The following is a 56,967-nucleotide window of genomic DNA, read 5'->3' as shown; positions in this document are numbered from 1 at the left end:
GAAACATTTAAAAAATAATATTAAAGATTACACAATACGTTCGCTTACAACAAAAGATTTAGATGCATATAATGCACTTTTAAGATATGCATTTCAGGTTACAGAACAGGAACTTACCGAAGTTGGCTGGGAAAATGACGAGATTAAGCAGTCAAAGTTTCCTGTTTTGCAGAGAGCTGATGTTGTGGGGTGTTTTGATAATGATTCGTTAATATCACAATTTGCTGTATATCCGCTTGATATGAATATTTATCATCAGTTATATCATGTCGGCTTTATAACGAGTGTATGTACATATCCAGAGTATTCAGGACAGGGTATTATGGCTACGCTTATGCACAAGAGCCTGAGCCATATGAGAAAAAGAGGTCAGTCAATGGCACTTTTATATCCTTATTCTATACCATTGTATCGTAAGTTTGGATGGGAGATTATTTCTAATAAGATTTCTTATATAATAAAGAATAATCAGATACCAAAGATTGATGATATTCCCGGATATGTACGTCGTGTCACATGGGAAAATACGGATTTTATTAATCTTCACCAGCAGTTTGCGGCAAAAACACACGGATGCCTTTACCGTAACAGCCTTGCATGGGAGGAATACTGGCGATGGGATGAGGATGATACAGTTGTAGCTGTTTATTATAATAGTCATAAAAAGCCACAGGGATATATGGTTTATCTTATAAAAGAAAATGTTATGTACATAAAAGAGATGATTTTCTTAAACAGGGAAGCACAGAATGGTCTCTGGCGTTTTATACGTGCACATCAGTCCATGATAAATGAAGTAAAAGGCAATACATATTATAATGAACCGATTGCTTTTGAGATGGCTGATGGCAATATTAAAGAATCAATACGTCCGTACATAATGGGAAGAATTATAGATATTGATAAGTTTCTTCTCCAGTACAGTTGTAAACCGTCGGAAAAAGATGTTTGCATAGAACTTGATATCCATGATGATTTTTTGTCATGGAATAATAAGAGTATTAATGTATTGTTTAGCAAAGGAAGATGTTTTATAACCGAGCAGAAAGCAGAATATCATATAAAACTTGACATTGCATCGCTTACAACACTTCTTATAGGATATAAATCCGCAATGCAGCTATGGAAACTTGAAAGGATAGATGCACCGAGGGCTGCTGTTGAGACACTCGATAATGTTTTAATGCATGAAATACCATATATTTCAGATTATATTTAAATTTTATGCTGTAAATTTTTTTAATTTTGTCAAGTAAAAATACTTGACACGCATGCCTGGTTATGATATTATTCTCAAGGTTTCAAATTTTATGAGAGTGGTGCTGCTATGGAAAAGTTTGTAGAACAGACGCTTTTATATGATTTTTATGGTGAGCTTCTTAATGAACACCAGAGAGGAATTTATCAGGATATTGTTTTTGATGATTTGTCATTAAGCGAGGTTGCTGATGAGTATGGTATCTCAAGGCAGGGAGTTCATGATTTAATCAAGCGTGTTAATAATACACTGAATGGTTATGAAGAAAAGCTGCATCTTGTATCTAAGTTTATAGAGACAAAAGAAAAGGTGCATGAGATTGAACAGTTATCAGATGAGTTTATTAAAAGTAATAATGGCAGTCTTGATAACATAAGGAGTATACAGCTTATCGCAAAAGATATACTCGATAATTTTTGATATTCGTTTAAGTCTTAATCAGACAGAAGTGAGGATTTATGGCATTTGACAGCTTATCAGATAAACTTCAGAATATATTTAAAAATCTTCGCGGTAAAGGCCGTCTGTCTGAAGCTGATGTAAAAGCAGCTCTGAAAGAAGTAAAGATGGCTTTGCTTGAAGCTGATGTAAACTTTAAAGTTGTAAAGCAGTTTGTCAAGTCGGTTGAAGAGCGTGCCATAGGTCAGGATGTTATGCAGAGTCTTACACCCGGACAGATGGTAATTAAGATTGTTAATGAAGAAATGGTTGCGCTCATGGGTTCCGAGACAACACAGATAGCGTTGAAACCGGGTAATGAGATAACTGTCATAATGATGGCGGGTCTTCAGGGTGCAGGTAAAACAACAACGACAGCCAAACTTGCAGGTAAGTTTAAAGCAAAAGGGAAAAAGCCTCTTCTTGCAGCCTGCGATGTTTACAGACCGGCTGCTGTTGAACAGTTAAAAATCAACGGAGAAAAGCAGGGCGTTGAAGTGTTTTCAATGGGAACAGGCAACAATCCGGTTGATATAGCCAAAGCGGCAGTTTCACATGCTAAGAATAACAATTTTAATATTGTTATTTTAGATACAGCTGGTCGTCTTCATATAGATGAGGATATGATGACTGAGCTTATAAAAATAAAAGAAGAAGTTAAAGTTGACCAGACAATACTTGTTGTAGATTCAATGACAGGTCAGGATGCGGTTAATGTTGCTTCTTCATTCAACGAAAAGGTTGGAATTGATGGCGTCATCCTCACAAAGCTTGATGGTGATACCAGAGGTGGTGCAGCACTTTCAATTAAGGCTGTCACAGGAAAGCCTATCCTTTATGTTGGTATGGGTGAAAAACTTTCAGATCTTGAACAGTTTTACCCGGACAGAATGGCATCAAGAATTCTTGGAATGGGTGATGTGCTTACGCTTATTGAAAAGGCTGAAGCCCAGATTGATGCTGACAAAGCTAAGGAAATGGAGCAGAAGTTCAAGAAAGCTGAATTTGATTTCAATGATTTCCTTGAATATATGGGACAGATTCGTAATATGGGCGGTATAGGTTCCATATTAAATATGTTGCCTGGCATGGGACTTGGCGGTAAAATGAAAGGGCTTGATGCAGGAGCAACGGAAGATGCGGAAGCTAATCTTAAACGTACAGAGTCGATTATTTACTCTATGACGGCAAAGGAAAGAAGCAATCCGGATATTCTTAATCCTTCAAGAAAGAATAGAATTGCTCGAGGTGCCGGTGTTGATATAAGCGAAGTCAACAAACTGGTTAAACAGTTTGACCAGATGAAAAAGATGATGAAGCAGATGCCGGGCATGATGAAAGGTGCTAAGAAGGGACGTTTTAAACTACCTTTTTAACATGACTGTTATACAGTCAATATAGATATGTGTTATTTACAGGACACGAAAAATTAAATTAGGAGGTGAAAGTTACATGGCAGTTAAGATTAGATTAAAGAGATTAGGTGAGAAGAAGTCTCCTTTCTATAGAATTATCGTTGCAGATTCAAGATCTCCAAGAAACGGTAGATTTATCGATCAGATCGGTACTTATGATCCTAACTATGATCCTTGCAAGCTCAGCATTGATGCTGAAGCCGCTAAGAAGTGGTTAGCAAACGGAGCTCAGCCTACAGAGGTTGTTGGTAAGCTTTTCAAGATGGCTGGTATTGAAAAATAAGACTAGTGGAGGTGTTTTTCTATGAAAGAATTAGTTGAAATTATTGCTAAGGCACTAGTTGACAATCCGGACGAAGTTGTTGTAACTGAGACAGAGAAAGACAAAGCCATAATTGTTGATTTAAAAGTAGCTTCTTCTGATATGGGGAAAGTTATTGGCAAATCAGGAAGAATTGCCAAGTCTATAAGAACAGTTGTTTCGGCAGCGGCAACAAAAACTGACAAAAAAGTTGTTGTTGAAATCGATAACTAAATTGAGCTTATTTATTTAATAGAGATGTCTTTGAACTTAAAAAACAGATAATCTGTTTATGAGTTTCAAAGGCATTTTTGCTATATAAAATTATCAAATTGATGCTGAAGCCGCTGTTAATACGGAATATCAGCCGGAATGGAGAATTATGGAAGATTTATTACGCGTCGGCGTTATTACTTCAACACATGGCATCAGGGGAGAGGTAAAAGTTTTCCCTACAACAGATGATCCAATGCGTTTTAAAAAATTGAAAAAAGCTGTGATATGTGGCAGACGTGAAAATGTGAATGTTGAAATTGCCTCAGTGAAGTTTTTTAAACAGTATGTAATACTCAAGTTTAAAGAGTTTGATAATATAAATGATATAGAGCAGTATGTAAAAAAAGATTTGTGTGTCACAAGGGAAAATGCTGTTAAATGTGAGCCGGGAGAATACTTTATATGTGACCTGATTGGGCTTGATGTGATAACTGATGAGGGAGAGCATATCGGCAAACTTACAGATGTCCTTGAAACGGGAGCAAATAATGTATATGAAGTTACTGCTGATAATGGTAAGACAATACTTATTCCGGTGATAGACCAGTGTATACTTGACCACAATCTTGAAGAGAAAACAGTTACAGTTCATATGCTTCCGGGACTTATGGATTTGAATTAAAAATATATGAAATTTATAAAAATTTATACTTTTTTTATATTTTGATTGACAAAAGGTTCTTTTCCATGTATTCTATAAAAGTAGAAGTCAGACATTTTGAGAAAAATGTCTGAAAAATATGGAAACAGGGAGGGTTTTAGAATGCCTATTAACAAAAGAAATCTTGCAGTAAGCATAATTCTTACAATTGTCACATGTGGTATCTATGGAATTTACTGGTTCATCGTTATGACAGATGATACTAAGAATGTTTCAGGTGACATTAATGGTGCAAGCGGCGGAGTAGCATTTCTGCTTACACTTGTAACATGTAACATTTATGGATATTATTGGGCTTACAAGCAGGGTGAGAGAATTGATAATGCAAAGAATGCAAGAGGAATTCCTTCAAGCAACAGCAATGTGTTATATCTCATTCTTGCTATTTTTGGTTTGTATATTGTTGTATACATACTCACTCAGGATTCGCTTAACAAGATTGCTGATTATGACATGAATATGAATGGCGGCGGTTTTGGCGGTTACAATGGTCCGATGAATGGTGGTTACAATGGTCCTACAAATAATGGCAATGGTCCAATGTAATTAAAAAATTTGTATAACTTACTTTTTGAAAATTATTTTTGTTTAAATTCTAAATTAAATGCAGGCATGGTTGAAGTTATTTTGATATTTAATTTCAATTTATGCTTGCATTTTGCTTAATGATATGCTAGACTGTTATGGTTGTGAGAAAAAGAGATGGTCCTCTGTTACATAGATTGTATTAAGAACATCCAAATTTAAGGAGGTCACACATGAATAATATTATTAAGAACATCGAAGATGCTCAGATGAAAGCTGAAGTACCTCAGTTTAACGTAGGTGATACAGTAAGAGTATCAGCTAAGATTAAAGAAGGTAACCGTGAAAGAACACAGGTATTTGAAGGTACAGTATTAAAGAAGCAGGGTACAGGCGTACGTGCTACATTTACTGTAAGAAAGATTTCTAACGGTGTTGGCGTTGAAAAGACATGGCCATTACATTCACCTATCGTAGAGAAGGTTGATGTTGTAAGACGTGGTAAAGTAAGACGTGCTAAACTTAACTACTTACGTGAGAGAACAGGTAAGTCTGCTAAGGTTAAAGAATTAGTTAGATAATTTGGAAAATCCGTGAAACGTGTTTTTCATAATCAATGACATTTAAGGGACTGTGGTTTTGACGAATAAAAATCGTTGGAACGCAGTCTCTTTTTCTTTTCATTTTTGATGATTTGTAGTAAAATATAATCTATATGAAATTACATGGGAAATTCGCATAGCGTGTTAATCATATTTTCAAAATTAAGTATACAAAAGATGTCGCAGACATCTGGAAAGCGGAGTTAGTTTTATGTCTACACTTTTTCAAAGAAGATATCAGGAAAATACAAGACTACAGTCTGTATGCAAGATGATTGTTAATATAATTATGGTTATTATGTCAGCTTATGTTATAGTCACATTTATGTGTGACAGAACAATTATTTCAGGCGGTTCCATGCAGCCTGTGATAGAAAATGAGGATACTGTGCTTATAAACAGGTTTGCATATTCATTTACAAAACCAAAAAGATACAGTGTAGCTGCATTCAAATTGCCGGGTTCAAATTCGAGTAAAGTTTATGTCAAACGTGTTATCGGTCTTCCGGGTGAGAAGATACAGATAAAAGATGGACATGTATATATAAATGGTGAACAGTTAAAAGATGATGTTTTTACAGATACAATACTTACAGCCGGACTTGCAGCCAATGAGATCACATTGGGAAAAGATGAGTATTTTCTGCTTGGAGATAACAGAAATAACAGTGAAGACAGCAGATTTGCGGGAGTCGGAATAGTAAAAGAAAAGAATATAACAGGTTCTGTGTGGGCAATTGTCGGCCCTGTTAAAAGACTTGGCTTTGTAAAATGATAGAATAGGAGAATAGAATTTATGAATTATCAATGGTATCCCGGTCACATGACAAAAGCAAGACGAATGATGGAGGAAAATATCAAGCTTATTGACCTTGTGATAGAGGTTGTTGATGCACGAATTCCTATGTCAAGCCGCAATCCGGATATAGATAATCTTGCAAAAAATAAGGCCAGGTTAATACTTCTTAATAAGTCAGATTTGTCTGATGAGAGGTTAAACCAGCAATGGATTGATTATTTTGCACAAAAAGGAGTTTTGTGTCTGAAACTTAATTCAAGGAGCGGAGCCGGAATTAAGCAGATGAATTCAGCAATCGAAAGAGCATGCCATGAAAAGATTGAGCGTGACAAAAAGAAAGGTATAATGAACCGTCCTGTAAGAGCTATGGTTGTTGGTATTCCGAATGTCGGGAAATCGACATTTATCAATGCATATGCAGGCAGGGCGTGTGCAAAGACGGGCAACAAACCGGGTGTGACAAAAGGAAAGCAATGGATAAAGTTAAGCAAAACAGTTGAACTTCTTGATACTCCGGGTATTTTATGGCCAAAGTTTGACAGTGAGCTTGTAGGAAGAAATCTAGCACTTATCGGCTCAATGAATGATGAGGTAATTAATATTGAAGACCTTGCGTTTGAGGCTGTGACATTTTTGAAAAATAATTACAGCGGTAATCTGTCAGAAAGATATGGTATTGATGAAGATGAGGAAACGCTTGAAATTATGGATGCAATAGCCGCTAAAAGGGGATGTCTTAAAAGAGGTGCCATGACTGATTATGAAAAGCTTGCCGGAATAATACTTGATGATTTCAGAAGCGGACGCATAGGCAGGATAACACTTGAAAAACCGGGAGAAGAGATATAATGACTAAAAAAGAAGAATCTGCCATGAAGCGTGCTTTGAAGCTTGAGGCTGAAAAGGCGAGGGTTGAGCAGATGTGCGAATATGAAAAAGAATATGGTGTGTATTCATATATATGCGGAATAGACGAAGCCGGAAGAGGTCCTCTTGCAGGTCCCGTTGTTGCCGGGGCTGTGATACTTCCAAAAGACTGCCGTATTTTATATATTAATGATTCAAAAAAACTCAGCGAAAAGAGAAGAAATGAATTATTTGATATAATAAAAGAAGAAGCCGTTACATATGGAATTGGAATAATAGACGCTGCAAGAATTGATGAGATTAATATTTTGCAGGCAACTTATGAAGCTATGAGGAGTGCCATTAATAATCTCAATCCGTCACCCGATATATTATTAAATGATGCTGTTACAATTCCAAAGGTTGATATTAAACAGGTTCCTATTATAAAAGGAGATGCGAAAAGTATCAGTATTGCTGCCGCAAGTGTGCTTGCAAAAGTCACAAGGGACAGAATTATGGAAGAATATGATAAGAAATATCCGGAATATGGATTTGCAAAACATAAGGGATATGGAACAAAACAGCATATACAGGCACTTGAACAGTTTGGTGCGTCACCTATTCACAGAAGGACATTTATCACAAAATTTGTCCCATAATAAAAATAGTCAGGAGCAGATATGCCAGTTAATCTTTCTTCATTGTTTTCTGCAGTAAATGAGGTTTCTCCGGTAAATAATAAAGAAGCCCAGTCAGCAGAAAATGCCGGCAATACGTCAGGAGCACAAAATATATCAGGAACTATACAAAAAACAGCTGATGAAGCAGGAATTGCCATGCTTAAAAATATGCTTAAAGGAGATACATTTTCCGGACAGATTGTTAATGTGTCAGATGGCAACGCATTATTGCAGCTTACAAACGGCAGCCTTATCAATGCAAAACTTGCTGAATCGGCGAAAGGACTTGCAAATGGTCAGATTCAGACATTTATAGTTGATGGACAAAGCTCTGATGGAATTACTGTAAAGCTGCTTGGAACGAAACAGCAGGAAAATGTAATTATATCAAAAGCACTTGAGGCGGCGGGCCTTGATAATAATGAAGAAAATGCAGGTCTTGTAAAGACGCTGCTCTCACTTAATATGCCAATTGATGCAAAGACGCTTGGTGAACTTGCAAAAACAGTTCTTGAATTTCCTGATACATCAGATGCCACTATTGCTAATCTTATGCGGCTTCAGATACCTGTTACACAGGAAAATATTACACAGTTTGAAGCATATAAAAGTTATGAACACAGTGTGCTGTCTGATATTAATACTATGGAAGATGGATTTTCACAGCTTTTCAATTCAATGATTTCAGATAGTGGTGATGCACAGTCAGCACAAAAGTCAGCTTCATTATTTGATAATCTGACAGAAATACTTTATGATGGAAATAAAACTGAAAGCACTAATATATCAGATGTGTTTGATAATGACACAATTAATAGACTTAAAGATATAATAAAAGAGGCAGCCGGAAGCCAGACTGACAGTTCATCTGTAAAACAGCTTCTGGATAAATTGAATAATAATCAGGCGTCAATACATGATGTTATATCAGGATTGGCAGATATAATAAAAAATGACAGAAGTGGACAGACACTGCTTAAAAATATTGGGAGTGATTTTTTGGGCAGGCTTATAAAAGAGATGACTAATGAGACACTCAAGCTTAATCCTTCTGATGTTGCTAATCCGGATGGAATTAAAAATTATTATAAACGTATAAAAAATGTTATGGAAAAAATGTCGGAAAATTCGGAACTATCCGATAAGGCAGGAAACATCTCAAAGAGCATGGAATCAATAAAAAGTAATATTGATTTTATGAATGACCTTAATAAAAATATGACATATTTCCAGATGCCGCTTCGTTTTTCCCAGAGCGATGCAAATGGTGAATTATATGTATTTACAAATAAAAAAGCACTTGCACAGGGAACAGACAATGTGAGTGCACTTCTTCATCTTGATATGGAAAATCTCGGACCTGTTGATGTATTTGTCCGACTTAACAAGAAAAATGTCTCGACAAATTTCTGCCTTGAGAGCGAAGAACTGCTTGATTTCGTATATTCTAATATAGATAAATTAAATGCGAGATTAAAAGCACTAGGGTATAATACAACATTTGAAATGAAGCTCAACAGCGAACAAAAAGATTTTGATTTTGTAAATGATTTTGTTGATAAAGATATACCGAAAAATAAGACATCGCAGTATGTTTTTGATGTAAAGGCATAATTCTTATAAAATATTTATAAATTGTTATACTTTATTTATTGATATGTTTTTAACATGGTATAAAATAGGAGATGTAAATTGAACGGACAAAATTTTTTTGAAAATAAAAAAGAAAAAGATGATAAACCTAAAATTTCAGTTGCCCTTCAATATAATCCTGATGAGGAAGCACCAAAGATTATTGCATCAGGAAGAGGAATTATTGCAGATAAGATTATTGACAAGGCTAAAGAGAATGATGTACCTGTTTATCAGGACAGCAAGCTTGCAAATACGCTTTCAAAGCTTGAAATCGGTGATATGATACCGCCGGAATTATATGGTGTTGTAGCAGAGATTCTTGTCTTTGTCGATGAATGCGACAGAATAAGGGGAAAAGTTAAACATTGAGTATAAATAATAGAAAACTGGGTTCAAAGTGGGAACATGCGGCTTCCGATTATCTTAAAAAATCAGGATATGAGATATTGGAGACTAATTTCAGATGCCGTATCGGTGAGATTGATATAATAGCAAAAGCGGAAGATACACTTTGTTTTATAGAAGTAAAGTATAGAAAAACAAGCAGATATGGCTTTGCGGCTTCGGCTGTAACACAGGCAAAGCAGCAGATTATAAGACGCGTTGCACAGTATTATCTGTATACACATAATATTGCAGATACTCAATGCAGATTTGATGTTGTGGCTTTTGATGCCGGAAATCCGCAGATTATAAAGAATGCATTTTAAAGCTGACAGGGCTGCCTGTGACACATTGGATGTGGGAAAAGATTATAATAAAAACAATACAGGGGTTATAATGAACAGTAATAATTTTGGGCGTATTGTAAGAAAAGATAATGAACGCCTTTTTTATAATATTTTTAAAACATATGGCATGGCAGATATTAAAGAGTCGAATTATATTGACACAATACATTTGTACAATGAACCTGTGCCTCATATTAAGTTTGCACCTTTTGAAAAGTCCTCATTTGTCAGCCAGTGTTTTTCAACGAGACTGGGAGGCGTAAGCAGTGGAATGTTTAAGAGCATGAATCTGACATTTAATAAAGTCGGAAGTTATGAAGCTGATTTGCGTGATAATGTTATGGAAAATTTCAGGCGTATGGGTAAAGTGATTAATACGCCTGTTGAAGATATGGTTTATTCAAAACAGACACATACCAATAATGTTTTGTATGTTGATGACAGTAATCGTGGAATGGGAATAGTGAAAGACAGGAATTATGATAATATAGACGGTCTTGTCACTGGTACGAAGGAACTTACGCTTGTGACATCGTTTGCGGATTGTATCCCTGTTGTCATGGCAGATGAAAAATCACGCTGCATAGCATCAGTTCATGCCGGATGGCGTGGAACAGTCAGCAATATTGTTAAGAATGCCATAAATATGATGACAGATAAGTTTGGAAGCAATCCGTGCGATATAATTGCATTTATCGGTCCGGGAATATGTGGTGACTGCTATGAAGTGTCACAGGATACAATAAATGAATTCAGAAAAAACTATAGCCAGAGCGAATGTGAACTTATAATTCAGCCGGAAAATAAACCTGGAAAATATCTTCTTAACTTGTCAGGGGCTGATTATATTAATCTGATTAACGCAGGTGTCAGACCGGAAAACATTTACCTGTCTGATGTATGCACAAGCGATAACAGCGATATTTTGTTTTCACATCGTGCAAGCAGCGGAAAACGAGGAATAATGTGTAATTTTATAAAAATAATTAACTAATATATTAATACCCGGAGGATAACCATGAATGAATTAGAACTTTTAAATGATACTGAGGAAATAATGCCTGAAAATATTATTACAAAGGAGCAGTTCGTCAAATTCGTTGAGAATAGTGTGAAATTTGAGGAGCTTATGATGATGTACAGATGTGCGATAAGGGAAGTGCAGACAAAGCTTGAAATATTAAATGATGAATTTAAGACAAAACGCCAGCGTAATCCGATTGACAGCATACGTTCAAGAATCAAATCGCCTTTGAGCATATATGAGAAACTTAAAAGAAGGAATCATCCTATTTCAATACAGTCGATAGCAGACAATCTTAATGATGTTGCGGGAATCCGTGTTGTTTGTCCGTTTATAAGTGATATTTATGATGTTGCACGCATGCTTATATCACAGGACGACGTGGAGGTTATGGAAGTAAAAGATTATATCAAAAATCCAAAGCCGAACGGTTACAGAAGTCTCCATTATGTAGTAATTATTCCTATTTTCTTATCGTCAGGAAAAGAATATATGAAAGTTGAAGTCCAGATAAGAACGATTGCCATGAACTTCTGGGCAAGTCTCGAACATCAGATGCATTATAAACAGTTTGATAATGATGATATGCCTGAAATAGTAAAACAGCTTACAGAATGTGCTGAAAATATTTATCATACAGATGTACGGATGCAGGAAATCAGGGAAGATATACATAAGTTTAATGAATAAACATTTATAAAAAACTTAAAAGCTGCCGCTTAACGATAGATTGTGTTAAGCAGCAGCTTTGTTTTATTTACGCGTGTAACGAGCCAAAGTCCGTGCTTGCACGAGACCTTGGCGACTGCCGCGATAACTTGAGAAACTCGCGGAGCGTGTTTCTCATAGTTATGTGAATAATGAATTTTAAAAATCAATGTTTTTTCTTTTTTCTTTTGGCACTATTAGTTATAAAAAATACTATAAGTGCAAGAATTGCGATAGGAAGAAGCAATGAAAGAACAGTTGTCATTATTTCTGAATAAATTGGATTGTCAAATATTGATTTTTTGATGTTTTTATATTCGGCTGTTTTTACTATATTTTCAAGTTCTGTTTTCATGTTGTCTGTAAGCACTGACTGGTTTGTCTGGAGCGAAAATGAAATTGCCTTGCCACGCATGATTGTATAATATTTTCTGAGATAAACAGTTACATCATTATTGGCAATTGAAGTTACATCTGTTACAAAGTATGTAACACCGTTGATTTTATCAATATATGAATTGGTAATGTTTTCCGTGACAATCTCATTTTTTGTGTTGTCTCTTGATTCGACATATGATTTGAAACTGCTTTGTAACTCATCATTGCTTAAATCGTTAAGTGATTCTACACCGGAAGGAGCGTCTTTTCCGCTTAAAAGTATTTCATATGTAACATTCTGCTTTGGTATGATTTCAAGATAAATATTATTAACTTTCATAAGTGCACGAAGCTGTTCTACGTCATCTGCACCGATAAGGTCAAGATAAGAATTGTTAGATGTAACATTCTGTGTGAAACAGACAAGGTCGTCCGAAACTGTTACAGCGACATCAAGGTCGGCAATTTTGTAAGTCGATGCTTTTGAAGTGTCGGAAAGAGAAATGTCTTCTGCCATTACAGGAACAAGTGATGTGATGGCAAGCTGCAGTCCGATTAAGACGGCTGCTGCCGATTTACACAATTTTTTGAATCGTGATGTATTTTTTAACATTAAAAATGTACCTCCAATAAATATTAACACGTCTATAACAATATCACATAACTTTACAAAATACAATTTAACTGCTATTATATATTAGATTATGTTTATTAATTTTTTGTAAATTTGTTAATGGAGGCTATAGATGAGCAAACCTATTGTAGCTGTTGTCGGCAGACCAAATGTTGGAAAATCAACATTATTTAATGACCTTGCGGGACAGCAGATTTCTATTGTAAAAGATACACCCGGTGTTACAAGGGACCGTATTTATGCAGATGTGACATGGCTTGACAGGTCGTTCACACTTATTGATACAGGCGGTATTGAACCTGAAACTAATGATATTATTCTTTCGCAGATGCGTGAGCAGGCTGAGATAGCTATTGAGACAGCTGATGTAATCATATTCCTTACTGATGTGCGTCAGGGGCTTGTTGATTCAGATGCCAAAGTTGCTGATATGCTCCGCCGTTCTCATAAGCCGGTAATACTTGTTGTAAATAAAGTTGATAATTTCGATAAGTTCATGCCGGATGTATATGAATTTTATAATCTTGGCATCGGCGACCCGATTCCGGTTTCTGCTGTTTCAAAGCTGGGAATTGGAGATATGCTTGATGAAGTAATTAAGCATTTTCCTGAAGATTCAGATGGCGATGAGGAAGATGACAGACCTAAGATTGCTATAGTAGGCAAACCTAACGTAGGTAAGTCATCAATTGTAAATAAACTTGTCGGTAAAAACAGGGTTATTGTTTCCGATATTGCCGGTACTACAAGAGATGCTATTGATACAACGATAAAGTATAATAACAAAGAGTATGTATTTATTGATACAGCGGGATTACGCCGTAAAAACAAGATAAAAGAAGAAATTGAAAGATACAGTATTATACGTACTGTAGCGGCTGTTGAGCGTGCTGACATTGTTATTATTGTAATTGATGCGATAGAAGGCGTTACAGAGCAGGATGCAAAGATTGCCGGTATTGCACATGAACGCGGCAAAGGTATAATTGTTGCCGTGAACAAATGGGATGCAATCGAAAAGAATGATAAGACGATATATGAATATACTAATAAAATAAAAGATACGCTTTCATTTATGCCTTATGCAGAGATTCTTTTTATTTCAGCACTCACAGGACAGCGTCTCAATAAGATTTATGAGCTTATTGATGAGATTATTGACAGCCAGAACATGCGTGTGCCTACAGGTGTGCTTAATGAAATACTTACAGAAGCAGTTGCTATGCAGCAGCCACCTTCAGATAAAGGAAAGCGTTTAAGAATTTATTATATTACACAGGTGTCTGTAAAACCGCCTACATTTGTAATGTTTGTAAATGATAAGCAGCTTACTCATTTTTCGTATACAAGATATATTGAAAATAAGATTCGTGAGGCATTTGGCTTCAGGGGAACTTCAATAAGATTTATTAACAGGGAACGCAAGGAGAAAGACTGATGTTAGAACGTGTGATTTGTCTTGTAACCGGCTATCTTTTAGGCTCAATAATCCAGGCCGGCTACTGGTATGGAAGATTTAAGCATATTGATATAAGAAAATATGGAAGCGGTAATGCCGGAACAACTAATGTTATGAGAACACTTGGCAAAAAAGCCGGTATGACAACATATCTTTTTGATGCATTAAAGCCAATTATGTGTATGGCTATAATTCATTTTGTATTTGGCAATAAGAATGGTAATGAGCTTCTTCTGATGATGTATGGCGGACTTGGCGTTGTGCTTGGACATAATTTCCCATTTTACCTTAATTTTAAGGGAGGAAAGGGAATTGCTGCGACATCGGGAATTGTACTCGGACTTTTATTTTATCCTACACACTGCTGGGCATTTGCTGTACTTGGAGCATTGACATTCGGTCTTGTTACGTATTTTTCAAAGTATGTATCACTCGGTTCACTTATGGGAATCGGCATGTGGTTTGTTGAATTCGTAATATGGGGCTGTGTCGGCTGGCTTCCACTTTCAGGAAGTGTACTGTATGAATGTTACGGAGTAGTATTTATAATTACACTTCTTGGATTTATACAGCATAGAGGCAATATTAAGCGTCTTATCAACGGAACCGAGCGTAAAGTCGGACAGAAGAGAACGGAGGAAGTAAAATAATGGCTGAAGTTACTATAATGGGTGCAGGAAGCTGGGGGCTTGCCCTTGCTATTCTGCTTAATAACAACGGACATCATGTAAATGTATGGTCAGTATTTCCTGATGAGGTAGAACTGCTTGCAAAAGAGCGTGAAAATAAAAAGTGTCTTCCGGGTGTCCATATTCCTGAAAATATTGAATTTTCTGCTGATACAGAATATGTTGTTGAAAAATCGGATGTTATCGTTCTTGCGGTTGCGTCTCCTTACACAAGGTCAACGGCAAAGCTTTTTGCACCTTATGTAAAAAAAGGACAGTATATTGTCAATGTAGGCAAAGGAATTGAAGAGGATACGCTGATGACGCTCTGTCAGGTTGTCGAGCAGGAAATACCGCAGTGTACGGCAGCGGTTCTTTCAGGACCGAGCCATGCTGAGGAAGTGGGTAGAATGATTCCTACAACATGTGTAATCGGCACGCATAAAAAAGAAGATGCTGAATATCTTCAGAATATATTTATGAATGATGTGTTCCGTGTATACACAAGTCCTGATATGCTTGGAATATGCATTGGTGGTGCATTAAAGAACGTTATAGCACTTGCTGCCGGTATTGCTGATGGCCTTGGCTATGGAGATAATACAAAAGCTGCACTTATAACGAGAGGAATAACAGAGATTGCAAGACTTGGAATTGCCATGGGTGCAGACCCGATGACATTTACAGGCCTTACTGGAATTGGCGACCTTATTGTAACATGTGCAAGTATGCACAGCCGTAACAGACGTGCCGGTATTCTTATCGGAAAAGGTTATACAAAAGATGAAGCAATGGCAGAAGTACAGATGGTTGTTGAGGGCGTTTATGCTGCGAAAGCGGCACATAAGCTTGCAGAAAAATATAATGTTGAGATGCCTATAGTTGAACAGGTCAATGCTGTTTTGTTTGATGATAAAAAGCCGTCAGAGGCTGTAAAAGAGCTTATGCTTCGTGATAAAAAGATTGAGCTGGCAGACAGCGATTGGAGGTAATATATTGAGAGTTATTGCAGGAACAGCAAGAAGTCTTCCTTTAAAGACTGTTGATGGAATGGATACAAGACCAACAACAGACAGAATAAAAGAGACACTTTTTAATATGCTTCAGACAGATGTATATGCATCAAGATTTCTTGATTTATTTGCAGGAAGCGGAGCTATAGGAATAGAAGCTTTGAGCCGTGGTGCCAAAGCTGCTGTATTTGTGGAACATTCAAAACAGTGTGTTGAATGTATAAAAGATAATCTCAAATTTACAAAGCTTTCCGATAAGGCTGTTGTAATGGAACAGGATGTGTTATCGGGAATAAGCAGACTTGCCGGGAAAGGTGTTTTTGATATAGTATTTATGGATGCACCTTATAAAACAGGACAGGAAAGAGATGTCCTTGTGGCATTAAAGAACGGCGATATTATTGATAAATACACAATAATCATAATTGAGGAGGCACTTGATACAGATTTATCATATGTATCTGAACTTGGTTATGAAATATACAAAGAAAAAAGATATAAAACAAACAAGCATGTTTTTTTAAGGATTGGAGAATAAAATGAAAACTGCTATTTATCCCGGAAGTTTTGACCCGGTGACATTTGGACATTTAGATATTATTAAGAGGTCAGCCTCACTTGCGGATCACCTTATAGTTGGTGTCCTTAATAATAGTTCAAAAACGCCATTGTTTTCCGTGGACGAACGTGTTAATATGATAAAAGAGGTCACGGCTGATATACCTAATGTTGAGGTCTTGAGTTTTTCCGGGCTTTTGGTTGATTTTGCAAGGAAGCATAATGTTCAGGTTATAATAAGGGGACTTCGTGCTGTTACAGATTTTGAATACGAGCTTGCAATGTCACAGACTAACAGAGTGGCTAATCCTGATGTTGACACAATCTTTTTAAATACAAGCCTCAAGTATGCTTATCTTAGTTCGAGCATTGTTAAAGAGATGGCACAATATGGTGGTGACATAAGTAAATTTGTGCCTGCACAGGTTGTAGATTTAGTATATGAAAAATACCATATAAAAAATAAATAAAGGGGATATACATGATGAGTAGAATAGAACAGGTAATAAGTGATATAGAGGCTTATCTTGATGACTGTAAATTTCAGCCATTTTCTAACACAAAAATAATAGTAGATAAAGACCAGTTAGAAGATATGCTTGCAGAGCTTCGTTTAAAAACACCGGAAGAAATTAAGAAATATCAGAAGATAATTAATAATAAAGAAGCAATTTTAAATGATGCAAAAGAGCAGGCAGATGCTATTCTTGATGCTGCCAAGGTTCAGACAGAAGAACTTATCAATGAGCATGAGATTATGCAAAGAGCGTATGCACAGGCAAACCAGCTTATTGAACAGGCTACTGCACAGGCCCAGTCTATTCTTGACAATGCGACAGAAGATGCTAACAGCATAAGAATGGGTGCGGTTGCATATACAGATGATATGCTTTCAAAGCTTCAGTACATAATTGAACATTCAATAAAAGATAATAAAGAAAAATATAATTCTTTAATATCGGACCTTGAGAATGTCCTCGCAGTTGTAAATAATAACCGTAATGAGCTTAATGCAAGTAATTCGGATGATGATGAGACAGACAGTGAACAAAAAGATTCCCAGCCGGCATTGGAGTCTGCTGGTGATAAAGCTGACAGATTTGATGTTGATGTTCCAATGTCAAATCAGTAATATTAAGATTATAAATTTAATTTATTTAATGTGATTGTATTTTCGGAGAATATGGGATGAATAGTCTTGTATTCTCCGAAATTGTTTATTATTTAAAGAATGACTATGCAAAAAACACCTGTTATGAATGTGCACAGTATTTTTCCGTAAATATATTTTCTGATTGATAATCCGCTTCCGTTAATCATACCCATAGTCTGCATGATTGTGGAGAACCCTCCGAAAGAATTAATTAAAATAATAAATGCAGTGATTAATTTTTTATCTGCATTGATTTTTCCTGCCATATATATTCCGTTGGTAATTTCGGTAATGCCGCAGATTACCGCAGGAACAATGTCGTTTTTAAACGGTATTACATTTATGTATGCTGATATACATGAAAATATTACGATATATCCGCCGAGTTTAATCATGTTTTTGGCGGTGTTAAGAATGGCATCATCAATGATGTCTGCCATGCTTAAACAGGATCGTGGATTTTTACGATTGTCAGGCATACCGGAAATATGCAAAGGTAAAGGGCTTTTGTCATGGATGCAAATATAATAAAAAGCAGTGCCCAGAATACATAAAAAAAGAGGAGCATAAATGCATATTAAAATTTTAAATTTGCCGGATGTCTGCGGAAGCTGCAAAAATATGTAATTAATTATAAATGACGGACTGGATACATTGCAGAATGGCATAAGCATTTCACATAGTGTATCTTTGTATTTATGATGTCTGCAATATTCAGAGGCAAGTATCGCACCGAGAGGATAACCGCAGACAAGTCCGGCGAGTGTGATATATATGTATATAATTCCTTTTTTTTCGCTGTATCTATGAGAAAATGCCATAATGCAGGATGAGACGGCTGCTGCCGGAAAAAGTCCTGGAAGAATAGTTAAAGCCCATAATTTAAGTCCTGTTAAAGCTCCGTTAAATGCAATTTTCGGAAATATGATAAATAAAAGAAAAACAGTTACTGTTAATAAGAAAAAATATATTTTTTTATTTTTTAAATTCATTTAATGTACATCTGCCGCATAAATAATTAATAAAAAATATGCGAAATAAAAATGAAACATGCCAAAAAGCTTATAATTTTAATTCTTGTAAGTTCAATAATCATTAATCTCGAGTTAAGATTTGTTACAGACAATAATTATGTTTTGTTAAATCTGAAGGTGGAGAATGAAGCGTTTACATCACTTCAGCTTGATATTACACCCGATAGTGCGGACAGGAATGCACAAAGGCTTGGAATGAGTAAAGGTGAGATTATTCTTATTGCACTTATGATGAATAACTATAGCGTTAATGATGATATTTTGGATAAGCTTGATAAGAGAGTGTGTGTGAGAAATAAAAACAGGCTGATGCATTTTAACGGAGAAGAATTTGAATTTTACACAAATGTAATTGACTCGCTGATTATTGATATGGAGTATTTTCCTGTAGCACGGTCAAAGACGAGAAAAACATGGGTGGAATACGAGGATTCATGGGGAAATGAGCGTACATACGGAGGGAAGCGGACACATGAGGGGTGTGATATAATGTCAGAAGAAAATAAACGCGGAGTGATGCCGGTTATCGCTGCAAGCGGCGGGACAGTGACAAACTTAGGCTGGCTTGAACTTGGCGGGTGGCGTATAGGAATTACATCAGATAACGGAATTTATTATTATTATGCACATCTTGATTCTTATGCAGATAATATGGCAGAGGGCACTAAGATACGAAAGGGTCAGCTTATCGGATATATGGGAGATTCGGGATACAGTAAAGTTGAGGGGACAGTCGGAAAATTTAATGTGCATCTTCATTTTGGGATATATATTTATGTAGATGGAAAAGAGACTGCATTAAATCCGTATTATCTTTTGAAGAACATAAGCAACAAAATACTGTATTATCAATATTAAATATGTTACAATAAAATATAAAAGAATTTTTAATAAGACAAAAATTTAATAATATAAAAACGGGAGAAATATATGAATTTACCTGAACAATATCTTGAAAATATGAAAGAACTTCTGGGCACGGATTTTGATGCATATATAGAAAGTTTCAATGACAGCCGTCTTTACGGATTGCGAGTAAATACAATGAAAATATCAGTCGAGGATTTTCTTAAAATAAGTCCGTTTAAACTTACTCCGATTCCATGGATTGAAAATGGATTTTATTACAGTGAGGATGATAAGCCTGCGAAACATCCGTATTATTTTGCAGGACTTTATTACATCCAGGAACCGAGTGCAATGACACCTGCCAATGTTCTCCCTGTCGAGGAGGGCGATATAGTATTTGACATGTGTGCGGCACCCGGCGGCAAGTCTACTGAGCTTGGAGCAAAGCTTAACGGAAGCGGACTCTTAGTGACTAATGATATAAGCAATTCAAGAGCAAAGGCACTTCTTAAAAATGTTGAGGTGTTTGGTATTCCTAACGTATATGTTGTAAGTGAAGACCCGAAAAATATACAGCCTGGGTTTAATGAATTTTTTGATAAAATTCTTATAGATGCACCATGTTCCGGTGAGGGAATGTTCAGAAAAGACAATAAGCTTATAAAGAGCTGGGAAAAAACTGGTCCGGAATTCTATGCAAAGATACAACGTGATATAATTCTTACAGGAGCAGATATGTTAAAGCCGGGTGGCAAGATGCTTTATTCAACATGTACATTTTCAAAACTTGAAGATGAAGAAACGGTTCGTCACCTTCTTATCAACAGACCTGATATGCACCTTATAGACATAAAGCATTATGATGGATTTTCAAGTGGCTTTACATATGATGACGAGCTTAAAAATATGCATCTTGAGAAAACTGTAAGGATTTTTCCGCATAAAATGGAGGGAGAAGGACATTTTGTTGCATTGTTTGAAAAGAAAAGTGACGGCGAAACTCCATTTAAGGGTCATGGCATAATACATAAGCAGAAAAATACGAAGTTAGCCACGGAACTTGAAGATTTTCTTGGAAAATTAAATAAAGACACTGTCAATTTTGATATAGAAAATGCAAAAGATAATATTATGATAAAGGATAATTATGTTTATCTTTGCTCTCCTTATATGCCTGGCCAGAAAGGCCTGAGAATTATGAGAACAGGGCTTTTGCTGGGAGAATTAAAAAAGAACCGCTTTGAGCCAAGCCAGGCACTTGCAATGGTTTTAAAAATGTCAGATTATCCTGATGTTATAAATCTTCCTGCATCAGATGAGCGTGTAATCAAATATTTAAAAGGTGAAACACTTGATCTGCCGGAATTTGACGGAAAAACAGGAGACGGATGGAATCTTTTCTGCGTTGACGGATATCCTCTCGGCTGGGGAAAGTTCAAAAATGGTTCATTAAAAAATAAATATCTTGCGGGATGGAGATGGCAATGAGTTTGATAAGGCTTGATAAATATCTTGCGGACATGAAAGCCGGAACAAGAAGTGAAGTCAAAGAATATATACGAAAAGGCCGTGTGCAGGTAGATGAAATAACTGTAAAAAAGCCTGAACAGAAAGTAGATATAATGACACAGAAAGTATTTCTGGATGGCAGAATGATAAGCTATGTAACAATGGAATATTATATGCTTAATAAGCCGTCTGGTGTGCTAACAGCTACAATGGACAAAAATGCAAAGACTGTGCTTGATCTGATGAATGTGAAAAGAAAAGATCTTTTTCCGGTCGGACGACTTGATAAAGATACAGAAGGTCTTTTGCTTATAACCAATGATGGAGAGCTTGCACATAATCTGCTTGCACCAAAAAAGCATGTTGATAAGACATATTATGCCAGGGCAGCAGGACGCATAAAGGAAGAGGCTATAAAGCTGTTTGCGGACGGACTGCATGTTGATGATGAATTTACGGCACTTCCGGCGAAACTTGAACTTAATGGATATAATGATAAAGATAATTACACAGATGTAATAATAACAATCCATGAAGGAAAGTTTCACCAGATAAAAAGAATGTTTGAAGCTGTAGGAAGTGAAGTTTTATATCTTAAAAGATTAAGAATGGGAAGCCTTGTGCTTGACGAAACGTTAAACCCGGGAGAATACAGAACTTTGACACAAAAAGAGATAGATGAATTATATAACTGTAACTGAAAAAACAGATGAATACATTCATTGGAAGTTACGGAATGGAGAATTAATATGATTAAGGATTTTCTGCCGGTAAGCCGGTCAGATGTGGAAAAAAGAGGCTGGGAACAGTGCGATTTTGTATATATAACAGGTGATGCATATGTGGACCACTCATCATTTGGACATGCAATAATAAGCAGGGTTTTAGAATCTTTTGGATACAAAGTTGGTATAATACCACAGCCGGACTGGAAAGATAAAGACAGCATAACATTGCTTGGGAAACCGCGTCTCGGATTTCTTGTCACAGCCGGAAATATGGATTCAATGGTAAACCACTATACTGTTAATAAAAAAAGACGCCACACGGATGCTTATTCACCGGGTGGCAAAATGGGAATGCGTCCTGATTATGCAACAATAGTTTACTGTAATCTCATAAAACAGACTTATAAAGATGTTCCGATTATAATAGGCGGAATAGAGAGTTCGCTCAGAAGACTTGCACATTATGATTACTGGTCAGATAAAGTAAAACATTCAATACTTATAGATTCCGGTGCGGATTTACTATTATATGGAATGGGCGAAAAATCTGTTGTTGAAGTGGCAGATGCACTTGACAGCGGCATGGACGTATCAGACATAACATATGTCAAAGGCACTGTATATAAAGCAAAAGATACTGACAGTCTGTATGATTATATTGAACTGCCGGATTATGATGAGGTTTCATCAGATAAGATTTCATATGCAAAAAGCTTTAAAATCCAGCATGAAAATACAGACGCATTTACAGCAAAAACACTTGTTGAGAAATACAAAAATAAATGCTTCGTAGTACAGAATCCACCGGCAGAACCGCTTACAACCATGGAGATGGATGATGTATATGCTCTTCCTTACATGCGTAATTATCATCCTATGTATGAAAAACAGGGCGGAATTCCGGCATTATCAGAAATAAAGTTCAGTATAACAAGCAACAGGGGATGTTTTGGCGGATGCTCATTTTGTGCATTGACATTTCATCAGGGACGAATCGTGCAGACAAGAAGCCACGAATCAATTATAAATGAGGCTGTGTGCATGACAAAGGATAAAGATTTTAAAGGATATATCCATGACGTCGGAGGACCGACTGCTAATTTCCGTCACCCTTCATGCCAGAAACAGCTGACAAAAGGTGTATGCACAAACAGGCAGTGTCTTTACCCGTCACCTTGTAAAAATCTTACGGTTGACCACAAGGATTACATAAGCCTGTTAAGAAAGCTAAGAGCTGTTCCTGGAGTAAAGAAAGTATTTATACGCTCGGGAATACGTTTTGATTACTGCATGGCAGATTCTGACGATACTTTTTTATCAGAACTCTGTAATTATCACATAAGCGGACAGCTGCGTGTGGCACCTGAACATATAAGCGAAAATGTATTAAAATATATGGGAAAACCGGCAAACACAGTTTATCAGGCATTTATAAAGCGTTATCAGAGAATTAATGCAAAGACAGGAAAAGAACAGTTTGTCGTTCCGTATCTTATGTCATCACATCCGGGTTCAACTATGAAAGAAGCTATTGAACTTGCTGAATACATAAGAGACTTAGGATACATGCCGCAGCAGGTACAGGATTTTTACCCCACACCATCGACATTGTCAACATGCATGTATTATACAGGTGTTGACCCAAGAACGATGGAGCCTGTATACACACCTGTGTCATATCACGAAAAAGCCATGCAGCGTGCGTTGATACAATATAAAAATCCTGAGAATTATGACCTTGTAAAAGAGGCTCTCATAAAAAATAACAGAACAGATTTAATTGGATTTGACAAAAATTGCCTTATTCCGCCAAGACTTCTTAAAAATGAAAAGCATGGCGAATCAAATAAAAGAAAGTCTGCTGATGTTAAAAATACAAGAAATATAAATAACGCAAAAAAGACGAAAAGTACAAAAAATGCTAAATTTGTAAAAGACGAAAAGAAGGAGAATGGATTACATGGCAGGAAAAGAAAAAGGTGAATTTGGTTATCTTAATTACCGAAAAAAATTAAATCTCATAAAAATGATAGTTTCATTTGCTGTTGTGGCAGCAGTTCTTATTATTGGTTTTATTGTATACAAAACAAGAGCAAATATATTTACAGTTGCAGCGATTGTGCTTGTTCTTCCGGCAGCAAAAATGGCAGTTGCATATTTTGTTGTTCTGCCTCACAAACCGGCTGATAATGAATTAAAAGAAAAAGTAGAATCAAAGTCTGGAAGTCTTGGCGTATATTACGATTTGATATTTTCAAACAGCAAAAAACCTATAGGAACTCAGGCAGTAGTAGTTTCTGATGCAGCTGTAATTGCACTTACAAATGAAAAAAATGCTGATAAAAAGCTTTTTGAGACAAGTCTTAAAGATTTTATGGCAAACGACTCAAGAAATGTCAATGTGACGCTTTATAATGACGAAAAATCATTTTTATCAAGGGTATCAACACTTGCATTATCAAAAGATGACAGTACACCAAATATGAATATAGAAAAGAATGCACATTCTTTGTTGTCAATGTGTATTTAGAATAAAACGGAGATTTTATGAAAGAATTTATTATTTCACATCAGGAGGAAGGACAGCGTTTTGACAAGTATCTGGTAAAATGCCTGCCTAAAGCACAGAAAAGTTTTCTGTACAAAATGTTAAGAAAAAAGAATATTGTACTTAATGGAAAAAAGGCTGATGGAAATGAAAAAATAAAAGCCGGTGACAGCGTAAAAATATTTTTTTCAGATGAGACATTTGAAAAATTTTCAGATGAAAAAACAAGCACTAAAATTGCAGCTGTGCCTGATAAAGTAAAACTTGATGTGCTTTATGAAGACGATAAATTTCTTATTGTAAATAAGCCATCGGGAATGTTATCACAAAAAGCAGAAAAAAATGATATTTCGCTTGTCGAATATGTCAATGATTACCTTGCTGCGAAAGAAGAACATAAAGAGAATACATTTAAGGCCGGTATATGCAACAGACTTGACAGAAATACAAGCGGAATAGTTGTTGCCGGAAAGTCTGTTGTGGGACTTCAGGAAATGTCAGCGGCATTTCACGATAGAACGATAAAAAAGTATTATATATGTATTGTAAAGGGCAGAGTATCAAAGAGAGTTCATATTAAAGGATGGCTTAGAAAAGATGCGGATGTCAATAAAGTCAATGTTGTAAAAAATATACCACATGGTGCGGGCATGGATGATTATACGGCGATTGAGACTGAATATTTTCCAGTGTGTATATCTGATGAATTGTCGCTTGTCAAAGTGCATCTTATAACGGGAAAGACGCATCAGATAAGGGCACATCTTGCATATGAAAAACATCCGCTTGCGGGGGATGCAAAGTATGGAGACAAAACTTTCAACAGATATTTTAAAGAAAAATATGGCATAAAAAACCAGATGCTGCATGCTTATGAGCTAGATATACCTAATGCCATAAGCGGCAATATGAATATTGATAATGCAGCTGATAAAGATAATACATACATCAATGATACAGGAGAGATGTGTATCCGTACAAATGTACCGGATGGGTTCATTAAAGTTTTAAAAGGAGAAAATCTATGGCAACATGGAACTCAAGAGGACTTAGAGGCTCTACATTAGAAGATTTTATCAATCTCGCAAATGAAAAATATCAGCAGAGCAATCTGGCACTGATACAGAAAATTCCTACACCTATAAAACCTATTAAAATAGACAAAGACACAAGACATATAACGCTTGCCTATTTTGATATGAAAAGTACGGTTGATTATATAGGTGTTGTTCAGGGAATACCGGTATGTTTTGATGCGAAAGAGACGGCAGTTGATATATTTCCTCTGCAGAATATACATGAACACCAGGTGAATTTTATGTCTGACTTTGAAAAACAGCAGGGTATTTCGTTTATAATTTTGTATTTTTCTTCCAGAGATGAGTTTTATTATGTACCTTTCTGTGATATAATTTACTTTTGGAACAGAGGCAAAAATGGCGGTAGAAAGAGCTTTACATATGATGAAATTGATAAGAGCTACCGCATACATGCATCGAAAGGCGTTCCGGTTCATTATCTTGATGCTTTGCAAAAAGATATTATGTCCAGAGACTGATTGATTTTATGAGGAGGTTTTATGGAAAAAAATATTATTGAAAAATATGAACTGATAGATGGTCATGCAATTATAGATATGAATTATAATATTATCACTGCAAATGAAGAAATGTACCGTTTTATCGGCATATCTACAATGACATCAATTCTAGAATCAATTCATCAGGTTGACCTTGATGATTTCATGGATGTTGCACATCATTTAAGACAGGATCAGGAAGCTGATATGGTTATCAGAATGAGACGTTCAGATAATTCATACCGCTGGATTCTTCTTCACATTGCACATTTTCAGTTTGTGTCAACGGACAATTCGTTTGAATATTTTGAATTGTCTGCATCGGATATACTTGCATTGAAAAAACAGAATGCAACACTTCAGAATAATATGCAGAGTTTCAGGCATCTTCTTGCAATGGAAAATGAACTGTTCTTTATTTATGATTATAAAACCCATAACTTTAAGATAAATAATTTCATTGACAATGAAATACATAACATAATTGATATGGATATGTCTGAACTTACATCAAAGATGGAAGATGAGCATCTTATTTCAGATGATACAATTGATGAGTATAATGCATTTGTTGCTGATATGAAAAAAGGCACGGTTTCATATACTCACAGATTTAAGACAAATATGCTTACAAAGAAAGCTGAGTATGACCTGATAGAATTAAAGGTCACAACTATTTACAGTGAAAATAAGCCGGCCAAAGCTGTTGCCAGTATACGCAATCTTACTAATTCACAGGGCTACCAGAGCGTTACAACTTACAATTTTGAAAAAGCAGGAAGTTATTTTACGTCGGCTGATATTGAGCAGTTCTGCGATAATAATATACAATATAATCCGGCATGTGAATTCTCGCTTATGCTTCTAGAGATAGATGACCTTGACGTAATGACGGCAGAGGCAGGAAAAGAATATGCGGATAGTATTCTTTATACAGCATTACAGACTGCAAAACAGATGATATCATACAGAGGAATAGTATGTGAGATTGAACATAATCTGATATGCATTGCAATTCGTGATATTAATTCAGAAGTAAACTTACGTTCATTTCTTGAGTCACTTAGAAACCAGATTGCATGGAATGTGCTTCTGATGAACGGAAAGAAAAATCTTACTTTTTCTATTGGAATTGCAAGATATCCGCAAAATGGCATAACGATGGAACTTGTAAAGAAAAAACTTTATCGAGCATTTGATATTGCACATGAGAGAGGACACAATCATTATATTATTTATCGTGAACATTTACACGGTGAAATAAGTTGACATTAAGATTATTATCCTGTATAATCTGAACAGTTTTACGAATTATCACGTTACCACGATAAAGTGGCAGACGCAGGAATGGAGATTTTATATGAAGAGAGATTTATTACATACACCTGAGGGCGTACGGGATATTTATAATGGTGAATGTGCCAGAAAGTCGGTGATTCAGGAAAGATTGCACGATGTCTGCCTTAAATATGGTTACAATGATATTCAGACACCAACAATAGAATTCTTTGATGTTTTTAGCAAAGAGCGAGGCAGTGTGCCATCTAATGAAATGTTCAAACTCTTTGACAGATATGGAAATACACTCGTTCTAAGACCTGATATGACACCTTCAATAGTAAGAACGGCAGCAAAGTATTATGCAGATAATCTTCTGCCGGTTAAATTGTGTTATGCAGGCAATACATTTATTAATGTGAGCAAGTATTATCAGGGTAAATTAAAGGAAAATACAATGGTAGGTGCAGAGCTTATCGGTGATTCTTCAATTGATGCTGATTTTGAGATAATTTCAATGGTTATAGACTGTATGAAAAATGCAGGTCTTACTGAATTCCAGGTTGAGATTGGTAATGTGTCATATTTTAAGGGCCTGCTAGATGAAGCGGGAATCGGCGGTGATGATGAGGAAAATCTTGTATCACTTATACAGGAAAAGAATTTTCTTGGTGTTGAAGAACTTCTTGAATCATTAAATATCGATAAACACATTGCTGATGTTTTACTTGCACTTCCACAGTTATTTGGTTCTGTTGAAGTCCTTGAGAAAGCAAAAGCACTCACTGATAATAAGGAGTGTCTCGCAGCAATTGACAGATTGTATGCATTATATAATCTTTGCCGGATTACAGGTGCGGATAAATATGTTTCGTTTGATCTTGGTGAACTTAGTAATCATGCATATTATACAGGAATTGTATTCCATGCATATACATTTGGGACAGGCGAGCCTGTAATCGGCGGCGGTCGTTATGATAAGCTTGTTGGCCAGTTCGGACGTGAAAAGGCAGCCATAGGTTTTTCTATAACACTCGACAGTCTCATGGCTGCAATAACAAGACAGAATATAGATATTCCTGTTGATATTGATGGAACACTTCTTGTATACAGTTCTCAAAATCTTTCACAGGCGGTATCGATGGCAGACTCATTAAGAAAGAAAGGTATACGTGTATGCATGACATCATGTAATTCTGAAAAGACTAAAGAGCAGTATGTTGAATATGCGGCTGACTCACAGCTTGCCAATGTAGTATTTCTTCCTGACTGCACAAATACAGATGTTTCATCTGCAGAATTTCTGGGACTTACAGTACAGACTGTTGATGTAAAAGATAACTGCACAAAAAATATAACTGTAGAACAGCTGCTTGGAGGTAAGTATTAATGAGATATATTACAATTGCACTTTCAAAGGGTCGTCTTGCTAAGAAAGCGTTAGAGATATTTGAACATATTGGCATTACATGTGATGAGATGAAAGACGAAAATACAAGGAAACTTATATTCACCAATGAAGAACTTGGATTAAAGTTTTTCCTTGCAAAACCGTCAGATGTACCTACATATGTTGAATATGGTGCGGCAGATATAGGAATTGTCGGAAAAGATACGCTTCTTGAAGAAGGCCGTACGCTTTATGAAGTATATGATTTAAAGGTGGGCAACTGTAAAATGTGTGTATGCGGTCCATCATCTGCGAAAGAAAAATTGCAGCACCATGAGCTTATACGTGTTGCTTCAAAATATCCTAACATTGCAAAAGACTATTTTTACAATAAAAAACATCAGACAGTTGAGATTATCAAGCTTAACGGCTCAGTAGAACTTGCACCTATTGTCGGTCTTGCAGAAGTTATCGTTGATATCGTTGAGACAGGTGCGACGCTTCGTGAAAACGGACTTGAGGTTCTTGAGGAAATATGTCCGCTCTCAGCAAGAGTTGTTGTTAATCAGGTAAGCATGAAAATGGAAAATGAAAGAATTAACAAGATTCTTTCAGATTTGCGTAAATATATGGAAAATTGTTAACGAGCAGACAACTGCGGAATGGAGAAAATGATATGAGAATTGTAAAACTGACTAAGGAAAGTAAATCAAACATACTTGAAAATCTTTTAAAGAGAAGTCCTAACAGCTATGGAAAGTTTGAAAGTGCCGTTGCGGATATACTTGCAAATGTAAAATCAAGAGGCGACGATGCTTTATTTGAATATACAAGAAATTTTGATAAGGCAGATATTAATCCTTCAAATATTGTTGTGACACAGGAAGAGATTGATGAGGCATATTCACTTGTAGATGACAAGCTTCTTGATGTTATAAGAAAAGCACTTGTAAATATCCGTGATTATCATGAAAAACAGAAACAGTACAGCTGGTTTGATTCTAAGCCGGATGGAACAATTCTCGGACAGAAAGTTACAGCATTATCAAGAGTAGGTGTATATGTGCCTGGCGGAAAGGCAGCATATCCTTCGTCAGTTCTTATGAATGTAATGCCGGCAAAGGTTGCAGGAGTTGAACAGATTGTTATGTGTACTCCTCCTGATAAAGAAGGCAAAGTATATCCGACAACACTTGTTGCTGCAAAAGAAGCCGGCGTCGATGTGATTTACAAAGTCGGTGGTGCACAGGCTATCGCAGCTATGGCATACGGTACAGCATCGGTTCCTAAGGTTGATAAGATTGTGGGACCTGGTAATATTTATGTTGCACTTGCAAAAAAGGCTGTATTTGGTTATGTAAGCATTGATTCTGTAGCAGGTCCTAGTGAAATTATGGTTATTGCTGATGAGACTGCAAATCCAAGATTTGTTGCAGCTGACCTTCTCTCACAGGCAGAGCATGATGAGATGGCATCTGCAATTCTTGTGACAACAAGTGAAGAACTTGCAAAGAAAGTGTCAGCTCAGATTGATGAATTCTTAAAAGAACTTTCAAGAAGTGAGATTATCAGCAAATCTCTTGAAAATTATGGCTACATTCTTGTTGCTGATTCTATTGATGAGGCAATTGAAGTTGCCAATGATATTGCATCAGAACATCTTGAAATTGTGACAAAAGACCCATTTAATGTTATGACAAAGATTAAAAATGCCGGTGCTATTTTCCTTGGTGAATACAGTTCAGAACCACTTGGTGATTATTTTGCAGGCCCTAACCATGTACTTCCAACTAATGGTACGGCAAAATTCTTCTCACCTTTAAGCGTTGACGATTTCATCAAGAAATCAAGTATCATTTCATACTCAAGAGAAGCACTTGAGCTTATACATAACGATATAGAAACATTTGCAAAGGCAGAGCACCTTACAGCACATGCGAACTCAATACATGTACGTTTTGAAGGAGATAAGTAAAATGGCTGAAAAAAATGTTCGTCAGGCTGAAATAAGCCGTAAGACAAATGAGACAGATATAAAGATGAAACTTGTTATTGATGGAACAGGTGAAGCAGATATTGATACAGGAATAGGCTTTTTTGACCATATGCTTAACAGTTTTGCCAGACATGGTCTTTTTGACCTTACGTTAAAAGTAAGGGGTGACCTTGTTGTTGACTGCCATCATACAATTGAGGATGTTGGAATAGTTCTTGGCGAGGCAATAAAAGAAGCTATAGGAGATAAAAAAGCCATAAGACGATATGGGGATATAACACTGCCTATGGACGAGGCACTTATACTTTGTGCAATTGATTTATCGGGCCGTCCTTACCTTGTATTTGACGGAAATTTCACATCTGACAGGGTGGGATATTTTGATACACAGATGGTTAAAGAATTTTTCTATGCTGTATCTTATGGTGCAGGAATGAACCTTCATATACGCCAGATAAGCGGGGAGAATGACCACCATATTATTGAGGGCATGTTTAAGGCGTTTGCAAAAGCCCTTGATGAAGCTACAATGAAAGATTCAAGAATTAAATCAGTGCTTTCCACAAAAGGTACACTTTAAAAAGATTGGAGATTAACATGCGACTTTATCCAGCTATAGATATAAAAGACGGAAAATGCGTCAGATTAAAAAAAGGACTTTTTAACGAAGTTACAGTATATTCTGATAAACCATATGAAATAGCCGAAAGTTTTGAGGCAGACGGTGCTAAATTTATACATACTGTTGACCTTGATGGCGCAAGAGGCGGCCACTCAGTAAATTCAGAGACAATAAAGAAGATTGTTGACAGTGTATCAGTTCCTGTCCAGCTTGGCGGCGGAATAAGAACACTTGAAGATATTGAGACAGTTCTTAATCTTGGTATATATCGTGCAATCATAGGCACAAAAGCCGTTGAGAATCCTGATTTTATCAGACAGGCTATTGAAAATTTCGGTGCAGAACATATTGTTGTCGGAATTGATGCAAAAAATGGAATGGTAGCCGTTGAAGGCTGGGAAAAAGTCAGTGATAAAACAGCTATTTCACTTGCACTTGCAATGAAAGATATAGGTGTGAAAACTATTGTATATACGGATATATCAAAAGATGGCATGTTATCAGGACCAAATATTGAACAGACAAAGCTTCTGTCTGATAAAACCGGTATAGATATTATTGCATCAGGCGGCATGTCATGTATGGATGATCTTCGCAATGTATACAAAGCCGGTATCCATGGTGCAATCATGGGTAAATCATTATATGAGAAAAAAATCATATTAAAAGATGCAGTAAAAGAATTTGAAAATTAAAGGAGACTTATAATTATGTCTTATAAAAAATTAGTTCCAATAATTTATTTAAAAGATACAAAAGCATATAGCGATGAAGCACTTACTAATCTTATAAGTGATGATGCAGTCAGCGTTGCGGACAGCTTCAGTGCAAACGGTGCAGATGAAATTATTATCATGGATTTATCATATGATGATGCATCACATGATGAAGCAATTGGCATTATCAGACAGATTACAAAGGCACTTGACACACCGGTTATTGCCGGCGGCAATGTAAAGAGGGTTGAAGATGTTAAGAAGTATCTTTATGCAGGAGCAAAGGCAGCTCTTCTCGACGAATCACGCGAGTCAAATATGATTATGATGAAAGAAGTCTGCGACCGTTTTGGCAAAGATAAGATTGCACTTATATACAGAGCATATGATAAAGATGTTATTCAGCTTGCAAAAGATAACGAGATAGCATTTGTTTTTGTAAAAGATGGTGTGTCTTATAAAGAAGCAGTTGCGGATTTTGATGGAATTCCGGCTATAGTTGAGACATCTGTATTGTTTGATGAAATAATTGCATTTGATTTAGTTGCAGGTATTTCTGGCAGTATTATAAGTACAACTGACTATGATTTTATGAAAAAGAAACATGAACTTACAAAAAATGGTATCGTTATGAATACATTTACAAGCTCAATTCCATTTTCAGATTTCAAATTAAATAAAGAGGGGCTTATTCCTGTTATTGTTCAGGATTACAAGACTGATGAAGTTCTTATGCTTGCATATATGAATGAAGAATCATTTAACCTTACAATCGAGACAGGAAGAATGACTTATTTTAGCAGAAGCAGAAATGAAATCTGGGTTAAAGGTCTTACATCAGGTCATTTCCAGTATGTCCGTTCTATTGAGATAGACTGTGATAATGATACGCTTCTTGCAAAAGTAAAGCAGATTGGTGCTGCATGCCATACAGGAAATAAGAGCTGTTTTTACCGTAATCTTGTTTCTACTGAATATGCACAGACAAATCCACTTAAAGTATTTAATAATGTAATGAGCATAATCGAGGACAGAAAACAACATCCAAAAGAAGGCTCATATACTAATTATTTATTCGATAAGGGAATTGATAAAATTCTTAAAAAATGTGGTGAAGAGGCAACAGAAGTTATTATTGCCGCCAAAAATCCTGACCCTGAGGAAATCAAATACGAAATTTCTGATTTCCTTTATCATGTGATGGTTCTTATGGTTTTAAAAGGTGTTACATGGGAAGATATAGTAAAGGAACTTGCTAACAGATAATGAGTGCAAAATATATTATTACACATATTGACGGCAGGCTTGTATCTGCTGAGTATGACAATAATATCTGTGTGGGGCTTGATATTTTAAGCCCCGCCGGTGTTATGGGAAATATATATGCAGGACGTGTAGAAAATGTCGTCAAAAATATTAATTGTGCTTTTGTTGAAATTGAAAAAGGAGTAAAATGTTATTTTCCTCTTGAAGCAGACAACAACAGGCACATTTTTTTTAACAATAAAAATAATGACAAATTAAATCAGGGCGATTCGGTGCTTGTCCAGGTAATTAAAGAGGCTGTAAAAACAAAACCTCCGACTGTGACAACAAAGGTTTCACTGACAGGAAAATATGTTGTATTATCATCCGATATAAGAGGAGTCAATATTTCATCAAAAACAAAAAAAGATGAGATGTGCAAAAAGGTGCAGTCACTTTTGCTGGAATCTTTAAATACTGAAAAATTCGGATTTATAGTTCGTACAAACTGCAAAGATGTAAATGAATCGGATTTTGAAGATATTTTAAAAGAAGCACATGATATGTCCAAAAAATTTGAAAATATTTTACAGAGGGCAACGTATGAAAAGGCACCTGTGTGTCTTTACAAAGAAAAACCTTTATATGTAAATCATATTCTTGGATTTCCGAATGATTATATTGATGAAATAATAACCGATGATGATAACATATATGATACTATATGTGCGTATCTTCCTGAAAATGAACGCATGAAGGTACGCCTGTATAAAGATGAGATGTTGGAGCTTTATAAGCTGTATGACATTAAAAAGCAGCTTGAACAGGCATCTGCACAAAAAGTATGGCTTAAATGCGGCGGATATATTATAATTGAACAGACCGAAGCACTTACAAGCATTGATGTCAATTCCGGAAAATGTATTTCAAAAAAGAGCGGCGAAGCTGCAAAAGAGGATACTGTATACAAAGTAAACAGTGAAGCTGCTGATGAAATTGCAAGACAGATAAAGTTAAGAAATCTGTCAGGAATAATCATAATTGATTTTATTAATATGAAAAGTGAAGATAATACGCAAAAGCTTATGTCCGGTCTCAGGCATTTATTTAAAAATGACAAAGTGACAACTACGCTTATTGATATTACAAAACTCGGTCTTGTGGAAGTGACGAGAAAAAGAGAGGGTGTAACACTTTTACAGGCATTGAAAGATACTTCATTTTAAAGGAGTTGATATAGTTGGATTGTTTATATGTCAGATTTTACAGAAAATGTGAAGCTTTTTTTAAAGAGAAACAAATACGATTTGATATATTAAAATTTCTATACAAGGTATTGCCGGTGCTTGAAGCAGCGGTTTACTGCGGACTGATTATTTACAGTTTTGTAAAAGAAGATTATCTGATGTTAACAAAATGTATAGTTGTTCCGGCAACAGCATTTGTAGTTGTGTCAATTTTCAGGAAATTAATTGATTCGCCAAGACCATACACAAAGTATGATATTACGCCGCTTATAAATAAGGATAAAATCGGAGAGTCATTTCCGAGCAGACATACATTATCTGCATTTCTTATAACAATGACGGGATTTTATGTATATTTTCCAGTTGGAATTGTACTTGCTGTTATGTCATTGATAATTGCAATAACAAGAGTTGTCTCGGGTGTGCATTTTACAAAAGATGTAATTGCCGGGGCTGTAATCGGAATACTTTCTGGAATAATATATTTTGTTTTTTAGGAGGGATTGAATTATGAAAAATATAAAAATAGCATACATCGGCGGCGGCTCAAAGCAGTGGGCGAGAGTTTTTATGAATGACCTTGCACTGTGCAGCGACCTGACAGGTGAAATCGGGCTTTTTGATATAGACAAAGAGGCGGCAGTCCGCAATCAGCAGATAGGTAACAATATTAATAAACAGCCTGAAACAGTGAGCAGATGGAATTATGTTGTATATGACAGTCTCAAGGAAATTTTATGTGGTGCGGATTTTGTTGTAATATCAATTCTTCCGGGAACTTTTGAAGATATGAGAGTGGATGTCCATTATCCTGAAAAATATAATATTTACCAGAGCGTCGGTGATACGGCAGGTCCGGGAGGTGTGTCAAGAGCACTCCGCACAGTTCCGTTTTATGAAGAGTTTGCGGCAGCAATAGAAAAATATTGTCCTGATGCATGGGTTATTAATTTTACAAATCCAATGAGCATATGCACAAAGACGTTGAATGATGTATTTCCGTCTGTTAAAGCGTTTGGCTGTTGTCATGAAGTGTTTCACACACAAGATTTTCTGTGCGATATTCTTGAAGAATTTACGGGCATTAAGGCAAAAAGAAAAGAGATATATACAGAAGTTGCGGGAATTAATCATTTTACATGGATTTCAAGTGCAAAATATAAAGATATTGAAATATTTGATTTCATGGATGATTATATTGCAAAGCATTTTGAGGAAGGCCATTACGAGCACGGTCCGGCTGATTCTTACAAGACAGACACATTCGCATATGCGAACCGTGTAAAAATGGATATGTATAAGCGTTACGGTGTGCTCGGTGCGGCGGGAGACAGACATCTTGCTGAATTTATGAATAATAAATGGTACCTTGCAAGTCCGTCACAGGTTGACTCGTGGAAATTTGCACTGACAACAGTTGATTTCAGAATTAAGCAGATGAATGAAAGAATTGAGGAGTCAAAAAAACTTGCATCAGGTGAAATAAGACCTGAAGTAAAGAAGTCTGATGAGGAAGCTGTTGAACTTATGCGTAGCGTGCTCGGACTTACAACTACGATAAGCAATGTAAATCTTCCAAACAGAGGACAGATTTCATGGCTGCCTGAGGGAAGCATTGTTGAGACAAATGCGGTATTTTCAAACGACAGAGTTGTTCCTGTCACAACAAAGCCCCTTCCTGTGGCTGTACAGTCGCTTGTAAGAAGGTGCAGCGATAATATAGATATTCTTTATGAAGGAATAAAAAAACGGGATAAGAAGATAATATTTGAGTCATTCGTAAACCAGCCTCTTTGCAGTTCTTTAACGCTTGATGAGGCCAGAAGTCTTTTTGATGAAATGTATGAAAAAAATTTGAGATTTTTTCAAAAAAATAATTGACAATATAAGACAAGTAATATATTATATTCTAGTGTGCCGCTCAGTTAGGATGCAAGCAGAATGTTTTTATGATATTCTCCCCAAAACTGGCGAGTATTTAATTTAGGAGGTGCCATATGTACGCAATTATAGCAACAGGTGGTAAACAGTACACAGTTTCTGAAGGCGACGTAATCAAGGTTGAAAAGCTTGGCGTGAACGCTGGTGACACTGTTACATTTGACCAGGTTCTTTTCGTAAATGACGGAGATGCTAAGGTTGGAAACCCTACAGTAGCAGGAGCTTCAGTTACAGCAAGCGTTATTGGAGAAGGAAAAGACAAAAAGGTTATCGTTTACAAGTACAAGAGAAAAACTGGCTACCATAAGAAAAATGGTCACAGACAGCTTTTCACTAAGGTTAAGATTGAAAAGATTAACGCTTAATTACTTGTTAAGTTAGAAAGGCATGGCTTATGACACATGCTGTTATTTACAAGTCCCACGTTAACGGTGAGGTGCTTGGATTTAAAACATACGGACATTCGGGCTATGCCGATGAAGGCAGCGATATTGTATGTTCGGCTATTTCATTGCTTGTGATTAATACGATTAATGCCATCGATACTTTTACCGATGCTAAGTATGAGACACAGGTAAACGAAGATGAAGCATTGATTTCTTTTATGCTCACATCTGAAATGACAGAGATTACAAGTGATATCAGAGTATTACTTAACGCACTTGAACTGGGATTATCCCAGGTGGCTGCCGGTAATCCTGATTACTTATCCATATCAATCGAGGAGGTGTAACTAATATGTTGAATTTGAACCTTCAGTTTTTCGCCCATAAAAAGGGTGTTGGTTCTACAAAGAATGGTAGAGATTCAGAGTCTAAGAGATTAGGCGCTAAAAGAGCTGACGGACAGTTCGTTCTTGCTGGTAATATTCTTTACAGACAGCGTGGAACAAAGATTCTTCCAGGTGTTAATGTAGGCCGCGGTGGCGATGATACATTATTCGCACTTGTTGATGGAACTGTTAAGTTCGAAAGAAAGGGCAGAGATAAAAAGCAGGTTTCTGTTTATCCTGTTACTTCTAACGAATAATTTTAGTTTATTTGAGCTCCAAGTCTTCGGATTTGGAGCTTTTTTACCTTATATAATCCGTGTGATAAAATAAATAACGGAATTTTTTATATAACAGAACAGGCAAAATAATTACAGAGGAGGTCATTTATGTTTGCAGACAGAGCAAGAATTTTTATAAAATCCGGCAAAGGCGGCGACGGACATGTAAGTTTCCGACGTGAACTGTATGTTCCTGATGGCGGCCCTGATGGTGGTAACGGCGGCAAAGGCGGCGATATTATATTTGAAGTTGACAAGGGACTTAACACTCTCGGAGACTTCAGACATAACAGCAAATATATTGCAAAAAGCGGTGAAGAGGGTGGAAAGAGACGCTGTACAGGCAGAGACGGTGAAGATCTGGTAATAAAAGTTCCGGAAGGAACTGTTATATATGACGATGAGAGTAGAAAAGTAATTGCCGATATGTCAAATGACAATCTGCGTGAGGTCATCTTAAAAGGCGGCCGTGGTGGCAAAGGAAATATGAATTATGCAACATCAACAATGCAGGCTCCACAGTATGCACAGCCTGGCCAGGATGCACAGGAACTATGGGTGCGTCTTGAATTAAAGGTTATTGCCGATGTTGGTCTTGTAGGTTTTCCTAACGTAGGTAAGTCAACACTTCTTTCAAGAGTAACTAATGCACGCCCTAAGATTGCAAATTATCATTTTACGACACTTAATCCTAATCTTGGTGTTGTTGACCTTGATGGTGGAAGAGGATTTGTAATTGCTGATATTCCGGGACTTATTGAGGGAGCATCTGAAGGTGTTGGTCTTGGACATGAGTTTTTACGCCACATAGAGAGAACTAAAGTTATAATTCACATGGTTGATGCAGCTTCAACAGAAGGAAGAGACCCTGTCGCTGACATCAAGGCAATTAATGAAGAGTTAAGGGCATATAATCCTGAACTCTTAAAACGTCCACAGGTTATTGCAGCAAATAAAATTGATGCAATATACACAGACGATGAAACAGAAAATCCAGTCGATGTAATCAAAAAAGCTTTTGAACCTGAAGGAATAAAAGTCTATCCAATTTCGGCAGTTACAGGTCAGGGACTTAAAGAACTTTTGTATTATGTACGTGAACTTCTTGATAGTATGACAGATGAACCTGTTATGTTTGAGAAGGAACTCGATACAGATACACTTTTTGATAATCCTAATGAAGCATTTTATGTTGAAAAAGATGATAAAGGCGTTTATGTTGTATCAGGCCCAAGAATCGACAGAATGCTTGGATATACTAATCTTGAATCTGAGAAAGGCTTTAATTTCTTCCAGAAGTTCCTTCGTCAGACAGGTGTTTTAAAGCAGCTTAAAGAACTTGGTGTCCAGGAGGGTGATACTGTAAGAGTTGGCGACTATCTTGAATTTGATTACTACGATTAATTATAGATTATGAATGAATTGTTATTTAAAGGAGATAAAATATGACAAGCAAACAGCGTTCTTATTTAAAGGGTCTTGCCATGACAATGGATCCGATTTTCCAGCTTGGAAAATCAAGCCTTACGCCTGAAAATACACAGGCTATTGCTGAAGCTCTTGAAGCAAGGGAACTTATAAAAATAAATGTATTGCAAAATTGTGCAGATGATCCGAACGAACTTGCACAGATTGTTGCAGAGCGTACACATTCACAGGTTGTTCAGGTGATTGGCAAAAAGATTGTTTTATATAAAGAATCAAAAAACAAGAAAAAAATCGAACTTCCACCTGCAAATAAAAAGAACTAATAATAGATTTAATAAAGGAATTGAATATGAATTCTGATATTATATGTGTATTTGGTGGGACATTTAACCCTGTCCATACAGGACATATCGAGATTGCCCGTCATGTCCACAGCCAGTTTAATCTTGACAAAATTCTTATAATGCCAAGTGGCAATCCGTCATCATATAAAGACACAAGTCTTATTGCGGATGCCAAAGACAGATGCAATATGATTTCACTTTCAATAAAAGATTATCCTTATATGGAACTTTCCGAGCTTGAAGTAAAACGTCCCGGAAGAACATATACGTGTGATACATTAAAAATACTGAAAGAGAAATATAATCTGATTTATTTTATTATAGGTGCGGATTCACTGTTTTCTATAGATAAATGGTATCACGCTGATTATGTAATGAAAAACTGTCATCTTCTTGCTGCAAACAGGGACAATCTGGATGATGAAATGATTAAACAGCGTATAGAATTTCTTAAAAATACGTATGGAGCTTTAATAGATATTATTGACACACCGGCCCTGCCATATAGTTCCACTGTTATACGTGAAAATTTAAAAAATGGCGTGTCTGTTGAGAAAATGATAAATCCAGCCGTTTATGATTATATAATGAAGCATGGTCTGTATGGTGTTAAAAGTTCCAAATTGGAGGAATAACTGTAATGGATAACGAATATATACAAGCACTCCGAAAAGAGGTAAAAAAGGAATTTACAGCGGATAAAGCACGTTACTGGCATACAATAGGTGTTGCAGAGACAAGTGCATGTCTTGCAATGCGTTATGGTGTCGATATGCAGAAAGCATTTACGGCAGGACTTCTTCATGATTGTGCCAAATGTTATTCGGATGAACAGCTGATTGAGATATGTGAGAGCAACAATATTGAAATCACGCAGGCAGAACGTCTGAGTCCATATCTTTTACATGCAAAAGCCGGGGCTTTTTTTGCCGGTACAAAATATGGCATTGATGATGAAGATATATGCAATGCAATCAGATATCACAGCACAGGTCATCCCGGCATGACACCACTTGAGGAGATTGTGTTTATTGCAGATTATATGGAACCTTTGCGAAATAAGGCAGACAATCTCGATGAAATACGGGCCCTTGTTTTTAAAGATATAAAAGAGGCAATATACCGTGTAACATTAAGCACAATTGAGTATTTAAAAAAACGGAATAAACCAATAGATCCACTCACACAGGAAACGTGTGACTATTATAAAAGTACAGGAGGTTTTTAAATGGCCGATTTAAAATCAAAAGAGATGGTAAAGGCAGCCATCGAGGCAATGAAAGACAAAAAAGCAGAGGATATCAGAGTTATAGATATCAGTAATGTATCAGTTATTGCGGATTATTTTATAATAGCAAATGGAAATAACCCTAATCAGGTTCAGGCTATTGTAGATAATGTTGAAGAACAGTTATATAAAGCAGGATTTGCAGATCCTAAAGTTGAGGGATATAACAGTGCAAGCTGGATTCTTCTTGATTATGAAGATGTAATTATACATGTATTTTCAAAGGAAGACAGACTTTTCTATAATCTAGAAAGAATATGGCGTGACGGAATTGAAGTCAATCCTGAAGAAATCTAGAAAAACTAATATAAACAAAAATATAATATAGATAAAAATCAGCCACCTGCAATTATAATGCTGCAGGTGGCTGATTTGTGTTTTATTATGGCGGATATAAAAATGTCTGTGCCTGTATTTATAATCCTGAATTGTCGATTCTTATTACGCCAATTACTTTTCCGATAATCTCACAGTTGTCTACAATAATAGGATCCATGTAATCATTTTCAGGCTGAAGACGTATGTGTCCTTCTTCTTTGTAAAAACGCTTAACTGTGGCAGAATCATCGACAAGTGCTACAACCATTTCTCCGTTATGTGCAGTGTTCTGTCTGCTTACAATAATATTATCTCCATCATAAATTCCGGCGTTAATCATACTTTCGCCTTTTACAGTAAGCATAAAAAGTTCTGTATTCGGCATAAATTCCGCAGGAATAGGAAAGTAGCTTAGTATATTCTCCACGGCAAGAATCGGCTCACCGGCAGCTACACGTCCTACAAGCGGAACATTAATAACTTCACGTCTTGTAAGATTAAAGTTATCATCAATAATCTCTATAGCTCTTGGCTTAGTAGGGTCTCTTCTTATATATCCATTTTTTTCAAGTGTTTCAAGATGTGCGTGAACAGATGAAGTTGACTTCAGATTGACAGCTTCACATATGTCACGTACTGATGGCGGATAACCTTTATTTAAAATCTGAGACTTGATATATTCAAGAATCTCAGTCTGCTTTTTTGTAATTCTTCCATATGCCATTAAACATACCTCCCAGTTAATTCGTTTATCCATAAAATATAATATTTTTGTTTATTATAACATTTAAAATGTAAAAAATCAAACAAATTTTCCGAAAAAATGTTCGATTTTTTACTTGAATCATATTGACAAACAAATGTTCTTATTCTATAATCCAAGCATAAACAGAACGTTTATTCGGAACAACTGTTCATAGATGCTTATTTATATAGTTATATTTATGGTTTTTACATTTTTATTTTTTGAGGAGGTTTTTATTATGATGAACAATAAGAGAAGACATTCACGCAGGAGATGGTTACATTTATCAGCAAAGAAGACTTTAATAACTATTGTGCTTGCTGTTATTATGGTGGCTGCTATAAGTATTTATGGAATAATAATTGTGAATGCATCTAATTCTAATCCGGAGAAATCACAGACACAGCGTTTCTATACGAGTATTACAGTGCAGCCTGATGATACACTTTGGAATATCGCAGATTCTTATGCTTCAGATGGTGAGAGCCATCAGCAGTATATCAATGCAGTAAAGTCACTTAATAATATGACAGATGATACTATTTATTCGGGACAGAATATAGTTATATATTATACAAAATGATACCCTGGCATGTAGTGTATGAATAGGATGGACACGAATGAAAGGCTATGATTGTATGGACTTTGGATATTTTATCTGATATAATTTATACATTAATATATTATATAATAATCGGAGTTTAATATGACATTTAAAGATTTATTAATAAAACCTGAATTAATTGACGCATTACAGGTTCAAAATATAACACAGCCTACACAGATACAGTGTAAAGTGGCAAAGCCGGTTTTTGATGGAAGAGATGTTATAGCATGTTCGAGCACCGGAAGCGGCAAGACACTTGCATATCTGCTTCCTGTTTTATCGTCAGTTGATTTGTCTGAGAATACACTTCAGGCACTTGTTTTAGTACCAACGCAGGAACTGGCATCACAGGTTAATAAGCAGATTCAGCTCTTGTTTGATAATATGCATTCAGATGCACATACACTTATGTTGATTGGTGACGGAAATATTACACGTCAGATTGAAAGTCTGAAGATTAAGCCTGTAATTGCTGTTGCAACACCATCCAGAGCTGCTCAGCTTATAAGAATGAAGAAGTTAAAAGTTCATAATGTAAAGACACTTATACTTGATGAAGCCGATAAGCTTATGGATAAAACATATCTTGAGAGCATTATTTTCATAAGAAAGTCTCTTATGAAAAGGACACAGGTTCTCTTATTTTCAGCAAGTATAAGTAACAAGACAATAAAGCAGGCTAATACAATAACTTATAATCCTGTTATATATGAATTGTCAAAGGAAAATAAAGAACTTATACCTAAAACAATAAAACATATATTTATAATATCAGACCGTCGTGAACGAATTGAGACACTTCGTAAGATTGCGAAAGCTGTTAATTCAGATAAAACAATGATATTTATTAATACAAAGTACGATCTTGAAGAATCATTACAGAAATTACAATATCATAATTACAATGTTGCGGCATTAGCAGGTAATATAGATAAACAGTCTAAGAAAAAAGCTGTTGAAGATTTTCAAAATGGCAGACTTCAATATCTATTGGCAACGGATGTTGCTGCAAGAGGATTACAGATTGATCATGTATCAACAGTTATTAATGTGAATCTTCCGGAAGAACCAACAGAATATCTTCACCGTGCCGGCAGATGCGGACGTAACAACGAACAGGGATTGTGTATATCAATCATAACCGAGAATGAATTAAATAAGATTAAAAAATATCAGAAAGCATTCAATATAAACATTGTCCAGAAACGTTTGTACAATGGAAAAATTGTTTCAAAATAATGTAATGTTATAAAAATACATATACCCATGCAGAACATGCACGGGTATATATTAATTCATTACTACAACTTCGTTAAACTGGAGTTTGGCGAAGTGATGTATGTGTGATTAAGGAGGCTATTATGGCAGCAAGTAAGACTTATGCTGAACAACAGAATATAAAATATGCCCAGAAGATAAATGAACTGCTTAAAATATTTCCGGAATTCTGTCGTGAGTATTTTAACAGTCTCGAGTATTCAAAACAGCCGCGTACACGTCTTGCATATGCAAGAGATCTGAAAACATTTTTTGAGTTTCTGATAGCAGAATTTCCACAGTACAGTAATTATCAGATAAGTGATTTTACTCTTCATGATATTGAAAGTGTAACTGGACAGGATATTTCTGATTATTTAAGATATATGAAGGTTTATGATAAGGATGGAACGACTGTCACTAATGATGAACGTGCTGCAAAGCGTAAATTATGCTCATTAAGACGTTTTTATGGTTACTACTACAGATATGAGCTGATATCAAATAATCCGTCCCTGAAGGTTGATATGCCTAAAATTCACGATAAAGCAATTACACGTCTTGATGTAAATGAGGTTGCTGAACTTCTTGATAATGTTGAAAATGGCAATAAGCTGACAACGGCACAGTTAAGGACACACGAAAAATTAAAATGCAGGGATTTAGCACTTCTTACTCTTCTACTTGGTACAGGTATCCGTGTATCAGAGTGTGTAGGACTTGATATTAATGATGTTGATTTTGATAATGACAGAATTAAAGTCGTAAGAAAAGGTGGTTCGGAAAGCTTTGTTTACTTTGGCGATGAAGTACGTGCGGCACTGCTTGATTATATGGAAGAACGCAAACAGATGAATCCTGATTCAGGACATGAAAATGCACTTTTTATTTCTTCAAAAAATAAAAGGCTTTGTGTACGTTCGGTTGAACTTCTTGTTAAAAAATATGCTTCTACCGTAACAACTGTCAAGCATATAACACCACATAAATTAAGAAGTACATATGGTACCAATCTTTATCAGGCAAGCAAGGACATTTACCTTGTTGCTGATGTTCTTGGTCATAAAGACGTCAATACTACAAGAAAGCATTATGCAGAGATTGTCGATGAAAATAAACGCAGTGCACGAAATATTGTACGTCTGCGTACAGAGGCTGATGATTAAAATGACTAATGATAAATAACAATAAAAATTCCTGTCTGATTTATTAAGTCGGACAGGAATTTTTGTATTTAAAATATATTATGCATTAATTTCAATTGCTCTTACTTCATCATATTTATCAAGAATTTCTTTTGAAGGGGCTTTTGTGAGAAGACTCACAACAACATTTACGATAATTGCAACGATAAATGCCGGTAATAATTCATATATTGCAAAGACACCGCCAAATCCTGATATTACATATTTCCAAAGGAATATCATAATACCGCCTGAAATCATACCTGATATTGCACCATATTTATTAGCTCTTCTCCAGAATAATGAAAGAAGGACTACAGGACCAAATGTTGCACCAAAACCAGCCCATGCAAATGATACGATTTCAAATACTGAACTGTCAGGGTTGCCGGCCATAAATACTGCTACAATTGAGATAATAACAACTGTAATTCTTGCAACAATTAAAGCTGCTTTTTCTGAAAGCTTAACACCCATACATTCTCTTACAAGATTCTGAGATATTCCGGAAGCTGCGGCAAGAAGCTGTGAATCTGCTGTTGACATTGTTGCGGCAAGAATACCGGCAAGAATAACACCGGCAGCTATGGCAGCGATTACACCATGAGTGCTTAACAGATGAGCAATTTTTACTATAATTGTCTCAGAGTTTGAACCTGTAAGAATATCAAGAGCACCTGCTTTTGACATGCCGTAACCTACAATACCGATAAATACTGCAACTGAAAGTGAAATTACAACCCAGATTGTAGCAACTCGTCTGGACAATTTTAACTTTTTCTCATCTTCTATTGCCATGAATCTTAAAAGAATATGTGGCATACCGAAATAACCAAGTCCCCATGCAAGTGTAGAACATATTTTTAAGAAACTGTAATTGGATGCCGTACCTGTCTCGGCTGAATATGTTTTAAATAATCCAAGATAGCCCGGAAGCTGCTTTGCATTATCAACAACAGCATCAAATCCTCCGGCAACATTTATACCGAAAACAACAACAACAATAAGTGCTACAGACATAACAATGCTCTGAATAAGGTCTGTTGTACTTGCAGCAAGGAAACCACCTAATGTACAGTAACATACGATTACAGCAGCACTTATAACCATTGCCGAAAGATAGCTGACACCAAAAAGGCTTGAAAATAATTTACCGCATGCTGCAAAACCTGATGCTGTATAAGGCACGAAAAATACAACAATCATTATAGCCGCAATGCATGATAAGGTTTTACATCCACCGAATCTTTTCGAAAAGAAATCAGGAACTGTGAATGCATCATATCCCTGTGAATACATACGTATTCTTTTTGCTACTATAAGCCAGTTTATGTAAGTTCCGATTGCAAGACCTATCGCTGTCCATGCTGCATCTGCTACACCTGTAAGGTAAGCAACGCCGGGAAGTCCCATTAAGAGCCAGCTGCTCATATCAGAAGCTTCGGCACTCATAGCAGTTACGAAAGGACCAAGCTTTCTTCCGCCAAGGTAAAAGTCATCTGAACTTTTGTTTTTCTTGGAATATTGTATACCGATAGCAACAACAACTAATAGATATACAACAATTGATACCATAATTATAATATCAGACATATTATTTCTCCATTCCTCAGTTTTTAGTTTAACTATTAGAGTATAACATAAAATTATAATAAAAGGAATAGATTTTGTTTAATAAATTTACTGCTGTTGATTGGAAGACTGTTGCTGTGATGCAGGTGTCTGCGGCTGTGAGGTCTGAGGCTGTGTTGCGGATGGCAAAGGAGCAGTTGTTGTCTGCTGTTTATTATTGTTATTGTCCGCAGCATTTGATGTCTCACCTTCACCGACAGTCACATATCTGTAGTATGCAAGGTCAGTTCCAAAATTATCAGATAAATAATAAATCAAAGTGTAAACTCCAGGTTTTGTAACGTCAACATTTCCAGAAATTGTTATTGATGAAGTTATATTATTGCCGTTTGTATCAACCGCATAGATACCCTCCCATTTGTCAAATGGCTGGTTGAGTGCTATCTGGCAGTTTTTCACACCTGACATATAATCTATTTTGCCATTTATATTAGCATTTAATGCTTCAGTGTCTGAAGGATCATAATTGGCACCGGCAGCAAGTTTATCCGGTATTTTATAATCAAGAAGAGCTTTTTCATTTGCGTCTTCATATATTTCAACGGGAATATTAACACCACAGTTTTCATATATCCATTTTGCGTCTTTTGCCTGAAGATATATAGAACCTGTATTTGCTGTGATTCCAAGTCTGTTATAGGCATCTACATTGAGCTGTTTTACATTTTGTGACCAATAAGGTACAGAATGTATATATGCACCATTACCAAGAATACATGTATAATGACCATATGTATTTGATGCAAGCATACTCCATGTCTGTTTGTTTGAAATTACAGTGTCACCTGTATTGACATTAGAATTTACAGAACATGCAAAAACAGATAATGGCTTAAACTCACCTGATGAGTCTTTTTTGTATACGGTAATAAAATTCTGTGATTTGTTCACACGCAATTTATAGCCGAGATTATTTTCAACAAAAGCCGAAGTCTCTTTATTATTATCTGATTCGTCAGATTGTGTGATATTATTGTCGGATTGTGAATTTTTGCTTAATTCTTTTATGCTGGTTAGTGCAAAAATTACGGCTGCAAGGAAAACAACCAATATAATTAAATATATCTTTGAGTTGCCGCCCTGCAGCCATTTTTTAATGTCCAGCTTTTTAATTTTCTGATATTTGAATTCCATAGAAAATATATCTGTCCTTAAATAAGCTAAATTATGGTGAAACTTGCGGCAACTGACATAGTTTTTTGAAATCATGGACACTGTCTGCCGCGTTAATTAATCTAAAATTTACTTTGCTAAGTTCTTTTCTTTTAATTCGATATACTTGAGGATGAGTTCAATAGAACCATCAATTCCAAGTTCACCGCTGTCAAGACACAGGTCATAGCTCTTTGCTTCGCCCCACTTCTTGCTTGAATAATAATTATAATAACTAGCTCTTCTCTTATCAGTTTTCTGGATTAAATCAGTAGCCTTAGATTCTGAGAGATCATACATTTTTTTGATTCTATCAACTCTCTTGTCAAGACTTGCTTTAATCCATACACTTACCGCAAATGGATCATCTTCAAGTGCATAATCGGCACAACGTCCAACGATGACACATGATTCTTTCTGTGCAAGTTTCTTGATTGCATCGAACTGAGCAAGGAAAACCTTGTGATTAATAGGCATATCAACATATGAATTAGAATAACCTAAAGAATATGTATCCATAACTAATGAATATAAAAAGCTGTTTGTTGGCTTTTCATCCTGTGATGCAAAAAGTTCCTGACAAAGACCACTTTCCTTTGCTGCAAGCTCAAGTAATTCTTTGTCATAACATTTGATACCAAGTCTTTCTGCGAGCTTCTGTCCAATCTCATGACCACCGCTTCCGAATTCTCTGCCGATTGTAATAACTGTTCTTTCATCCATAACAATTGTCCTCCTTAACTGCACGAATTTTTATGCTTACATTATATATTATTTTTTATAAAAAATCTACAAATTTATATAATTTTCACATATTTTCAATCTTTTCAATCTTCATAATGATCAATATGAAGCAGTATATCCATCAGGAAATCTTTTATATCTTTTGCATTTTCATTGGCAATTACACTGTATTCGCGTGGTGTTACGCATACCATTTTCAAATTGCAATATCCTTTGGCTGAAAACATATATGATTTATTCCATGTAATATTTTTTATTGCCTCCTCAACTTCATAAGATGGTTTATTGCGTGTAATTATGATAAACGAAATATGGGAATACAGATGATGCTTAACAGGATATTTTCCATCACCTCTGACGAAATGAGGCTCAATGCTGTTTATGGCAAAATCTTTTAAATTATTTAATGTGTGCATGTCAAGATTGTCACTGTTTATAAAAAACAGATGCTCAAAACAGCGGGTATCCCAAAGTTTTGATTCATCGCCTGATGTCTCAAAACGATTGTTGTGATTGTAGCAATATGCATAAATAACAAATTTTCTGCCATTAAAATAATAGTTATGATAAATATCAAATTTATCTGATATACTGTTTAAAATAATATCAATAAATTCTTTTCTTCTCATCTATATGCTCTCCTATTACTACCTGCCGTTGCTTTCAAGATCATTAAGAATCTTTTGAAAATAATCCGGTAAAGGTGCTTCAAATTCCATATATTTACCTGTTCTTGGATGAACAAATCCGAGGACTCTTGCATGTAATGCCTGCCCCGTAATATTATATGGCGATTTACCGCTTCCATATACATCATCTCCAAGAAGCGGATGTCCAATACTTGACATGTGTACACGTATCTGATGTGTGCGTCCTGTTTCAAGCTGGCATTCAACATGTGCAAACTGTTTGAAATTTTTAAGGACGCGGTAATGTGTGACTGCACGTCTGCCGCTCTGGTCAATTGCTACTTTCTTTCTATCTTTGCGGCTTCTTGCAAGCGGTGCATCAACTGTACCTGATTCCACAGAAAACGGATTCCATACAATTGCATTATACTTCCTTGTTATATCATGGACTGCAAGCTGTGCAGCTATGCGGCTGTGTGCAAAATCATTTTTACATGTAACAAGCACTCCTGTTGTATTCATATCAATTCTATGCACAATTCCTGGTCTTGATACACCATTTATTCCGGAAAGATTATCTTTGCAGTGATACATTAATGCATTTACCAGTGTTCCGCTGTAATGACCTGCTGCAGGGTGAACAACCATTCCCTTTGGTTTATTGACAACTATTATATCATCATCTTCATATATTATATCAAGAGGAATATTTTCCGGTTCAATCTCAGGTGTTTTACATTCAGGTACAGTGATATTTAAAACATCACCGGCTGCTACTTTATAATTACTTTTCACATGTTTGTCATTGGCAAGTACCAGCTCATCCTTTATTATTTTCTGTATAAATGAACGTGAATATTCTGTCAGTGTATCTGATAAAAACTTATCAATCCTTACTCCGTCTGCCGCTTCATCAACGTTTAATATTAATGTTTCAGGTGAATCACTCATTGCTGCCCTTTCTGTCAGGCTTTAAAAAATTAAAGTCCTCATCTTTGTATATAAATAATATCATAATTATAAATAATGCAAGTCCGATTGTAACATAGCAGTCAGCGACATTAAAGACAGGAAAATTGATAAGTCTGAAATATATAAAATCTCTTACATAACCAAGAAAAAGCCTGTCTATAAAATTGCCAACAGCACCGGAACCCAGAAGTATTATTGTAATACGCATTAACATATATTTTTTTGTTGTTGGCAGTTTATATGTGATATAAACCAAAACTGCCATAATGATAACAGTAAGCACAAGGAAAAATATTCTTCCACCGCCAAACATTCCCCAGGCTGTTCCTGTATTTTCGATATAATAAAATTCCAATACATTTTTGATTAGCGGTATTGTTTTTGTAGTCTTTAATGCATCAACCATTATTATCTTGCTAAGCTGGTCAAAAAATGTAAGGATTGCAACTGATATAACAAATATTAATATGGATTTTAAGCTGCTGTTTTTTTCTTTCATATAAAAATATCACCTCATTGATTATTCTATAACTACATTTTTCAAAGAACGACGCATAGTATCATCGTCAACAGTCATATCAATGTATGCTTCCCCGACTTTTTTTAAAAGAATGAATTTTACTTTGTTGCCATCCATTTTTTTATCATTTTTTGAAGCGGCAATTACCTCATCTATTGTAGTTTTATCAACTGTCATAGGAAAATTATATGCTTTGAAAGTATTATAAATATCATCATATTCTTCTTTTGTGATTGTGCCTCTTTCAACACATATATTAAGTGCTGCTATCATGCCAAGAACAACACATTCTCCGTGATAAAGTTCAAAGTTCATCTGTTTTTCAATGGCATGTCCAAGTGTATGTCCGAAATTAAGCTGTGCACGTTCACCTTTTTCAGTAGGGTCGTTTTCTACAACTTTACGCTTTATTTCACAGCTTCTGTAAATCATTTCTTCAAGATATCCACTGTCCAGAGCGGCAATTTTTTCAATATTATCTTTGAGCCACTGGAAATATGAAGCATCTTTTATAAGACCATGTTTTAATATTTCACCAAAACCGGAATTAAAAAGTCGTGTATTTAATGATGAAAGTGTGGATGTGTTCATATATACAAGGCGTGGCTGATGGAATGCACCTACCATGTTTTTGTATGCACGGAAATCTACACCTGTTTTTCCGCCAATGCTAGAATCTACCTGTGCAAGAAGTGATGTCGGAACCTGTATAAAATCAATGCCGCGAAGATATGTTGCAGCAGCAAATCCTGTAAGATCGCCGACAACACCGCCGCCGAGGGCTACAAGCATATCTTTTCTGTCAAATTTATTTTTTATGAGAAATTCATACACATCCTGGACTGTATTAAGATTTTTGTTCTTTTCTCCGGCTTCAAATGTATAGACAAATATGTTGTTGCCTGTTTCTTTAAGACATTGTGCAACTTTATCTGCATATAGCGGACCAACATTGCTGTCGGTTATAACTGCAAGTTTTCTTCCTGATATTTCAAGTTTTGTTACATTTTCGGCAAGTTTTGAAAAATCATTTTCAATAACAATGTTATAACAAGGTTTCTGATTGTAATTTACTGTAATTAATTTTGACATATAGCACTCCAATTTTTTATTGCATATGGTAAAATACCACCTGAAGCTGTAATTGCAACAGGTGGCAGTTTTTCTTAGTTTTTAAAAGATGATAAGTCTATTCCTCCTGCGACAAGTTCAGGTATGTCACCTGAAATATCAACATTAGGAGGTGTTACAAGGAATATGTAACTTGTTATTTTCTGAAGATTGCCCCTCATTGCATAACATGAACCAGCTGAGTAATCAATAACTCTTTGTGCAACCTCAACATGAATTCCTTCAAGATTAAGAACTACTGCCTTGCCACTTAAAAGAGTATCTGTTATATCACTTGCATCTTCCATTGATTCAGGTCTTATTACAACAACTTCAAGTCCTCTTGAACCTGCCGGTTTAATCGGAACGACTTTTTTGCCTCCGAACTTAGGCTTGTCAGTAGATTTTACTGATGTATCGTCATCATCTGCATCATCATCATACTTTTTGCTTCCACCAAAAAGTTTCTTTCTTGTCGAACCTTTGTCTTCCTCGTCTTCTTCATCGTATTCATCGTAATCATCATATTCGTCATCATAGTCATCATCACCATGAAGTTTGAATACGTTAATAACACCATCTAAAATTCCCATCACATCTATCTCCTGATTTATTTGTTATAATTACGAGCCCCAAATATCGCTGTACCTACTCTGACCATTGTAGCACCCTCCTCAACCGCTGTGATATAGTCATTAGTCATTCCCATCGAAAGGACATCCATATGAATATTATCAATGTTTTTGCTGTTTATGTCAACACATAATTGTTTCAAATCGCGAAAATATTTACGATTATCTTCAGGATTGGAAACATATGGAGCACTTGTCATAAGTCCTCGTATATTAAGTCCCGGAAGTTTTGCAATTTCTGTTACTGTTTCAATCCCGTTTTCAAGTGTAATTCCGAATTTGTTTTCCTCAAGTGCAACATTGACTTCAATAAGAATATCAGCTGTTACATTTCTTTTTACAGCTTCTTTGCTTATTTCACGGGCAAGTTTTACCGAGTCAACTGAATGAATCATAGCTACTTTTCCAACAATATATTTAACTTTGTTAGTCTGTAAATGACCTATCATATGCCATTCTATATCATCAGGGAGAGTATCAATCTTAGAGACAAGCTCCTGAACATAATTTTCTCCGAATGTACGCATACCTGCATTATAGGCATCCATAAGCATTTCATTTGGTTTCGTTTTGCTTACGGCAATCAAAGTTACATCTTTGGGATTGCGTCCCGAACGCAGACATGCCTGTTCAATATTTTGTTTAACATTTTCAATATTTAATGCAATATTAGTTTCCATGTCATACCTCTTTTATAAATATTTTTAATAAATAAGCTGATTAAGTGAGTATTTTTCTGCATCAAGCACTATTCTGTCATAGATTGACACTCCGTGCGAAATGCTTTTTTTTGAAATTACATACTCATTGTTTTCATCTATTATATCAACAAGTTTAAATGTTGTATAACCGGTATTAATGCAATATACGCCTTTAAGTTTTTCAACGGCACCGATAACATATCGTTCTGTTGAATCAGGCTTAACAATATTACTTCCGGCTGTAAAATCTTCTTTGCTGACATAGCATACATTATCATTTGATTTATAAATATCAGCGGTAACAAAACGTGTTGTTTTATCACCATTTGTTGAATATTCTTCATATATAAAACCATATGTATTACTGTTTCCACCGGTTGTAAGATAAGCTTTTGGAATTGTATAAAACTCTTCTTCAGTAATTGCTGAAACAGGTATTTTAAGGCCTGTGTTGCTTGTCGAAGTAAGCTCTATATCAAGAAAACGTTCATTGGCATATCGTATCATATATTTATTGAGACCAATTATTCCGTAATAATTGCCGTCCTTATTTGAAATCGTAAATGAACCTGATGTTATAATGTTATCTTTTTTTATCTTAATTGATACACTTGACTTTTTATCAAGTTCATATGCTGATATATCTTTTTGGTCAAGCATAATGCATATATACCAGTTTTCGTCAGTTACGAGTTTATATGCCGGGCTTCCGGCAACTACGATATCTTCTGATTTGAGATTTTCTTTTTTGTAATTATTTTTATTAAATAAATCAGCAGAAAGATTATCTGTTGTAACATTTTCGTATCCATCTGTATAGTATGCGACTACACCGGATTTTTCACTCTTTATTGTCTGGAAAAGATTCTGGCTTCCGGTACTTGAAATTATGCTGTCAAGATTAGCGATTATATTTTCATTCATTGCCTGAAGCACCGCGGAATTCAGGTCTGTTTTCAGGTTATATATATCATAAAAATTGCTTCCGTCATAGTTAGTGCGGAAGTTATTAAGCATTGATTTGATTGATGCCAGATTCTGTTTTGATAACGAATTTTCATCGCTTTTTGTATACTGTGAAAGAATCTGTGATACACGGCCTGTTTCATCTACAGTACATATTGTATCATCAACTTTAACACGGCTGCTTTCTTTTTTATAATAATTAATATCTCCTGAATATCCGGAATTAACAATTTCTTCTGTGCGAAGTGCGATTCCGGTAAATGTTGCATCAGATGTCAAAGCACCCATATCAACCTCATATGTTCTGACTTTTGATTTTGTAAGGTAAAGCGAAATAAAGCCTACAACATATATTAATATTATGGCAAATATAAATGCGGCTGCTTTCGGTCTTCTTTTATATTTTATGACTTTACGGCTGCTTTTTTTTCTATTATCTTTTTTACGATTGACTTTGGTGTGATTATTTCCCATAATAATCCTCATTTCTGATTAAAATTCCATTATTTTTCAAACATACTTATAATACTAAATGACATAATAATAAAAGCAGCTGATAAATCAAGGAGGTTGAATATGAATTCAAAATGTATTGATTATACTACTTTAACAATTATTATAATCGGAGCGATAAACTGGGGGCTTATCGGCTTTTTTAACTTTAATCTTGTCGCTTTTTTATTTGGACAGGCAACATGGATATCGCGTGTAATATATGCAATTGTTGGTCTGTGTGGACTGTACCAGATAAGTGTATACGGCAGAATCAGGGATTTAAGCGATTAAACTGTACTGCACAGGTAAATTATGCCGGCATCAGCTTAATTAAAGCTTAGCCGGCATATGCTTTCCTACTGATATATTTCTCTCCATTCCATATCACCACGTTCAAGTGACTTTATAAGAAGTTCTGCTGTTGCAAGATTAGTTGCAAGTGGAATATTATACATATCACATAAAATAGAAATTCTCTCTGAGTTTGGTTCATATGATTTTGGATTTACAGCATCCCGAAGAAAAACGACCAGATCCATCTGATTGCTCTCAATTAGTGAACATAACTGGACATCTCCCCCAAGTCTTCCGGCAAGAAATTTATGCACTGAAAGATTAGTAACCTCTTCAATAAGCTGTCCTGTTGTTCCTGTAGCGAAAAGCTGATTCTTATTTAAAATTCCTCTGTAAGCTATGCAGAAATTCTGCATTAACTTTTTCTTTGAATCGTGTGCAATCAAACCAATGTTCATATTACAATACCCTTTCTCATTTTATATTCTATCCTTTAAAATCATCCGCAAAAATATCATCATCTCTTTCAACTTTTCTTTGCAGACTTACATTAAGAACTACTCCCATTGATATAAACAATGAAAACAGTGATGTCAGTCCATAACTGAAAAATGGAAGCGGAAGACCTGTATTTGGCAGGAGTCTTGTTACAACACCTATATTAATGAATGTCTGGAAACCTATATATGCCGAGACACCACAGCATATCAGCCGCCCGGCAAAGTCTTTTGCCTTTACTGCTACAATTATACACTCTATAACAATCCATGACAATAGTAGAATCGTTATACATCCACCGACAAATCCTAATTCTTCACCAATTACAGCAAAAATAAAATCATTCTGGGCTTCTGCTATATAATGAGCATTTTTTAATGAGGAAGGATCATCATTATTAAGCCCTTTTCCACTTAACTGTCCTGAACCGATTGCACGTTCTGCATATTCCTGCTGATAATTGGAATCATCATATTCATTGGCATCTGAGTTAAGGAAGGCCATAATTCTTGTTCTTTGATAATCCTGTATAAAAAATACTTTGTTATCGGGATTGCTTATATAAATCATAAATCCGCTTACAACAGGCACAATTATGAGAAGTGCAATTCCGATTATTTTATAACTTAATCCTGCACAGAAAATTACTGTAAATAATATAAGAAATGTCAATAATGTTGTCGAAAGATTCGGTTGTTTCAAAATAAAAGCGAGCGGTATTGCAAGTAAAATTGCAAGTATTGTAAGAAATCTCCAATCGTTAATCTTATCTTTATACATGCATAAAAGCTTTACTGTAAAGAGAATTAGAAGCAGTTTTGTAAACTCTGACGGCTGGAACTGTCCGATAAGAGGAACTTTTATCCATCTTTTAGCACCATGGCTTTCATGACCAAACAGTTTAACAGCAAGCAATGCAGCAAGATTGACAATGTAAATAAGCCAATAATACTTTAAAATCCAGTTGTAATCTATAAAGGATACTGCAGCCATCAAAAAAAGTGATATTGCAAGACCTATGCACTGTCTTATCGTATATGCTGAATTGGCACTGTTGATAACAATTATACCAAATCCGGATGTAATAAGCAGTGCTATAACAAGTCTTATATTATATGAACGCAACTGATATTTTTTTAACATAAAAAATCCTCGTTAATCCTATTATTATTTATCGCTGTTACGCATATCTTTAATAGGAATATTTGCAAATAATGCAGGCACAGAGCCATTGTTTGTATCAGATTCTGTTGATGTAATCTGAATATCAAGTCCGTCTGCATCTATAACCATATATTTTGATATTACTTTTATAATATCATTTTTAATCATTTCCATGACTTCTGGCGAACAGTTCGCACGGTCCGAAACTAATAAAAGTTTAAGTCTGTCTTTTGCAACATCACCAGAGCCTTTTTTCTTAAATAAGTCTAATAAGCTCATACATATTCTCCAATCTTTGGCACACGTATAATGTGCATCTATAGCAGCAAAATTAAATATTATTTGCCGCCTTTAAATAAAGCTGAAAGTTTTTTAAAGAAACCACCCTTGCCATTAAGATCAAGGAAAGGTACTTCTTCTCCGATTATTCTATGGCAGATATTCATATATGCCTGTCCGGCAAGTGAATCATCACCAACAAGAGGCTGGCCCTTATTAGTAGCAACTACTATATTTTCGTCATCAGGAACTGCACCAATTACATTAAGCTGTAAAATATCATTAACATCTTCAATTGACATCATTTCGCCACGGTTGACCATGTCCATGCGGATTCTGTTGACAATTAAGTCTTCATGATCTTTAAGTCCGTGTGCATCGAGAAGTCCCACAATTCTGTCTGCATCCCTTATAGCTGAAACTTCAGGTGTTGTGATAACCAAAGCTCTGTCTGCACCTGCGATTGCATTCTGGAAGCCCTGTTCAATACCAGCTGGGCAGTCAAGAATTA

At 35.7% G+C, this 56,967-nt stretch carries 68 protein-coding genes (2 of these 68 running past the window's edge); 51 read left to right on the top strand and 17 right to left on the bottom strand.

The features are described 5' to 3' along the window. The 16 genes from WMO38_RS05605 to WMO38_RS05530 all read left to right on the top strand — a co-directional run. On the top strand, positions 1-1,219 hold the 3' portion of the coding sequence (locus WMO38_RS05605; protein WP_349161844.1) for a GNAT family N-acetyltransferase. It extends 2 nt beyond the left edge of the window; the window shows 1,219 of its 1,221 coding nt (coding positions 3-1,221); its start codon straddles the left edge of the window (only 1 of its three bases is visible, at position 1); its stop codon occupies positions 1,217-1,219. Between the two features lie 108 nt (positions 1,220-1,327). Then, on the top strand, positions 1,328-1,678 hold the full coding sequence (ylxM, locus tag WMO38_RS05600; protein ID WP_349161843.1) for a YlxM family DNA-binding protein: 351 nt from the start codon (positions 1,328-1,330) through the stop codon (positions 1,676-1,678). A 38-nt stretch (positions 1,679-1,716) separates the two neighbouring features. Continuing rightward, complete coding sequence (ffh, locus tag WMO38_RS05595) at positions 1,717-3,072, top strand: signal recognition particle protein (protein ID WP_021866751.1); 1,356 nt, start codon at positions 1,717-1,719, stop codon at positions 3,070-3,072. A gap of 76 nt (positions 3,073-3,148) precedes the next feature. Beyond that, on the top strand, positions 3,149-3,394 hold the full coding sequence (gene rpsP, locus WMO38_RS05590; RefSeq protein ID WP_021866750.1) for a 30S ribosomal protein S16: 246 nt from the start codon (positions 3,149-3,151) through the stop codon (positions 3,392-3,394). A gap of 21 nt (positions 3,395-3,415) precedes the next feature. Then, positions 3,416-3,646 carry a KH domain-containing protein gene (locus tag WMO38_RS05585; RefSeq protein WP_021866749.1) on the top strand — a complete coding sequence of 77 codons (231 nt, stop codon included), beginning with the start codon at positions 3,416-3,418 and terminating at the stop codon, positions 3,644-3,646. Positions 3,647-3,794: 148 nt separating this feature from the next. Continuing rightward, on the top strand, positions 3,795-4,310 hold the full coding sequence (rimM, locus tag WMO38_RS05580; protein WP_021866748.1) for a ribosome maturation factor RimM: 516 nt from the start codon (positions 3,795-3,797) through the stop codon (positions 4,308-4,310). A 141-nt stretch (positions 4,311-4,451) separates the two neighbouring features. Further along, positions 4,452-4,895, top strand: a complete 444-nt coding sequence (locus tag WMO38_RS05575) for a DUF4234 domain-containing protein (protein WP_186836896.1) — start codon at positions 4,452-4,454, stop codon at positions 4,893-4,895. Positions 4,896-5,107: 212 nt separating this feature from the next. Next, entirely contained in the window at positions 5,108-5,455 is a 348-nt protein-coding gene (gene rplS, locus WMO38_RS05570) for a 50S ribosomal protein L19 (RefSeq protein WP_021866746.1), read from the top strand. Between the two features lie 232 nt (positions 5,456-5,687). Next, positions 5,688-6,251, top strand: a complete 564-nt coding sequence (gene lepB / locus WMO38_RS05565; RefSeq protein ID WP_349161842.1) for a signal peptidase I — start codon at positions 5,688-5,690, stop codon at positions 6,249-6,251. A 21-nt stretch (positions 6,252-6,272) separates the two neighbouring features. Beyond that, positions 6,273-7,124, top strand: coding sequence for a ribosome biogenesis GTPase YlqF (ylqF, locus tag WMO38_RS05560; protein WP_349161841.1), 852 nt, complete (start codon positions 6,273-6,275; stop codon positions 7,122-7,124). Further along, positions 7,124-7,783, top strand: a complete 660-nt coding sequence (gene rnhB / locus WMO38_RS05555) for a ribonuclease HII (protein ID WP_021866743.1) — start codon at positions 7,124-7,126, stop codon at positions 7,781-7,783. The genes ylqF and rnhB overlap by 1 nt, the downstream gene beginning before the upstream one ends. A gap of 21 nt (positions 7,784-7,804) precedes the next feature. Next, the gene (fliK, locus tag WMO38_RS05550; protein WP_349161840.1) at positions 7,805-9,418 is read left to right on the top strand and encodes a flagellar hook-length control protein FliK; all 1,614 of its coding nucleotides are present in this window, start codon (positions 7,805-7,807) and stop codon (positions 9,416-9,418) included. Positions 9,419-9,496: 78 nt separating this feature from the next. Beyond that, positions 9,497-9,808 carry an EscU/YscU/HrcU family type III secretion system export apparatus switch protein gene (locus WMO38_RS05545; protein WP_021866741.1) on the top strand — a complete coding sequence of 104 codons (312 nt, stop codon included), beginning with the start codon at positions 9,497-9,499 and terminating at the stop codon, positions 9,806-9,808. Continuing rightward, positions 9,805-10,149, top strand: coding sequence for a YraN family protein (locus tag WMO38_RS05540; protein ID WP_349161839.1), 345 nt, complete (start codon positions 9,805-9,807; stop codon positions 10,147-10,149). The genes WMO38_RS05545 and WMO38_RS05540 overlap by 4 nt, the downstream gene beginning before the upstream one ends. Then, entirely contained in the window at positions 10,139-11,164 is a 1,026-nt protein-coding gene (gene pgeF / locus WMO38_RS05535) for a peptidoglycan editing factor PgeF (RefSeq protein WP_349161838.1), read from the top strand. Before WMO38_RS05540 ends, pgeF begins: the two co-directional genes overlap by 11 nt. 24 nt (positions 11,165-11,188) lie before the next feature. Beyond that, positions 11,189-11,884: a GTP pyrophosphokinase gene (locus tag WMO38_RS05530; RefSeq protein ID WP_349161837.1), complete on the top strand. Its 696-nt coding sequence runs from the start codon at positions 11,189-11,191 to the stop codon at positions 11,882-11,884. 184 nt (positions 11,885-12,068) lie between these two features. Here the strand turns inward: WMO38_RS05530 and WMO38_RS05525 are convergent, their stop codons facing one another. Further along, positions 12,069-12,893 (bottom strand): hypothetical protein, encoded by an 825-nt coding sequence (locus tag WMO38_RS05525; protein WP_349161836.1) that lies wholly within the window; start codon positions 12,891-12,893, stop codon positions 12,069-12,071. A gap of 133 nt (positions 12,894-13,026) precedes the next feature. Between WMO38_RS05525 and der the strand changes: the two genes are divergently transcribed. The 6 genes from der to WMO38_RS05495 are packed head-to-tail and all read left to right on the top strand — an operon-like array spanning position 13,027 to position 17,744. Next, complete coding sequence (der, locus tag WMO38_RS05520) at positions 13,027-14,352, top strand: ribosome biogenesis GTPase Der (RefSeq protein ID WP_186836900.1); 1,326 nt, start codon at positions 13,027-13,029, stop codon at positions 14,350-14,352. Beyond that, positions 14,352-15,023: a glycerol-3-phosphate 1-O-acyltransferase PlsY gene (gene plsY, locus WMO38_RS05515; protein ID WP_021866735.1), complete on the top strand. Its 672-nt coding sequence runs from the start codon at positions 14,352-14,354 to the stop codon at positions 15,021-15,023. The genes der and plsY overlap by 1 nt, the downstream gene beginning before the upstream one ends. Beyond that, entirely contained in the window at positions 15,023-16,033 is a 1,011-nt protein-coding gene (locus WMO38_RS05510) for an NAD(P)H-dependent glycerol-3-phosphate dehydrogenase (RefSeq protein WP_186836901.1), read from the top strand. The genes plsY and WMO38_RS05510 overlap by 1 nt, the downstream gene beginning before the upstream one ends. A 4-nt stretch (positions 16,034-16,037) precedes the next feature. After that, positions 16,038-16,592 (top strand): 16S rRNA (guanine(966)-N(2))-methyltransferase RsmD, encoded by a 555-nt coding sequence (gene rsmD / locus WMO38_RS05505; RefSeq protein WP_186836902.1) that lies wholly within the window; start codon positions 16,038-16,040, stop codon positions 16,590-16,592. 1 nt (position 16,593) lies between these two features. Next, a complete protein-coding gene (coaD, locus tag WMO38_RS05500) occupies positions 16,594-17,082 on the top strand; it encodes a pantetheine-phosphate adenylyltransferase (RefSeq protein ID WP_021866732.1) in 489 nt (162 codons plus the stop codon). Between the two features lie 11 nt (positions 17,083-17,093). Next, entirely contained in the window at positions 17,094-17,744 is a 651-nt protein-coding gene (locus WMO38_RS05495) for an ATP synthase subunit B family protein (protein ID WP_243204299.1), read from the top strand. Positions 17,745-17,836: 92 nt separating this feature from the next. Here the strand turns inward: WMO38_RS05495 and WMO38_RS05490 are convergent, their stop codons facing one another. Further along, positions 17,837-18,205 carry a hypothetical protein gene (locus WMO38_RS05490; protein WP_349161835.1) on the bottom strand — a complete coding sequence of 123 codons (369 nt, stop codon included), beginning with the start codon at positions 18,203-18,205 and terminating at the stop codon, positions 17,837-17,839. 603 nt (positions 18,206-18,808) lie between these two features. Here WMO38_RS05490 and WMO38_RS05485 point away from each other — a divergent pair. The 25 genes from WMO38_RS05485 (at position 18,809) to rsfS (ending at position 40,854) form a co-directional block, all read left to right on the top strand. After that, positions 18,809-19,657: a M23 family metallopeptidase gene (locus tag WMO38_RS05485; RefSeq protein WP_349161834.1), complete on the top strand. Its 849-nt coding sequence runs from the start codon at positions 18,809-18,811 to the stop codon at positions 19,655-19,657. Between the two features lie 72 nt (positions 19,658-19,729). Beyond that, positions 19,730-21,136: an RsmF rRNA methyltransferase first C-terminal domain-containing protein gene (locus WMO38_RS05480; protein ID WP_349161833.1), complete on the top strand. Its 1,407-nt coding sequence runs from the start codon at positions 19,730-19,732 to the stop codon at positions 21,134-21,136. After that, positions 21,127-21,858 carry a pseudouridine synthase gene (locus tag WMO38_RS05475; protein WP_349161832.1) on the top strand — a complete coding sequence of 244 codons (732 nt, stop codon included), beginning with the start codon at positions 21,127-21,129 and terminating at the stop codon, positions 21,856-21,858. Before WMO38_RS05480 ends, WMO38_RS05475 begins: the two co-directional genes overlap by 10 nt. A gap of 48 nt (positions 21,859-21,906) precedes the next feature. Beyond that, complete coding sequence (locus tag WMO38_RS05470) at positions 21,907-23,868, top strand: YgiQ family radical SAM protein (RefSeq protein WP_349161831.1); 1,962 nt, start codon at positions 21,907-21,909, stop codon at positions 23,866-23,868. After that, complete coding sequence (locus WMO38_RS05465) at positions 23,846-24,415, top strand: hypothetical protein (protein WP_349161830.1); 570 nt, start codon at positions 23,846-23,848, stop codon at positions 24,413-24,415. Before WMO38_RS05470 ends, WMO38_RS05465 begins: the two co-directional genes overlap by 23 nt. Before the next feature lie 17 nt (positions 24,416-24,432). Beyond that, a complete protein-coding gene (locus WMO38_RS05460; RefSeq protein ID WP_349161829.1) occupies positions 24,433-25,500 on the top strand; it encodes an RluA family pseudouridine synthase in 1,068 nt (355 codons plus the stop codon). Then, complete coding sequence (locus WMO38_RS05455; RefSeq protein WP_349161828.1) at positions 25,458-25,991, top strand: Holliday junction resolvase RecU; 534 nt, start codon at positions 25,458-25,460, stop codon at positions 25,989-25,991. The genes WMO38_RS05460 and WMO38_RS05455 overlap by 43 nt, the downstream gene beginning before the upstream one ends. 21 nt (positions 25,992-26,012) lie before the next feature. After that, the gene (locus WMO38_RS05450) at positions 26,013-27,281 is read left to right on the top strand and encodes a diguanylate cyclase domain-containing protein (RefSeq protein ID WP_349161827.1); all 1,269 of its coding nucleotides are present in this window, start codon (positions 26,013-26,015) and stop codon (positions 27,279-27,281) included. Between the two features lie 91 nt (positions 27,282-27,372). Then, a complete protein-coding gene (gene hisZ, locus WMO38_RS05445; protein ID WP_349161826.1) occupies positions 27,373-28,680 on the top strand; it encodes an ATP phosphoribosyltransferase regulatory subunit in 1,308 nt (435 codons plus the stop codon). Continuing rightward, a complete protein-coding gene (hisG, locus tag WMO38_RS05440; RefSeq protein ID WP_021866720.1) occupies positions 28,680-29,324 on the top strand; it encodes an ATP phosphoribosyltransferase in 645 nt (214 codons plus the stop codon). The genes hisZ and hisG overlap by 1 nt, the downstream gene beginning before the upstream one ends. A gap of 32 nt (positions 29,325-29,356) precedes the next feature. After that, entirely contained in the window at positions 29,357-30,655 is a 1,299-nt protein-coding gene (gene hisD / locus WMO38_RS05435; protein ID WP_021866719.1) for a histidinol dehydrogenase, read from the top strand. 1 nt (position 30,656) lies between these two features. After that, positions 30,657-31,256: an imidazoleglycerol-phosphate dehydratase HisB gene (hisB, locus tag WMO38_RS05430; protein WP_186836909.1), complete on the top strand. Its 600-nt coding sequence runs from the start codon at positions 30,657-30,659 to the stop codon at positions 31,254-31,256. A 17-nt stretch (positions 31,257-31,273) separates the two neighbouring features. Next, a complete protein-coding gene (gene hisA / locus WMO38_RS05425) occupies positions 31,274-31,993 on the top strand; it encodes a 1-(5-phosphoribosyl)-5-[(5-phosphoribosylamino)methylideneamino]imidazole-4-carboxamide isomerase (protein ID WP_186836910.1) in 720 nt (239 codons plus the stop codon). A 15-nt stretch (positions 31,994-32,008) separates the two neighbouring features. Further along, positions 32,009-33,280 (top strand): bifunctional phosphoribosyl-AMP cyclohydrolase/phosphoribosyl-ATP diphosphatase HisIE, encoded by a 1,272-nt coding sequence (hisIE, locus tag WMO38_RS05420; protein ID WP_186836911.1) that lies wholly within the window; start codon positions 32,009-32,011, stop codon positions 33,278-33,280. Beyond that, complete coding sequence (locus WMO38_RS05415; protein WP_349161825.1) at positions 33,280-34,485, top strand: ribonuclease E/G; 1,206 nt, start codon at positions 33,280-33,282, stop codon at positions 34,483-34,485. The genes hisIE and WMO38_RS05415 overlap by 1 nt, the downstream gene beginning before the upstream one ends. Before the next feature lie 14 nt (positions 34,486-34,499). Further along, positions 34,500-35,003, top strand: a complete 504-nt coding sequence (locus WMO38_RS05410; RefSeq protein WP_349161824.1) for a phosphatase PAP2 family protein — start codon at positions 34,500-34,502, stop codon at positions 35,001-35,003. Positions 35,004-35,016: 13 nt separating this feature from the next. After that, the gene (locus tag WMO38_RS05405) at positions 35,017-36,387 is read left to right on the top strand and encodes a family 4 glycosyl hydrolase (protein ID WP_349161823.1); all 1,371 of its coding nucleotides are present in this window, start codon (positions 35,017-35,019) and stop codon (positions 36,385-36,387) included. Positions 36,388-36,503: 116 nt separating this feature from the next. Further along, positions 36,504-36,812: a 50S ribosomal protein L21 gene (gene rplU, locus WMO38_RS05400; protein ID WP_021866712.1), complete on the top strand. Its 309-nt coding sequence runs from the start codon at positions 36,504-36,506 to the stop codon at positions 36,810-36,812. Between the two features lie 29 nt (positions 36,813-36,841). Next, positions 36,842-37,180, top strand: coding sequence for a ribosomal-processing cysteine protease Prp (locus WMO38_RS05395; protein WP_021866711.1), 339 nt, complete (start codon positions 36,842-36,844; stop codon positions 37,178-37,180). 5 nt (positions 37,181-37,185) lie between these two features. Next, positions 37,186-37,476, top strand: coding sequence for a 50S ribosomal protein L27 (gene rpmA / locus WMO38_RS05390; protein ID WP_021866710.1), 291 nt, complete (start codon positions 37,186-37,188; stop codon positions 37,474-37,476). 129 nt (positions 37,477-37,605) lie between these two features. Next, a complete protein-coding gene (obgE, locus tag WMO38_RS05385; RefSeq protein ID WP_349161822.1) occupies positions 37,606-38,901 on the top strand; it encodes a GTPase ObgE in 1,296 nt (431 codons plus the stop codon). Between the two features lie 41 nt (positions 38,902-38,942). Then, positions 38,943-39,248 carry a ribosome assembly RNA-binding protein YhbY gene (gene yhbY / locus WMO38_RS05380; protein ID WP_021866708.1) on the top strand — a complete coding sequence of 102 codons (306 nt, stop codon included), beginning with the start codon at positions 38,943-38,945 and terminating at the stop codon, positions 39,246-39,248. Positions 39,249-39,274: 26 nt separating this feature from the next. Beyond that, entirely contained in the window at positions 39,275-39,904 is a 630-nt protein-coding gene (nadD, locus tag WMO38_RS05375; RefSeq protein WP_021866707.1) for a nicotinate-nucleotide adenylyltransferase, read from the top strand. Positions 39,905-39,909: 5 nt separating this feature from the next. Beyond that, a complete protein-coding gene (yqeK, locus tag WMO38_RS05370) occupies positions 39,910-40,497 on the top strand; it encodes a bis(5'-nucleosyl)-tetraphosphatase (symmetrical) YqeK (protein ID WP_021866706.1) in 588 nt (195 codons plus the stop codon). Next, on the top strand, positions 40,498-40,854 hold the full coding sequence (gene rsfS, locus WMO38_RS05365) for a ribosome silencing factor (RefSeq protein ID WP_349161821.1): 357 nt from the start codon (positions 40,498-40,500) through the stop codon (positions 40,852-40,854). A gap of 118 nt (positions 40,855-40,972) precedes the next feature. On the opposite strand, the gene lexA is transcribed toward rsfS, so the two are convergent. Further along, positions 40,973-41,599, bottom strand: coding sequence for a transcriptional repressor LexA (lexA, locus tag WMO38_RS05360; protein ID WP_021866704.1), 627 nt, complete (start codon positions 41,597-41,599; stop codon positions 40,973-40,975). A gap of 259 nt (positions 41,600-41,858) precedes the next feature. On the opposite strand from lexA, the gene WMO38_RS05355 reads away from it, so the two are divergent. The 3 genes from WMO38_RS05355 (at position 41,859) to WMO38_RS05345 (ending at position 44,650) form a co-directional block, all read left to right on the top strand. After that, positions 41,859-42,203, top strand: coding sequence for a LysM peptidoglycan-binding domain-containing protein (locus WMO38_RS05355; protein WP_186836916.1), 345 nt, complete (start codon positions 41,859-41,861; stop codon positions 42,201-42,203). 123 nt (positions 42,204-42,326) lie between these two features. Continuing rightward, positions 42,327-43,466 (top strand): DEAD/DEAH box helicase, encoded by a 1,140-nt coding sequence (locus WMO38_RS05350; RefSeq protein WP_349161820.1) that lies wholly within the window; start codon positions 42,327-42,329, stop codon positions 43,464-43,466. A gap of 122 nt (positions 43,467-43,588) precedes the next feature. Continuing rightward, positions 43,589-44,650, top strand: a complete 1,062-nt coding sequence (locus WMO38_RS05345; protein WP_021866701.1) for a tyrosine-type recombinase/integrase — start codon at positions 43,589-43,591, stop codon at positions 44,648-44,650. Positions 44,651-44,728: 78 nt separating this feature from the next. Here the strand turns inward: WMO38_RS05345 and WMO38_RS05340 are convergent, their stop codons facing one another. From WMO38_RS05340 to WMO38_RS05295, 10 genes are all read right to left on the bottom strand, one after another. Continuing rightward, positions 44,729-46,261, bottom strand: coding sequence for a sodium/proline symporter (locus tag WMO38_RS05340; RefSeq protein ID WP_349161819.1), 1,533 nt, complete (start codon positions 46,259-46,261; stop codon positions 44,729-44,731). Between the two features lie 87 nt (positions 46,262-46,348). Continuing rightward, entirely contained in the window at positions 46,349-47,434 is a 1,086-nt protein-coding gene (locus tag WMO38_RS05335; RefSeq protein ID WP_349161818.1) for a L,D-transpeptidase family protein, read from the bottom strand. Positions 47,435-47,542: 108 nt separating this feature from the next. Beyond that, positions 47,543-48,175 carry a cytidylate kinase-like family protein gene (locus WMO38_RS05330; RefSeq protein ID WP_349161817.1) on the bottom strand — a complete coding sequence of 211 codons (633 nt, stop codon included), beginning with the start codon at positions 48,173-48,175 and terminating at the stop codon, positions 47,543-47,545. Between the two features lie 104 nt (positions 48,176-48,279). Then, positions 48,280-48,825 carry a DUF8052 family protein gene (locus WMO38_RS05325; RefSeq protein WP_021866697.1) on the bottom strand — a complete coding sequence of 182 codons (546 nt, stop codon included), beginning with the start codon at positions 48,823-48,825 and terminating at the stop codon, positions 48,280-48,282. Positions 48,826-48,843: 18 nt separating this feature from the next. Next, complete coding sequence (locus WMO38_RS05320) at positions 48,844-49,776, bottom strand: RluA family pseudouridine synthase (RefSeq protein ID WP_349161816.1); 933 nt, start codon at positions 49,774-49,776, stop codon at positions 48,844-48,846. Beyond that, positions 49,769-50,296, bottom strand: coding sequence for a signal peptidase II (gene lspA, locus WMO38_RS05315; protein ID WP_349161815.1), 528 nt, complete (start codon positions 50,294-50,296; stop codon positions 49,769-49,771). The genes WMO38_RS05320 and lspA overlap by 8 nt, the downstream gene beginning before the upstream one ends. Before the next feature lie 21 nt (positions 50,297-50,317). Then, positions 50,318-51,409 (bottom strand): 3-dehydroquinate synthase, encoded by a 1,092-nt coding sequence (aroB, locus tag WMO38_RS05310; protein ID WP_349161814.1) that lies wholly within the window; start codon positions 51,407-51,409, stop codon positions 50,318-50,320. Between the two features lie 74 nt (positions 51,410-51,483). After that, positions 51,484-52,020, bottom strand: coding sequence for a cell division protein SepF (locus tag WMO38_RS05305; RefSeq protein ID WP_349161813.1), 537 nt, complete (start codon positions 52,018-52,020; stop codon positions 51,484-51,486). A 17-nt stretch (positions 52,021-52,037) separates the two neighbouring features. Continuing rightward, on the bottom strand, positions 52,038-52,739 hold the full coding sequence (locus WMO38_RS05300; RefSeq protein ID WP_349161812.1) for a YggS family pyridoxal phosphate-dependent enzyme: 702 nt from the start codon (positions 52,737-52,739) through the stop codon (positions 52,038-52,040). A gap of 24 nt (positions 52,740-52,763) precedes the next feature. Beyond that, positions 52,764-54,200 (bottom strand): biotin/lipoyl attachment domain-containing protein, encoded by a 1,437-nt coding sequence (locus WMO38_RS05295; protein ID WP_349161811.1) that lies wholly within the window; start codon positions 54,198-54,200, stop codon positions 52,764-52,766. 102 nt (positions 54,201-54,302) lie between these two features. Between WMO38_RS05295 and WMO38_RS05290 the strand changes: the two genes are divergently transcribed. After that, on the top strand, positions 54,303-54,512 hold the full coding sequence (locus tag WMO38_RS05290) for a DUF378 domain-containing protein (protein ID WP_021866690.1): 210 nt from the start codon (positions 54,303-54,305) through the stop codon (positions 54,510-54,512). Positions 54,513-54,577: 65 nt separating this feature from the next. Here the strand turns inward: WMO38_RS05290 and WMO38_RS05285 are convergent, their stop codons facing one another. The 4 genes in view from WMO38_RS05285 to minD are tightly spaced (at most 59 nt apart) and all read right to left on the bottom strand, a layout consistent with a single transcriptional unit that may run on beyond the window. Beyond that, positions 54,578-54,973 (bottom strand): methylglyoxal synthase, encoded by a 396-nt coding sequence (locus WMO38_RS05285; protein WP_021866689.1) that lies wholly within the window; start codon positions 54,971-54,973, stop codon positions 54,578-54,580. 28 nt (positions 54,974-55,001) lie between these two features. Next, positions 55,002-56,156 (bottom strand): FtsW/RodA/SpoVE family cell cycle protein, encoded by a 1,155-nt coding sequence (locus WMO38_RS05280; protein ID WP_021866688.1) that lies wholly within the window; start codon positions 56,154-56,156, stop codon positions 55,002-55,004. A gap of 24 nt (positions 56,157-56,180) precedes the next feature. Continuing rightward, positions 56,181-56,456 (bottom strand): cell division topological specificity factor MinE, encoded by a 276-nt coding sequence (gene minE / locus WMO38_RS05275; RefSeq protein WP_186836921.1) that lies wholly within the window; start codon positions 56,454-56,456, stop codon positions 56,181-56,183. A gap of 59 nt (positions 56,457-56,515) precedes the next feature. Continuing rightward, positions 56,516-56,967, bottom strand: the 3' portion of a protein-coding gene (gene minD / locus WMO38_RS05270; RefSeq protein ID WP_021866686.1) for a septum site-determining protein MinD. 355 nt of this gene lie beyond the right edge of the window; 452 of the gene's 807 nt are visible here — the last part of the coding sequence; its start codon lies beyond the right edge, outside the window — the gene reads right to left on this strand; the stop codon is at positions 56,516-56,518.

Source organism: Lachnospira hominis (ex Hitch et al. 2025) (assembly GCF_040096395.1).
In the GTDB taxonomy this organism is placed as follows: domain Bacteria; phylum Bacillota; class Clostridia; order Lachnospirales; family Lachnospiraceae; genus Lachnospira; species Lachnospira hominis.
Note: the sequence above shows the minus strand (reverse complement) of the source record. Positions and strands in the feature narration are given on the sequence as shown.

What these genes read in the sequence shown, in the direction of transcription:
- ylxM (WP_349161843.1), top strand. Translation starts at nt 1,328, where the DNA reads ATGGAAAAGTTTGTAGAACAGACGCTTTTATATGATTTTTATGGTGAG.
- ffh (WP_021866751.1), top strand. Translation starts at nt 1,717, where the DNA reads ATGGCATTTGACAGCTTATCAGATAAACTTCAGAATATATTTAAAAAT.
- rpsP (WP_021866750.1), top strand. Translation starts at nt 3,149, where the DNA reads ATGGCAGTTAAGATTAGATTAAAGAGATTAGGTGAGAAGAAGTCTCCT.
- WMO38_RS05585 (WP_021866749.1), top strand. Translation starts at nt 3,416, where the DNA reads ATGAAAGAATTAGTTGAAATTATTGCTAAGGCACTAGTTGACAATCCG.
- rimM (WP_021866748.1), top strand. Translation starts at nt 3,795, where the DNA reads ATGGAAGATTTATTACGCGTCGGCGTTATTACTTCAACACATGGCATC.
- WMO38_RS05575 (WP_186836896.1), top strand. Translation starts at nt 4,452, where the DNA reads ATGCCTATTAACAAAAGAAATCTTGCAGTAAGCATAATTCTTACAATT.
- rplS (WP_021866746.1), top strand. Translation starts at nt 5,108, where the DNA reads ATGAATAATATTATTAAGAACATCGAAGATGCTCAGATGAAAGCTGAA.
- lepB (WP_349161842.1), top strand. Translation starts at nt 5,688, where the DNA reads ATGTCTACACTTTTTCAAAGAAGATATCAGGAAAATACAAGACTACAG.
- ylqF (WP_349161841.1), top strand. Translation starts at nt 6,273, where the DNA reads ATGAATTATCAATGGTATCCCGGTCACATGACAAAAGCAAGACGAATG.
- rnhB (WP_021866743.1), top strand. Translation starts at nt 7,124, where the DNA reads ATGACTAAAAAAGAAGAATCTGCCATGAAGCGTGCTTTGAAGCTTGAG.
- fliK (WP_349161840.1), top strand. Translation starts at nt 7,805, where the DNA reads ATGCCAGTTAATCTTTCTTCATTGTTTTCTGCAGTAAATGAGGTTTCT.
- pgeF (WP_349161838.1), top strand. Translation starts at nt 10,139, where the DNA reads ATGCATTTTAAAGCTGACAGGGCTGCCTGTGACACATTGGATGTGGGA.
- WMO38_RS05530 (WP_349161837.1), top strand. Translation starts at nt 11,189, where the DNA reads ATGAATGAATTAGAACTTTTAAATGATACTGAGGAAATAATGCCTGAA.
- WMO38_RS05525 (WP_349161836.1), bottom strand. Translation starts at nt 12,893, where the DNA reads ATGTTAAAAAATACATCACGATTCAAAAAATTGTGTAAATCGGCAGCA.
- der (WP_186836900.1), top strand. Translation starts at nt 13,027, where the DNA reads ATGAGCAAACCTATTGTAGCTGTTGTCGGCAGACCAAATGTTGGAAAA.
- plsY (WP_021866735.1), top strand. Translation starts at nt 14,352, where the DNA reads ATGTTAGAACGTGTGATTTGTCTTGTAACCGGCTATCTTTTAGGCTCA.
- WMO38_RS05510 (WP_186836901.1), top strand. Translation starts at nt 15,023, where the DNA reads ATGGCTGAAGTTACTATAATGGGTGCAGGAAGCTGGGGGCTTGCCCTT.
- coaD (WP_021866732.1), top strand. Translation starts at nt 16,594, where the DNA reads ATGAAAACTGCTATTTATCCCGGAAGTTTTGACCCGGTGACATTTGGA.
- WMO38_RS05495 (WP_243204299.1), top strand. Translation starts at nt 17,094, where the DNA reads ATGATGAGTAGAATAGAACAGGTAATAAGTGATATAGAGGCTTATCTT.
- WMO38_RS05490 (WP_349161835.1), bottom strand. Translation starts at nt 18,205, where the DNA reads ATGGCAGACATCATTGATGATGCCATTCTTAACACCGCCAAAAACATG.
- WMO38_RS05485 (WP_349161834.1), top strand. Translation starts at nt 18,809, where the DNA reads ATGAAACATGCCAAAAAGCTTATAATTTTAATTCTTGTAAGTTCAATA.
- WMO38_RS05480 (WP_349161833.1), top strand. Translation starts at nt 19,730, where the DNA reads ATGAATTTACCTGAACAATATCTTGAAAATATGAAAGAACTTCTGGGC.
- WMO38_RS05475 (WP_349161832.1), top strand. Translation starts at nt 21,127, where the DNA reads ATGGCAATGAGTTTGATAAGGCTTGATAAATATCTTGCGGACATGAAA.
- WMO38_RS05470 (WP_349161831.1), top strand. Translation starts at nt 21,907, where the DNA reads ATGATTAAGGATTTTCTGCCGGTAAGCCGGTCAGATGTGGAAAAAAGA.
- WMO38_RS05465 (WP_349161830.1), top strand. Translation starts at nt 23,846, where the DNA reads ATGGCAGGAAAAGAAAAAGGTGAATTTGGTTATCTTAATTACCGAAAA.
- WMO38_RS05460 (WP_349161829.1), top strand. Translation starts at nt 24,433, where the DNA reads ATGAAAGAATTTATTATTTCACATCAGGAGGAAGGACAGCGTTTTGAC.
- WMO38_RS05455 (WP_349161828.1), top strand. Translation starts at nt 25,458, where the DNA reads ATGGCAACATGGAACTCAAGAGGACTTAGAGGCTCTACATTAGAAGAT.
- WMO38_RS05450 (WP_349161827.1), top strand. Translation starts at nt 26,013, where the DNA reads ATGGAAAAAAATATTATTGAAAAATATGAACTGATAGATGGTCATGCA.
- hisZ (WP_349161826.1), top strand. Translation starts at nt 27,373, where the DNA reads ATGAAGAGAGATTTATTACATACACCTGAGGGCGTACGGGATATTTAT.
- hisG (WP_021866720.1), top strand. Translation starts at nt 28,680, where the DNA reads ATGAGATATATTACAATTGCACTTTCAAAGGGTCGTCTTGCTAAGAAA.
- hisD (WP_021866719.1), top strand. Translation starts at nt 29,357, where the DNA reads ATGAGAATTGTAAAACTGACTAAGGAAAGTAAATCAAACATACTTGAA.
- hisB (WP_186836909.1), top strand. Translation starts at nt 30,657, where the DNA reads ATGGCTGAAAAAAATGTTCGTCAGGCTGAAATAAGCCGTAAGACAAAT.
- hisA (WP_186836910.1), top strand. Translation starts at nt 31,274, where the DNA reads ATGCGACTTTATCCAGCTATAGATATAAAAGACGGAAAATGCGTCAGA.
- hisIE (WP_186836911.1), top strand. Translation starts at nt 32,009, where the DNA reads ATGTCTTATAAAAAATTAGTTCCAATAATTTATTTAAAAGATACAAAA.
- WMO38_RS05415 (WP_349161825.1), top strand. Translation starts at nt 33,280, where the DNA reads ATGAGTGCAAAATATATTATTACACATATTGACGGCAGGCTTGTATCT.
- WMO38_RS05405 (WP_349161823.1), top strand. Translation starts at nt 35,017, where the DNA reads ATGAAAAATATAAAAATAGCATACATCGGCGGCGGCTCAAAGCAGTGG.
- rplU (WP_021866712.1), top strand. Translation starts at nt 36,504, where the DNA reads ATGTACGCAATTATAGCAACAGGTGGTAAACAGTACACAGTTTCTGAA.
- WMO38_RS05395 (WP_021866711.1), top strand. Translation starts at nt 36,842, where the DNA reads ATGACACATGCTGTTATTTACAAGTCCCACGTTAACGGTGAGGTGCTT.
- rpmA (WP_021866710.1), top strand. Translation starts at nt 37,186, where the DNA reads ATGTTGAATTTGAACCTTCAGTTTTTCGCCCATAAAAAGGGTGTTGGT.
- obgE (WP_349161822.1), top strand. Translation starts at nt 37,606, where the DNA reads ATGTTTGCAGACAGAGCAAGAATTTTTATAAAATCCGGCAAAGGCGGC.
- yhbY (WP_021866708.1), top strand. Translation starts at nt 38,943, where the DNA reads ATGACAAGCAAACAGCGTTCTTATTTAAAGGGTCTTGCCATGACAATG.
- nadD (WP_021866707.1), top strand. Translation starts at nt 39,275, where the DNA reads ATGAATTCTGATATTATATGTGTATTTGGTGGGACATTTAACCCTGTC.
- yqeK (WP_021866706.1), top strand. Translation starts at nt 39,910, where the DNA reads ATGGATAACGAATATATACAAGCACTCCGAAAAGAGGTAAAAAAGGAA.
- rsfS (WP_349161821.1), top strand. Translation starts at nt 40,498, where the DNA reads ATGGCCGATTTAAAATCAAAAGAGATGGTAAAGGCAGCCATCGAGGCA.
- lexA (WP_021866704.1), bottom strand. Translation starts at nt 41,599, where the DNA reads ATGGCATATGGAAGAATTACAAAAAAGCAGACTGAGATTCTTGAATAT.
- WMO38_RS05355 (WP_186836916.1), top strand. Translation starts at nt 41,859, where the DNA reads ATGATGAACAATAAGAGAAGACATTCACGCAGGAGATGGTTACATTTA.
- WMO38_RS05350 (WP_349161820.1), top strand. Translation starts at nt 42,327, where the DNA reads ATGACATTTAAAGATTTATTAATAAAACCTGAATTAATTGACGCATTA.
- WMO38_RS05345 (WP_021866701.1), top strand. Translation starts at nt 43,589, where the DNA reads ATGGCAGCAAGTAAGACTTATGCTGAACAACAGAATATAAAATATGCC.
- WMO38_RS05340 (WP_349161819.1), bottom strand. Translation starts at nt 46,261, where the DNA reads ATGTCTGATATTATAATTATGGTATCAATTGTTGTATATCTATTAGTT.
- WMO38_RS05335 (WP_349161818.1), bottom strand. Translation starts at nt 47,434, where the DNA reads ATGGAATTCAAATATCAGAAAATTAAAAAGCTGGACATTAAAAAATGG.
- WMO38_RS05330 (WP_349161817.1), bottom strand. Translation starts at nt 48,175, where the DNA reads ATGGATGAAAGAACAGTTATTACAATCGGCAGAGAATTCGGAAGCGGT.
- WMO38_RS05325 (WP_021866697.1), bottom strand. Translation starts at nt 48,825, where the DNA reads ATGAGAAGAAAAGAATTTATTGATATTATTTTAAACAGTATATCAGAT.
- WMO38_RS05320 (WP_349161816.1), bottom strand. Translation starts at nt 49,776, where the DNA reads ATGAGTGATTCACCTGAAACATTAATATTAAACGTTGATGAAGCGGCA.
- lspA (WP_349161815.1), bottom strand. Translation starts at nt 50,296, where the DNA reads ATGAAAGAAAAAAACAGCAGCTTAAAATCCATATTAATATTTGTTATA.
- aroB (WP_349161814.1), bottom strand. Translation starts at nt 51,409, where the DNA reads ATGTCAAAATTAATTACAGTAAATTACAATCAGAAACCTTGTTATAAC.
- WMO38_RS05305 (WP_349161813.1), bottom strand. Translation starts at nt 52,020, where the DNA reads ATGGGAATTTTAGATGGTGTTATTAACGTATTCAAACTTCATGGTGAT.
- WMO38_RS05300 (WP_349161812.1), bottom strand. Translation starts at nt 52,739, where the DNA reads ATGGAAACTAATATTGCATTAAATATTGAAAATGTTAAACAAAATATT.
- WMO38_RS05295 (WP_349161811.1), bottom strand. Translation starts at nt 54,200, where the DNA reads ATGGGAAATAATCACACCAAAGTCAATCGTAAAAAAGATAATAGAAAA.
- WMO38_RS05290 (WP_021866690.1), top strand. Translation starts at nt 54,303, where the DNA reads ATGAATTCAAAATGTATTGATTATACTACTTTAACAATTATTATAATC.
- WMO38_RS05285 (WP_021866689.1), bottom strand. Translation starts at nt 54,973, where the DNA reads ATGAACATTGGTTTGATTGCACACGATTCAAAGAAAAAGTTAATGCAG.
- WMO38_RS05280 (WP_021866688.1), bottom strand. Translation starts at nt 56,156, where the DNA reads ATGTTAAAAAAATATCAGTTGCGTTCATATAATATAAGACTTGTTATA.
- minE (WP_186836921.1), bottom strand. Translation starts at nt 56,456, where the DNA reads ATGAGCTTATTAGACTTATTTAAGAAAAAAGGCTCTGGTGATGTTGCA.